General features: G+C 61.5%; 49 protein-coding genes (1 of these 49 running past the window's edge). 35 read left to right on the top strand and 14 right to left on the bottom strand.

Annotated features, from left to right (window positions below; all coding sequences use genetic code 11):
* The 3 genes from hemN to E8Q41_RS20335 form a co-directional block, all read left to right on the top strand.
* Window positions 1-833, top strand: the 3' portion of a protein-coding gene (hemN, locus tag E8Q41_RS20345; protein ID WP_137157400.1) for an oxygen-independent coproporphyrinogen III oxidase. Its footprint begins 517 nt before the window's first position; the window shows 833 of its 1350 coding nt (coding positions 518-1350); its start codon lies beyond the left edge, outside the window; it ends in the stop codon at window positions 831-833.
* A gap of 415 nt (window positions 834-1248) precedes the next feature.
* On the top strand, window positions 1249-1725 hold the full coding sequence (locus E8Q41_RS20340; protein ID WP_170976554.1) for a PAS domain-containing protein: 477 nt from the start codon (window positions 1249-1251) through the stop codon (window positions 1723-1725).
* A 133-nt stretch (window positions 1726-1858) separates the two neighbouring features.
* The gene (locus tag E8Q41_RS20335) at window positions 1859-2782 is read left to right on the top strand and encodes a glutaminase (RefSeq protein ID WP_137157398.1); all 924 of its coding nucleotides are present in this window, start codon (window positions 1859-1861) and stop codon (window positions 2780-2782) included.
* Window positions 2783-3129: 347 nt separating this feature from the next.
* On the opposite strand, the gene E8Q41_RS20330 is transcribed toward E8Q41_RS20335, so the two are convergent.
* On the bottom strand, window positions 3130-3633 hold the full coding sequence (locus E8Q41_RS20330; RefSeq protein WP_137157397.1) for a hemerythrin domain-containing protein: 504 nt from the start codon (window positions 3631-3633) through the stop codon (window positions 3130-3132).
* 199 nt (window positions 3634-3832) lie between these two features.
* On the opposite strand from E8Q41_RS20330, the gene ccoN reads away from it, so the two are divergent.
* The 7 genes from ccoN (at window position 3833) to E8Q41_RS20295 (ending at window position 11316) form a co-directional block, all read left to right on the top strand.
* The gene (ccoN, locus tag E8Q41_RS20325) at window positions 3833-5455 is read left to right on the top strand and encodes a cytochrome-c oxidase, cbb3-type subunit I (protein ID WP_137157396.1); all 1623 of its coding nucleotides are present in this window, start codon (window positions 3833-3835) and stop codon (window positions 5453-5455) included.
* Between the two features lie 12 nt (window positions 5456-5467).
* Complete coding sequence (ccoO, locus tag E8Q41_RS20320; protein WP_137157395.1) at window positions 5468-6205, top strand: cytochrome-c oxidase, cbb3-type subunit II; 738 nt, start codon at window positions 5468-5470, stop codon at window positions 6203-6205.
* Between the two features lie 10 nt (window positions 6206-6215).
* Window positions 6216-6368, top strand: a complete 153-nt coding sequence (locus tag E8Q41_RS20315; protein WP_137157394.1) for a cbb3-type cytochrome c oxidase subunit 3 — start codon at window positions 6216-6218, stop codon at window positions 6366-6368.
* Between the two features lie 3 nt (window positions 6369-6371).
* On the top strand, window positions 6372-7232 hold the full coding sequence (gene ccoP / locus E8Q41_RS20310) for a cytochrome-c oxidase, cbb3-type subunit III (RefSeq protein ID WP_137157393.1): 861 nt from the start codon (window positions 6372-6374) through the stop codon (window positions 7230-7232).
* A 42-nt stretch (window positions 7233-7274) separates the two neighbouring features.
* On the top strand, window positions 7275-8291 hold the full coding sequence (locus E8Q41_RS20305) for a hypothetical protein (protein WP_137157392.1): 1017 nt from the start codon (window positions 7275-7277) through the stop codon (window positions 8289-8291).
* Window positions 8292-8540: 249 nt separating this feature from the next.
* Window positions 8541-10283, top strand: coding sequence for a beta-1,6-N-acetylglucosaminyltransferase (locus E8Q41_RS20300; protein ID WP_137157391.1), 1743 nt, complete (start codon window positions 8541-8543; stop codon window positions 10281-10283).
* A 37-nt stretch (window positions 10284-10320) separates the two neighbouring features.
* The gene (locus E8Q41_RS20295) at window positions 10321-11316 is read left to right on the top strand and encodes a glycosyltransferase family 2 protein (protein ID WP_137157390.1); all 996 of its coding nucleotides are present in this window, start codon (window positions 10321-10323) and stop codon (window positions 11314-11316) included.
* Window positions 11317-11331: 15 nt separating this feature from the next.
* Here E8Q41_RS20295 and E8Q41_RS20290 read toward each other — a convergent pair whose 3' ends face one another.
* Window positions 11332-12162 (bottom strand): sulfotransferase, encoded by an 831-nt coding sequence (locus tag E8Q41_RS20290; RefSeq protein WP_137157389.1) that lies wholly within the window; start codon window positions 12160-12162, stop codon window positions 11332-11334.
* A gap of 466 nt (window positions 12163-12628) precedes the next feature.
* On the opposite strand from E8Q41_RS20290, the gene E8Q41_RS20285 reads away from it, so the two are divergent.
* The 8 genes from E8Q41_RS20285 (at window position 12629) to E8Q41_RS20250 (ending at window position 20910) form a co-directional block, all read left to right on the top strand.
* A complete protein-coding gene (locus E8Q41_RS20285; RefSeq protein WP_137157388.1) occupies window positions 12629-13270 on the top strand; it encodes a hypothetical protein in 642 nt (213 codons plus the stop codon).
* Window positions 13271-13394: 124 nt separating this feature from the next.
* Window positions 13395-14978 (top strand): cytochrome c oxidase accessory protein CcoG, encoded by a 1584-nt coding sequence (gene ccoG / locus E8Q41_RS20280; protein WP_137157387.1) that lies wholly within the window; start codon window positions 13395-13397, stop codon window positions 14976-14978.
* Window positions 14975-15460: a FixH family protein gene (locus E8Q41_RS20275; RefSeq protein ID WP_137157386.1), complete on the top strand. Its 486-nt coding sequence runs from the start codon at window positions 14975-14977 to the stop codon at window positions 15458-15460. Before ccoG ends, E8Q41_RS20275 begins: the two co-directional genes overlap by 4 nt.
* 1 nt (window position 15461) lies before the next feature.
* Window positions 15462-17741 carry a cation-translocating P-type ATPase gene (locus tag E8Q41_RS20270; RefSeq protein ID WP_137157385.1) on the top strand — a complete coding sequence of 760 codons (2280 nt, stop codon included), beginning with the start codon at window positions 15462-15464 and terminating at the stop codon, window positions 17739-17741.
* Entirely contained in the window at window positions 17738-17893 is a 156-nt protein-coding gene (gene ccoS / locus E8Q41_RS20265; RefSeq protein WP_137157384.1) for a cbb3-type cytochrome oxidase assembly protein CcoS, read from the top strand. Before E8Q41_RS20270 ends, ccoS begins: the two co-directional genes overlap by 4 nt.
* 79 nt (window positions 17894-17972) lie before the next feature.
* The gene (gene gndA / locus E8Q41_RS20260) at window positions 17973-19415 is read left to right on the top strand and encodes an NADP-dependent phosphogluconate dehydrogenase (protein ID WP_137157383.1); all 1443 of its coding nucleotides are present in this window, start codon (window positions 17973-17975) and stop codon (window positions 19413-19415) included.
* A gap of 110 nt (window positions 19416-19525) precedes the next feature.
* Window positions 19526-20044, top strand: coding sequence for a YbhB/YbcL family Raf kinase inhibitor-like protein (locus E8Q41_RS20255; RefSeq protein WP_137157382.1), 519 nt, complete (start codon window positions 19526-19528; stop codon window positions 20042-20044).
* A 53-nt stretch (window positions 20045-20097) separates the two neighbouring features.
* Complete coding sequence (locus E8Q41_RS20250; RefSeq protein WP_170976551.1) at window positions 20098-20910, top strand: helix-turn-helix transcriptional regulator; 813 nt, start codon at window positions 20098-20100, stop codon at window positions 20908-20910.
* Here the strand turns inward: E8Q41_RS20250 and E8Q41_RS20245 are convergent.
* Window positions 20898-21938, bottom strand: coding sequence for a LacI family transcriptional regulator (locus tag E8Q41_RS20245; RefSeq protein ID WP_137157380.1), 1041 nt, complete (start codon window positions 21936-21938; stop codon window positions 20898-20900). The genes E8Q41_RS20250 and E8Q41_RS20245 overlap by 13 nt on opposite strands.
* A 432-nt stretch (window positions 21939-22370) precedes the next feature.
* On the opposite strand from E8Q41_RS20245, the gene E8Q41_RS20240 reads away from it, so the two are divergent.
* From E8Q41_RS20240 to E8Q41_RS20195, 9 genes are all read left to right on the top strand, one after another.
* The gene (locus E8Q41_RS20240) at window positions 22371-23615 is read left to right on the top strand and encodes an ABC transporter substrate-binding protein (protein ID WP_137157379.1); all 1245 of its coding nucleotides are present in this window, start codon (window positions 22371-22373) and stop codon (window positions 23613-23615) included.
* A 142-nt stretch (window positions 23616-23757) separates the two neighbouring features.
* Window positions 23758-24651 carry a sugar ABC transporter permease gene (locus E8Q41_RS20235; protein WP_137157378.1) on the top strand — a complete coding sequence of 298 codons (894 nt, stop codon included), beginning with the start codon at window positions 23758-23760 and terminating at the stop codon, window positions 24649-24651.
* A gap of 4 nt (window positions 24652-24655) precedes the next feature.
* Window positions 24656-25546, top strand: a complete 891-nt coding sequence (locus E8Q41_RS20230) for a carbohydrate ABC transporter permease (protein WP_137157377.1) — start codon at window positions 24656-24658, stop codon at window positions 25544-25546.
* A 4-nt stretch (window positions 25547-25550) separates the two neighbouring features.
* Window positions 25551-26633 carry an ABC transporter ATP-binding protein gene (locus E8Q41_RS20225; RefSeq protein ID WP_137157376.1) on the top strand — a complete coding sequence of 361 codons (1083 nt, stop codon included), beginning with the start codon at window positions 25551-25553 and terminating at the stop codon, window positions 26631-26633.
* Window positions 26634-26814: 181 nt separating this feature from the next.
* Window positions 26815-29256: a glycoside hydrolase family 2 protein gene (locus tag E8Q41_RS20215; protein ID WP_137157374.1), complete on the top strand. Its 2442-nt coding sequence runs from the start codon at window positions 26815-26817 to the stop codon at window positions 29254-29256.
* A gap of 218 nt (window positions 29257-29474) precedes the next feature.
* Window positions 29475-30236, top strand: coding sequence for a sugar phosphate isomerase/epimerase (locus E8Q41_RS20210; protein ID WP_137157373.1), 762 nt, complete (start codon window positions 29475-29477; stop codon window positions 30234-30236).
* Window positions 30237-30249: 13 nt separating this feature from the next.
* Complete coding sequence (locus tag E8Q41_RS20205) at window positions 30250-31383, top strand: Gfo/Idh/MocA family oxidoreductase (RefSeq protein ID WP_137157372.1); 1134 nt, start codon at window positions 30250-30252, stop codon at window positions 31381-31383.
* A gap of 163 nt (window positions 31384-31546) precedes the next feature.
* Window positions 31547-32599 (top strand): L-glyceraldehyde 3-phosphate reductase, encoded by a 1053-nt coding sequence (gene mgrA / locus E8Q41_RS20200; protein ID WP_137157371.1) that lies wholly within the window; start codon window positions 31547-31549, stop codon window positions 32597-32599.
* Window positions 32600-32788: 189 nt separating this feature from the next.
* Window positions 32789-34402, top strand: coding sequence for a glycoside hydrolase family 43 protein (locus E8Q41_RS20195; RefSeq protein ID WP_137157370.1), 1614 nt, complete (start codon window positions 32789-32791; stop codon window positions 34400-34402).
* 60 nt (window positions 34403-34462) lie between these two features.
* Here E8Q41_RS20195 and E8Q41_RS20190 read toward each other — a convergent pair whose 3' ends face one another.
* The 5 genes from E8Q41_RS20190 to znuA all read right to left on the bottom strand — a co-directional run bounded on the left by E8Q41_RS20190 (window position 34463) and on the right by znuA (window position 39373).
* Window positions 34463-34702 carry a hypothetical protein gene (locus tag E8Q41_RS20190; protein WP_246660259.1) on the bottom strand — a complete coding sequence of 80 codons (240 nt, stop codon included), beginning with the start codon at window positions 34700-34702 and terminating at the stop codon, window positions 34463-34465.
* A gap of 200 nt (window positions 34703-34902) precedes the next feature.
* Window positions 34903-36792, bottom strand: a complete 1890-nt coding sequence (locus tag E8Q41_RS20185; protein ID WP_137157369.1) for a glycosyl transferase — start codon at window positions 36790-36792, stop codon at window positions 34903-34905.
* 60 nt (window positions 36793-36852) lie between these two features.
* Window positions 36853-37047: a hypothetical protein gene (locus tag E8Q41_RS20180; protein ID WP_137157368.1), complete on the bottom strand. Its 195-nt coding sequence runs from the start codon at window positions 37045-37047 to the stop codon at window positions 36853-36855.
* Window positions 37044-38264 carry a GTP-binding protein gene (locus E8Q41_RS20175; RefSeq protein WP_137157367.1) on the bottom strand — a complete coding sequence of 407 codons (1221 nt, stop codon included), beginning with the start codon at window positions 38262-38264 and terminating at the stop codon, window positions 37044-37046. Before E8Q41_RS20175 ends, E8Q41_RS20180 begins: the two co-directional genes overlap by 4 nt.
* A gap of 71 nt (window positions 38265-38335) precedes the next feature.
* The gene (gene znuA, locus E8Q41_RS20170; protein ID WP_137157366.1) at window positions 38336-39373 is read right to left on the bottom strand and encodes a zinc ABC transporter substrate-binding protein ZnuA; all 1038 of its coding nucleotides are present in this window, start codon (window positions 39371-39373) and stop codon (window positions 38336-38338) included.
* Between the two features lie 115 nt (window positions 39374-39488).
* Here znuA and E8Q41_RS20165 point away from each other — a divergent pair, with 115 nt between their 5' ends.
* The 5 genes from E8Q41_RS20165 to E8Q41_RS20145 all read left to right on the top strand — a co-directional run bounded on the left by E8Q41_RS20165 (window position 39489) and on the right by E8Q41_RS20145 (window position 47364).
* The gene (locus E8Q41_RS20165; protein ID WP_170976550.1) at window positions 39489-40409 is read left to right on the top strand and encodes a metal ABC transporter ATP-binding protein; all 921 of its coding nucleotides are present in this window, start codon (window positions 39489-39491) and stop codon (window positions 40407-40409) included.
* Entirely contained in the window at window positions 40402-41214 is an 813-nt protein-coding gene (locus E8Q41_RS20160; RefSeq protein WP_137157365.1) for an iron chelate uptake ABC transporter family permease subunit, read from the top strand. Before E8Q41_RS20165 ends, E8Q41_RS20160 begins: the two co-directional genes overlap by 8 nt.
* Window positions 41214-41615: a Fur family transcriptional regulator gene (locus E8Q41_RS20155; protein ID WP_137157364.1), complete on the top strand. Its 402-nt coding sequence runs from the start codon at window positions 41214-41216 to the stop codon at window positions 41613-41615. Before E8Q41_RS20160 ends, E8Q41_RS20155 begins: the two co-directional genes overlap by 1 nt.
* 76 nt (window positions 41616-41691) lie before the next feature.
* Window positions 41692-44061 carry a heavy metal translocating P-type ATPase gene (locus E8Q41_RS20150; protein WP_137157363.1) on the top strand — a complete coding sequence of 790 codons (2370 nt, stop codon included), beginning with the start codon at window positions 41692-41694 and terminating at the stop codon, window positions 44059-44061.
* Between the two features lie 270 nt (window positions 44062-44331).
* Window positions 44332-47364, top strand: coding sequence for an EAL domain-containing protein (locus tag E8Q41_RS20145; protein WP_137157362.1), 3033 nt, complete (start codon window positions 44332-44334; stop codon window positions 47362-47364).
* 3 nt (window positions 47365-47367) lie between these two features.
* Here the strand turns inward: E8Q41_RS20145 and E8Q41_RS20140 are convergent, their stop codons facing one another.
* Window positions 47368-47895: a gamma carbonic anhydrase family protein gene (locus E8Q41_RS20140; protein ID WP_137157361.1), complete on the bottom strand. Its 528-nt coding sequence runs from the start codon at window positions 47893-47895 to the stop codon at window positions 47368-47370.
* Between the two features lie 152 nt (window positions 47896-48047).
* Between E8Q41_RS20140 and E8Q41_RS20135 the strand changes: the two genes are divergently transcribed.
* The 3 genes from E8Q41_RS20135 (at window position 48048) to E8Q41_RS20125 (ending at window position 50488) form a co-directional block, all read left to right on the top strand.
* Complete coding sequence (locus E8Q41_RS20135) at window positions 48048-48734, top strand: YjbE family putative metal transport protein (protein ID WP_246660258.1); 687 nt, start codon at window positions 48048-48050, stop codon at window positions 48732-48734.
* A 9-nt stretch (window positions 48735-48743) separates the two neighbouring features.
* Complete coding sequence (gene dusA / locus E8Q41_RS20130) at window positions 48744-49754, top strand: tRNA dihydrouridine(20/20a) synthase DusA (RefSeq protein ID WP_137157359.1); 1011 nt, start codon at window positions 48744-48746, stop codon at window positions 49752-49754.
* Between the two features lie 140 nt (window positions 49755-49894).
* A complete protein-coding gene (locus E8Q41_RS20125; protein WP_137157358.1) occupies window positions 49895-50488 on the top strand; it encodes a J domain-containing protein in 594 nt (197 codons plus the stop codon).
* A 27-nt stretch (window positions 50489-50515) separates the two neighbouring features.
* Here E8Q41_RS20125 and E8Q41_RS20120 read toward each other — a convergent pair whose 3' ends face one another.
* From E8Q41_RS20120 to uvrB, 5 genes are all read right to left on the bottom strand, one after another.
* Window positions 50516-51514 (bottom strand): flagellin, encoded by a 999-nt coding sequence (locus tag E8Q41_RS20120; RefSeq protein ID WP_137157357.1) that lies wholly within the window; start codon window positions 51512-51514, stop codon window positions 50516-50518.
* A 367-nt stretch (window positions 51515-51881) separates the two neighbouring features.
* Window positions 51882-52373 carry a histidine kinase gene (locus E8Q41_RS20115; RefSeq protein ID WP_137157356.1) on the bottom strand — a complete coding sequence of 164 codons (492 nt, stop codon included), beginning with the start codon at window positions 52371-52373 and terminating at the stop codon, window positions 51882-51884.
* Between the two features lie 110 nt (window positions 52374-52483).
* A complete protein-coding gene (locus E8Q41_RS20110; protein WP_137157355.1) occupies window positions 52484-53824 on the bottom strand; it encodes a hypothetical protein in 1341 nt (446 codons plus the stop codon).
* A gap of 145 nt (window positions 53825-53969) precedes the next feature.
* Window positions 53970-54434, bottom strand: coding sequence for a DUF3828 domain-containing protein (locus E8Q41_RS20105; protein ID WP_137157354.1), 465 nt, complete (start codon window positions 54432-54434; stop codon window positions 53970-53972).
* A 67-nt stretch (window positions 54435-54501) separates the two neighbouring features.
* Window positions 54502-57477, bottom strand: coding sequence for an excinuclease ABC subunit UvrB (gene uvrB, locus E8Q41_RS20100; RefSeq protein WP_137157353.1), 2976 nt, complete (start codon window positions 57475-57477; stop codon window positions 54502-54504).
* Window positions 57478-57671 lie beyond the last annotated feature (194 nt).

The following is a 57671-nucleotide window of genomic DNA, read 5'->3' as shown; positions in this document are numbered from 1 at the left end:
TCCAGCAGGCGATCAATCGCATCCAGACCTTCTCCCAGACGCGCAGCGTGGTCGAGGAGGTACGCAAGCGGGGCGTCAGGTCGCTGAATTGCGATATCGTCTACGGCCTGCCGCATCAGACGATGGAAACGCTCGCCGAAACCATCGACGACATCATCTATCTCAACCCGGACCGCATCGCGCTGTTCGGCTATGCCCATGTGCCGTGGATGAAGAAGCACCAGACGATGATCGACGAGTCCTCGCTTCCGGGGCCGGAGATGCGCTACCGCCTGATGAACAGGGCGGGCGGCATGTTGCGGGAGGCCGGTTACATTCCGATCGGCATCGACCATTTCGCCCGTCCCGGCGATCCGCTCGCCGTGGCGATGCAGGAGGGCAGGCTCACGCGCAATTTCCAGGGCTATACGGATGAAGGCGCGACCGCGCTGATCGGCCTCGGCGCCTCGTCTATCGGAAAACTGCCGCAAGGCTATGTCCAGAACAATCCGGCCACGGGCGTCTATCAGAAGCAGGCGCTGTCAGGCGAGTTGACGACTGTGCGCGGCGTCGCCTTCAGCGAGGACGATCTCTTGCGCGCCTATGTCATCGAGCGGTTGATGTGCGATTATCAGTTGTCCTTCGCCGATCTTTCGGCGCGCTTCGGGGCCGTTGCGGGAACGATCCTGGCCGAGGCGCAGTCGATGGTTGCCGCCGATTCTGACGGACATATCGCTCTTGTTGGCGATCGTCTCGTTGTCGCGGACGAGGCGAAACCCTTTGTGCGTTCGATCGCTGCCGGTTTCGACGCCTATCTGAACCGCGGACTCGGAAGACATTCGGCCGCCGTTTGAACACGGCGCGGGCAAAGTCATCCAGTTCGGAGGCTCGCGCCCAGCCAGAGCCCAGGCGGACGGAATAGGGAGAATGCCCCCAGAAAAAGTGTATTGAAATTCATTCGCTATCGGGTCTCGTTTGCAAATATGCGCATATCAAACTTTACAGATGGCTGGTGTAAAATATACATAAGCCATCGAGCCTGCGATTTTATCGCGTTCGCTGGAAGGATTGAGTGGGGGAGCGGAATTGCGATCTCTGATAAATGAGTTGCGCGACAAATGCATTCAGTTATCTGACGCCGTCGCTCTCGGCGAGGATGATCTCGTTGAGCGGCTCGACAGCGAAATACAGCCGATGATCCGTCAGGTGCTTTGGGATGTGGGACAATGCCCGGAAGAGCATTACCAGCAGCTCAGGGCGATCTGCGAATTGCTGCAGGATGACGCCGGCGATCGGGCGAGCGTGGTGGACAAGGCGAGCGCCATGATGAAGGTGCTGGACCGCATGTTCCGCGACCGCGCGCGCAACGCCGCGGCGGAAAGCAAGAAAACAGGTGGTTTGCGGGCCAGCAACGAAATCAATCAGGCGCTGCTAGACCAGTTGCCGGACAGCGTGCTTCTTGTAGGGCGTGACGGGAACCTGATCTTCGCCAACAAGCGTTTCTGCTCGCGCTTCGGATGCGATCCGGAAGACGCGGTTGGCGCGCCGTTGAAGAGCTTTTTCTGCAATGACGGTCATTATTTCGAAATCGCTCCATTTATCGATCGGGCAATGTCCGACGGCGTCGCGACGAGCGGCTTGCGCTTTGATCGCTTCGTCTCGGACATTAAGCCTTTCGAACTCGGTGGCCAAAAGTCGGGGGCTGTCATGCTTCTCATCCGGACCGTAGCGCCGGTGGAACATTGAGCGGTTTTTTACTGCGCGAGCCCGAAAGGGCGCAATCACGCGCTTTCGCGTGATCAGTGCGCGAAACTCTTTCCCTCTTTGGCTGAAATTGCTTTAGAAGCGAAATCCGACGCTGTTATTCGGAGAAAAGACGTTGCAGATCGACGATGTATTGTCCGCCGTGTACCGGGACGTCGCCCCCCATATCGGCGAAGGCAAGGTGGCGGACTATATTCCCGCCCTCGCCAAGGTCGATCCCCGAAAATTCGGCATGGCGATCGTGACCATCGACGGGGCCGTGCACCAGATCGGCGATGCGGAGGAAGTCTTTTCCATCCAGAGCATTTCCAAAGTCTTCACGCTGACGCTCGCCTTGGGCCGCGTGGGCGAGGGGCTGTGGAAACGTGTCGGCCGAGAGCCGTCGGGCACGGCTTTCAATTCGATCGTGCAGCTCGAAAACGAGCACGGCATCCCGCGCAATCCGTTCATCAACGCCGGCGCCATCGTCGTGGCCGACACGCTCCTGTCCGGACACCAGCCGCGGGAAACGCTGGGCGAAATCCTCAGCTTCGTGCGCGGTCTCGCCAATGACGAGTCGATCTATATCGACGCAGAGGTGGCGCGGTCCGAGCAAATGACCGGCTTCCGCAACGCAGCGCTCGCCAACTACATGTATTCCTTCGGCAATATCCACAATCCCGTCGAGAAGACGCTGGGCGTCTATTATCATCAATGCGCGCTGGCAATGAATTGCGTTCAACTCGCCCGCGCCGGCGTGTACCTCGCCAACAATGGCCGCATCTCCGCCAAAGGGCCGAACGCGGTGTCGGCTGAACGGGCGCGGCGCATCAATGCGTTGATGATGACCTGCGGCCATTACGACGCCTCGGGCGACTTCGCCTTTCATGTCGGTCTTCCGGGAAAGAGCGGCGTCGGCGGCGGCATTCTCTGCATCGCCCCGGGCAAGGCGGCGATCGCGGTCTGGTCTCCCGGGCTCAACGAAAACGGAAATTCCGCCACGGGCACGCGCGCGCTGGATTATCTCGCGCGTCGTACGGGCTGGTCCGTTTTCGGGTGACTGCTCGCCGTTTAGGCGTCTTCCTCGCCAGTTTCGGCTCAATCCGATCGCCGCAACTCAATCAAAAAATAGCTAAGTAATTGAATTAAATAAGTTAACTCAGTTGCGACCAAATTTGCCCGGTTGCCTGAATTAATATCAGTATGCTAAGTAATTCTCGTGGCGCAGGCGAAAGGCAATCCTCGCTTTTTGAACCTGCGGCGCTCGGCGACTTCCCCTGCAAGTCAACACGCCAGCGTCTGAGATTTAGACCGCGCCATGTCCGCCTCTTCCCTGGGCGGTCCCCAAAAAGAAGTCCCCGGCGCGCCCTCCAGGAGCCGGGGACTTTTTGTTTCCGAGGCTCGATTTCATCCGGCCCGTTCGAACCTGGCGTCGTCGAGCTTGTCGATCAGGTGCTCGCGCTCGAAGGCGATGTGCCGGCGAACGGCTTCGAAGAAGCCGCGCAGCATGTAGCCTGTGGCCTCCATATTGATTTCGCCGCCGCCAGCGCCGAGCAGCAGAAGGCGTTCCGAAAGTTCTTCGGCGAAACATTCGTCTTCGAAATGTTCGAATTTCAGCCGGGCGAGGGTCTTGCTGAGATCGCCCGCGAGGCCGCGGGTCTCGAGCGCGGGAAACAGCACATTCTCTTCGTAGTGATGCAGGCCCTTGATCATCGGCCCCAGCGCCTTGGCGGCGTAAAGGCATTTCTGACGATTGACATTGGCGGGGAGGGAATCGGCGATCTGTTCCAGCTCGGCGCAGAGGCGCAATTGCTCCTGATGCGCATTCAGCCACCAGTCGAGAGGCAGGTGCGCGCCTGCCGTATTCGATGCGGCTCTGTTGCCGGCTTCTTCGAGGATCAGTTCGGACATATCGGTCACCCCTCGGGCATTGTCGCGTATATCCACAATCGCTGGAAAAAGCCGTTTGAGCCTTGATTCAGATCAAGGCTGCTTTTGCCCCTTCCTGAGATGTGTCGAGGGACCGCAGAGGAATCTTCGTCTTTGGGCTCCTTTGCGTCTTGGTCCGGCTTCGGACGAAGAAATCCAGGGACGTTGGGGGATGCCAACAATGAATTACACACTCGAAACGATACTCGTGGCGCTGGGCGCCTTCCTGGCGCTGCTTGCCGCCGGGTTCGCCCAGGACCACCTGTTCCAGCAGCATATGTTCATCGCGTTCATATCGCTCACGCTCGGAACGATCCTTCTGCTTCGCCATGCGAAATTCGCGCCGGCGGGTCAGGTTTCCGCCGCTCAGGCGAAGTCCGAATACAATGACGGCGTGGTGCGCTACGGCGTCATCGCAACCACCTTCTGGGGCATCGTCGGCTTTCTGGTCGGCGTCGTCGTGGCGCTGCAGCTCGCCTTTCCGGACCTCAATATCGAGCCCTGGCTGAATTTCGGCCGCACGCGCCCGCTGCATACGTCCGCCGTGATCTTCGCCTTCGGCGGCAATGCGCTATTGGCGACCTCCCTTTACGTTGTCCAGCGCACCAACCGCGTCCGTCTGTTCGGCGGCAACCTCGCCTGGTTCGTGTTCTGGGGCTACCAGCTGTTCATCGTGATGGCCGCCACCGGCTATCTGCTCGGCATCACCCAGGGCAAGGAATATGCCGAGCCTGAATGGTATGTCGACCTGTGGCTGACGATCGTCTGGGTCTGTTATCTCGTCGTCTTCCTGGGCACGCTGCTGATCCGCAAGGAGCCGCATATCTATGTGGCGAACTGGTTCTACCTGTCCTTCATCGTGACGATCGCGATGCTGCATGTGGTGAACAATCTCGCGATCCCGGTCTCCTTCCTCGGCGTGAAGTCCTATCCGGTCTTCGCCGGCGTGCAGGATGCGCTGACGCAGTGGTGGTACGGCCATAACGCGGTGGGCTTCTTCCTGACCGCAGGCTTTCTCGGCATGATGTATTATTTCGTGCCCAAGCAGGCCAACCGTCCGGTCTATTCCTATCGCCTGTCGATCATCCATTTCTGGGCGCTGATCTTCATGTATATCTGGGCCGGTCCGCACCACCTGCATTATACGGCTCTGCCCGACTGGGCGCAGACGCTCGGCATGGTGTTCTCGGTGATGCTGTGGATGCCCTCCTGGGGCGGCATGATCAACGGTCTGATGACGCTTTCGGGCGCCTGGGACAAGATCCGCACCGACCCGATCATCCGCATGATGGTCATGGCCATCGCCTTTTACGGCATGTCGACCTTCGAAGGCCCGATGATGTCGATCAAGGCGGTCAACTCGCTCAGCCACTACACCGAATGGACCATCGGTCACGTGCATTCCGGCGCGCTCGGCTGGGTCGGCATGATCACCTTCGGCGCCGTCTATTACCTGACGCCCAAGCTGTGGAACCGTCAGCGCCTGTACAGCCTGCGTCTGGTCAACTGGCACTTCTGGCTCGCCACGATCGGCATCGTGATCTACGCCGCCGCTCTTTGGGTCGCCGGCATCCAGCAGGGCCTGATGTGGCGCGAGTACAACGAGCAGGGCTTCCTGGTCTATTCCTTCGCGGAATCGGTCGCGGCCATGTTCCCTTACTACGTGCTGCGCGTGCTCGCCGGCGTCCTCTATCTGGCCGGTTCGCTGCTGATGGGCTTCAACATCTTCATGACAATCATGGGCTATGAACGCAAGGAAGCGCCGCTTCCGGGCGCCATGCCTGCGGCCGTACCGGCCGAGTAAGGGAGCACACTCATGGCTTTGCTTGATAAACACGCAATCCTCGAGAAAAACGCCACGCTTCTCCTGGTCGGCTCGCTGCTCGTCGTGACCATCGGCGGCATCGTGGAAATCGCGCCGCTGTTCTATCTCGAGAACACGATCGAAAAGGTGGAGGGGATGCGCCCCTACACCCCGCTCGAACTGGCCGGACGCAACATCTATATCCGCGAAGGCTGCTATGTCTGCCATAGCCAGATGATCCGTCCGTTCCGCGACGAGGTCGAACGCTACGGCCATTACAGCCTGGCGGCGGAATCGATGTACGACCATCCGTTCCAGTGGGGCTCCAAGCGCACAGGCCCGGATCTCGCCCGCGTCGGCGGCCGCTACTCCAACGAATGGCACGTGCAGCACCTGACCGAACCGCGCGACGTGGTGCCGGAATCGATCATGCCGAGCTACTCGTATCTCAAGACGACGCCGCTCGACATCAAGGACCTCAACGTCACCGCCAACCTCAAGGCCAACTCCCTGGTGGGCGTGCCTTATACGACGGAGATGCTGGACAAGGCCGTGGACGACCTGAAGGCGCAGGCCGATCCCAATGCGGACACCACCGCGCTGCTGGCCCGCTATCCCAAGGCGAAGGTCGGCGATTTCGACGGCGATCCCGCCAAGCTGACCGAGATGGACGCGCTTGTCGCCTATCTCCAGATGCTCGGCTCGCTGGTCGACTTCTCCACCTACAATGACGCCTCTGGCTATCGCTGAGGAGAGCGCCATGGAAACCTACGAAGCCATGCGCGCCTTCGCCGACAGCTGGGGAATGCTGGCCATGCTGGCCTTCTTCGCGGCGGCGATCGTCTTCATCTTCCGGCCCGGCGCGAAGAAACACGCCGACGAGGCCGCGCTTATCCCTCTCAAGGAGGATTGAACAATGGCAGAGAAACAAATCGACGAACTCTCGGGCGTCGAGACCACCGGCCATGAATGGGACGGCATCAAGGAACTCAACAACCCGATGCCGCGCTGGTGGGTCTACACCTTCTATGCGACGATCGTCTGGGCCATCGGCTACACCATCGCCTTTCCGGCATGGCCGCTCATCAGCGACGCCACGCGCGGCGTGCTGGGTTATTCCAGCCGCGGCGAACTCGCCCAGGAAGTTAGCGTCGCCTCAGAGGCGCAGAAGGTGTTCATCGACAAGATCTCGGCAACTCCGGTCGCCGACATCCCGAAGGACGCCGCACTCAATGAATTCGCCATGAACGGCGGCGCCGCCGCCTTCAAGGTGAACTGTGCGCCCTGCCATGGTTCGGGCGCGCAGGGCGGTCCCGGCTTCCCTAACCTCAACGACAATGACTGGCTGTGGGGCGGCAAGATCGACGACATCTACGCCACGATCCAGCACGGCATCCGCTCGGAGGATCCCGACACCCGGGCCTCGGAAATGCCGGCCTTCGCGGAAATGCTGCAGCCGCAGGAGATCAAGCAGGTCGCGGCCTATGTGGTCAGCCTCACCGGCACGCCGGCGGATGCGGCCATGGTCGAACCCGGCAAGCAGCTTTTTGCCGACAACTGCGCCTCCTGCCACGGCGAAAACGCCGAGGGCAACCGCGAATTCGGCGCGCCGAACCTCGCCGACGCCATCTGGCTGAAAGGCGAAGGCGAAGAAGCGGTCATCCGTCAGGTCAACGCGCCGAAGCATGGCATGATGCCCGCCTGGGGCGGTCGTCTGTCGGATGCGACGATCAAGCAGCTCGCGGTCTATGTCCACGCCTTGGGCGGCGGCGAATGAATTCCTCGCCCGGAGCAATCCGGGCGACACGATCTCTCCAGCATGATCAGCCGGATCCTTCCGGTCATGCTCGACTGCCGCGCCCCTGAAAAGGCGCGGCTTTTTTATGGGGAGCCCGAAAATTTCGGCCTTGCACGCCTGCGAGGCTGCTTGAACCGTGAAAGCGCGGCGGCTACAGGAAACATGGTCAATACAGGGAGTTGGCTGATGCCTAGAACGGTGCTGCATCTCGGAGCGCACAAAACCGCGACGACGTATATCCAGAGAAAATTCGCGCAGAACCGCGGGGTCCTGAAGCGCAATGATCTGCATTTCTTCAAGCTTGAACAGTTGCGCAAGTCGTTCACGCCTCTGGTGTATGGCGCTGGAAAAGAAAACCGAGCATTCATCGCGCAGATGGCGGAATTGGCCGCTGCCGGCGATGTCATTGTTTCCGAAGAAAATATTCTTGGAATGGCCGGCGAGTTGGTGAAGAAGGGGACCTTCTATCCCGATGCCGCCTCCCGGGTTAAGCTCGTCGTCAAAACACTGAACGTATCCGCGCCGGATATCTATCTTTCCCTGCGAGAATATTCTGCTTTCGTGGTGTCTATGTATTGTGAATATCTGCGACACCAAAAATTCATCAAGTTCGAAACCTATATGGACGCCTTCCGGGAATCGGGCTTCAATTGGGTGAAGGTGATCCGCGATGTTCGGAGCGCTGCGCCGAATGCGCGGATTTATCTCTGGGATTTCGCCAAATTCCGGACCTGCGAGAACCAGATCCTGTCACACATGATAGGGTTCGACGCCGCAGAATTGAACAGCCAGGACGAAAGCGTCCGGGAATCTTTCTCGCAGATCGCGATCAGCGCCTATGAAGCTCTTGGGACTGTGCTGGAAGGCAAGGAGCATCGCAAAATGCTCCAGATTCTGTCCGTGAATTTTCCGCGAGGCGAGCAATACCCGGCCTTCAAGCCGCTCTCGCAAAAGGAGATGGCCAGTTACCAGCAGAAATACGCCGAGGACCTCGAATTTATCGCCAGGGAATTCGAGGGCGTGTCATTTGTTGTTTGACGCGCTCGTCATGCAGTCCATCGGAGACGGACGCTTGCTCCGGCCTTCGATGGCGAGGCGATCTGGGTATTTTTGGCGTATGCCGGTTCTCAACCGTCGATGAGCGGCTTCAGTCGGCGCAATCCGAAATTTCGCCGACAACGTCGCAACAACAATAAAATTTAACATACATATTTGCGATCGGGCGCTCATTCGTTATATCCACGCTCAATCCCAAATGCTTATGAAAGCATAAGTGAGTGAGACATAATGGCAAAGCTGGCGTTTGTTGTATTGGCGCACGAGAATGCGGAGCAGGTCGGCGATCTCGTCGCGTTGTTGGCGTCCTGGAGAAGCGACACGCATGTCGTCGTCCACTATGATCTCAATTCCTCGAAATCCGAATTTGCGAAACTCTCATCCCGCTTCGCCGCGAATGATCAAGTTCATGTGCTGAAGAACCGCGTGAAATGCGGCTGGGGCGATTTCAGTCTCGTCGAAGCACCGATGCGGGCTTTGCGCCATATCAGGAAAGCCAAGCTCGACTGCGAGCGCGTCATGTTGATCAGCGGCGCTTGCATGCCGATCCGCCCCCTTGCCGAATTGTCGGATTTTCTTGATCGCCATCCGAACATGGAGTTCATCGAGAGTCGCGATGAAAACTGGATCAAGGGCGGATTGAGGCACGAACGCTACCAGTATCGACACATTTTCAACTTTCAGCGACGCTACAAGCTGTTCCACTGGAGTTACCTGGTCCAGAGAGCGATCATGCCCAAACGCAGTTTCCCCCGCGGTCTCGAACCGCGCTGGGGATCTCAATGGTGGTGCCTGAGCTGGAAGTTGTGCGAGAAAATTCTTGACTATGCCGACAAAAATGGGGCGGTCTATCGGTTTTTCAAGAATACTTGGATACCGGATGAATGCTTTTTTCAGACGATGGCTTATCGATTTACGGCGCATGACAAGATTTCCGATCGCACGCTGACGTTTTTTGAATTCAATGATTGGGGAAAACCTTTCGTATTTTTGAATGATCACCAGAATATTCTGAAGGATCTTCCATTCTTCTTTGCTCGGAAGATAGGAGGTAGAGCCTCGGCGCTTCGTGAACATTTTCGCGACGTGGCCCTACGGCCTGCCGCCAAGCCGGCGCCTCATATTCCCGCGCGCGGAGAGTTCCCATTGAGGACCGACCGGATCCTCGACGATTTGCCGAAATCGGAGGCCAATGGGCCGACTCTTTTCCACCAGTTGGGACGAAAGGGATTGGCCGCCACGCTTGCCTATTGCCAACAGCCCTACGCAGTTTTGTATGGGCCGCCCGTACTCACCGCCAAGATCGCCGCCCTGCTGCGAGAGACGACCGATCTGACGGTGCTGGGGCGCATCATGCATCCGGAGAAAGTTGATTTCGGTCCGGGTGTACGTAATTTTCAGGGGCTGACGCCCGACGATGTGGAAATCAGGAATTTCGACGGTGGAAACTATTTTTCCCGCATCCTGAGCCGCTGCTCAGCGCCTCTCGTTTTCGAACTGTGCCCCGGGGAGCATCCCATCGCCGAGCGCGCGCTTCTGCAAAGCGGCGCGGGCATGGTGCTGCCCATCGTTCCGGGGAACGTCTCCGATGAGGCGTGGTCGCTCTATTGGCTGCTCAATTCGAACGCCACGGTGAGTGAAAAACAAGGCGACGGCTCCGGTCTCCGCGCTTTGTGGAACACCATCGACACACATTTGAAGCCGGAGGCGCGAAGCGAAATACTCAAGCTGCTCCTGCGGTCCCGCGAAAAACAGGTCGCCAGCAATGAGCAGTTTCGGAAGATCAGCGCCGGAGTTTATGGGCGGGTTGGCGACGTCATCGGTGAGAACATCGCGAAAATCGATGAGGCTCTCCTGACCATCAGCCCCCAGGAAATCCTGTCGTCGATGACGCCATCGCAGCGCCCCCTGACGGATGCTTTTCTGGGCAGCGAAGGAAAGTGGGAAATTCTACGACGGGTCTTTCCCGCATGACCCTGTCCTTGCTCGCCTCTTGCAACGGAAATGACCGATGAGTCGCTTACGCACGATTATTCAGAACCAGTTTGGTCGCCACTGGGCCCTCTTCAAATTCGGACGGCAACTGCGGCTGGCGGTCGACAACACCGCCGCGCTCAAAAAGAATGACATCATTCTGGTGACCTGCCTGAGAAACGAATTGTTTCGCCTGCCGTTTTTCACCGACTATTACCGCAAGCTCGGCGTCAGGCATTTTCTGATCGTCGACAATGATTCGAGCGACGGGTTGCAGGACTGGGCGCGCAGTCAGAAGGATGTATCTGTCTGGCATACGAAGGACAGTTACCGCGCCTCGAATTTCGGCATGGAATGGTGCAACTATCTGCTCCGGAAATACGGATGCAGCCGCCTCTGCGTGACCGTCGACCCCGACGAGTTTCTCGTTTATCCGAACATGGAAACACGCGATCTGCGTGATCTCGGCGAATTCATGAAAAACGAGAAGCGCGACGCCTTTCACTGCGTGATGCTCGACGCTTATGGACCCGGTCGGCTCAGCGAGGCAGTTTATGCCTCCGGCGAGGACCCATTTGCGGTTTGCCCCTATTTTGATCGTGACGGCTATGTTCAGGAAGCCAGCATCGATACCGAAACCTATACGCGCGGCGGGCCGCGGATGCGGGTGTACAATCGAAATTCGCCGCACAGTTCGCCGGCGCTCAACAAGGTTCCAATCGTGTGGTGGCGCTGGACCTATCGTTATACCAGTTCAATGCACGATATCCGTCCACGCCGCTTGCATAAGGTGGGCAATGACGGGCGCCCGGCGATCACCGGCGCGCTCTTTCATTTCAAGTTCCTGGCGTCCCTACAGGAAAAGGCCAAGGAGGAAATGCACCGCAAGGAGCATTACAACGCCAGCGCCGAATATCGGAAGTATGTCGATACCCAGGATCCGGTGTTCTACTGCGACGGATTGAGCGTGGCCTATGAAAATCCGGAGCAGCTGATCCGGCTCGGCCTGATCAATAGAGGCAGTTGGTTCTGAGAAAAGTGTCGCAGCTCAAAGCTGCGACACGAAGTCCTTGCCGAATTCCATTTCCAGGAATGAATACTGGCCCTTGAACCTGTCCTTCAACATATCCTGAACGAAAGCCGGGATTGGCGCGGATTTGGTTTTGTGGACTTTTTCTTCCGTGCCGTCATAGCTCTTGGCAGGGTCGACACCGAGGAAGGTTTCCACCTGGCGCATCACGCCGTGCGGATCCTGATTGACCTTCGCAAAAGGCAGGAACAGGAAGTCCTGATCGGCGAAGCGGCTGCGCCAGCGCGGAATGAACGTTGCATAGTCGCCGCGATTGTTGACGTCCCAATCCTCGACCATGGCGCGCCAGTCCGATTCCTGCATGTTGTCGCGAGGCTGGCGTTCGAGCGCCATACGAAGCTGCGACATGGCGCGGGCAACCGGATCGCGAATGATATAAATCAGCCGCGGGGCTCCCAGCAGGCTCCTGACATAGTCGATGCCCTGCTCGGGAATGGTCGAATATTCGGGCGTGATGTCTCCGAGCACCTTGCCCTTCGCATTGGGGCGATCATAGGCGTTTCTGTACCAGGTCTCCGTGAACGGGTCGGTCATCAAGCCGCAGAGATAGCGCAGATAGCCGAAATCCACATAGTCGCCGTTCTTGATATGATGGCGAACTGCGGAAGACGTGTTTGTCCTGATATGATAGTTGGTCCAGGAGCGGTTTTCCGGAACGAACAAGTGGTTGAAGTAATGCAGCTCCTTGACCGGAGGCATCCAGATCTGATGATGCCGCTGAAGATTGACGTATAGCCATGAAGTTGCGGCCTTTTGAGCGCCGATGCATAAGAATTGCGGCAGAGCCATAGTCACCTCGTCACCTGAATTTCATAGATCCTGATATGTCCGGCAGCCAGACATTGATTTCGCTTAGGCATGGTTTGGCGTCAGCCCGGTCGCAAGGAGCGCGGCCGCAATCCTTTGTCGCCGTCGCGCCTCTGCTGCGAATTCTCATAAACACATCGCTGCCTATCTTGTACAGTCGAATTCAGGCCCGGAAAATCCTCTCCGCGCTGAAAATGCCATTCGGGTCCTGGTTGGTCCCTGGAGCTTTCGTCATGAGCGACCTCAATCTCAAGTGGCGAATTTTGAGCTCTGGAATTCCATTCTTGTTCTGCAAAAGCCCGTGAGAATCAGCGTTTGAATGTTATTGACGTATAAAACGTCTTGAGATAGCGCTTGCCGCTGACTTTAGCGTCCCATGACATCGCGCCCTTGATGCGATGTCGCCATCGGAGTCCATTTCATGCTCTACTTTCACAAGAAGCGGCTGGTGCTTCTTTGCCAGCCCAAAACCGGCACGACGGCTTTGCATGAAGCGCTGTCCTCTGAGGCTTCGACAGCTATCAGAACGCCGCCGACCGCCAAGCATGTTCCCTACGGAACCTTTATAAACAAGGTCGCTCCGTTCATTTCCGGAGGGAAAGTCGATCGTTCGAAACTGACCGTGGTGTCGGTTATGCGCGAGCCCATCGATTGGTTCGGCAGCTGGTATCGCTATAATTCACGGGGTGATCTCGCGCGGCCCGGTTCGAAATTTCATGGAAAGTTTACCGGCAACATAAGCTTCGACGATTATCTCAAGGCGCTTTTGCTTCCTAGGAAAGACGCGCCCGAATATGCGCGTCTGGGAGGTCCTTGCTCCGTAGCGCTCGACAATGACGGCTATGTCGGCGTCAACAAGTTGTTCCGTTACACGGATCTTGATGCGCTCGTGGATTATGTCTCCAAGTTGCTCGACAAACCGCTCAATCTGCCGAAGTCGAATGTTTCCGAAGACAGGCGCCTCGACGCAAGCGGTGAAACGCTGGCGAGGGTCAGGAAGCACTTCGCCCCCGATTTTGAGATCTACGACAAACTCAGGCCAGATGGTTCCGTGGCGAACGTAACCGGGATTTGCGTAAAGCGCGGTTGAACCATACGACTTGCGCATCGGCCTGCCGTCGCCGATGCGGCACATTGCCCGGGCTTGACTTATATCAAGGAGCGTTTGCGGGCGGGGATTAAAACGGGAAGCCTCAAGAGAAGGGGTTTCCGTCATGAATGTCCGCCCGGAAGATCTGCCCGCCGAGGAGGCGACGATCGAGCGTCTGGAGGCGCAGCCGGTCAATGCCGCCAAGGTGCGCCAGCCGCTTTACGCCGCGCGCAAGAAGATCCATCCGAAACGCGCCGAGGGCGCTTTCCGCCGTTTCAAGTGGATCGTGATGGCGATCACGCTGGGCATTTATTATCTTGCCCCCTGGATCCGCTGGGATCGCGGCCCCTATGCGCCGGATCAGGCCATCCTCATCGATCTCGCCAACCGGCGCTTCTATTTCTTCTTCATCGAGATCTGGCCGCAGGAATTCTATTTCGTCGCGGGCCTGTTGATGATGGCGGGGCTGGGGCTGTTTCTCGTCACCACGGCGGTCGGGCGCGCCTGGTGCGGATATACCTGTCCGCAGACGGTGTGGGTCGATCTCTTTCTTGTGGTCGAACGCGCCGTCGAAGGTGATCGCAACGCCCGCATCAAGCTCGATTCGGCCCCCTGGAGTTTCGACAAGATCTGGAAGCGCACGGTCAAGCACGCGGTCTGGATCCTTATCGGCGTCCTGACTGGCGGCGCCTGGGTGTTCTATTTCGCCGATGCGCCCATTCTCCTGCATGACCTGATCTTTTTCCATGCGCCGTCGGTCGCCTATTTCACCATCGCCACGCTGACGGCGACGACCTATGTATTCGGCGGTCTGATGCGCGAGCAGGTCTGCACTTATATGTGCCCATGGCCGCGAATCCAGGCGGCGATGCTGGACGAGAATTCGCTGGTCGTGACTTATAACGACTGGCGCGGTGAGCCCCGCTCGCGCCACGCCAAGAAGGCGGTCGCCTCGGGCCAGACAGTCGGTGATTGCGTCGATTGCAACGCCTGCGTGGCGGTCTGTCCCATGGGGATCGACATCAGGGACGGTCTTCAGCTCGAATGCATCACCTGCGCGCTCTGCATCGACGCCTGCGACGGCGTGATGGACAAGCTCGGCCGCGACAGGGGCCTGATCGGCTATTCGACGCTGTTCGACTATTCCACCAATATGGCGATCGCCACCAACGACAATACGGCGCCCATCGATCCCGCCCGCGTGCGCGACGCCGACGGCCGCTATCACGACAAGATCCGCCATTTCGACTGGCGGATCATCTTCCGCCCGCGCATCATCCTCTACACCGTGCTCTGGTCGCTGATCGGCGTCGGGCTGGTGACGGCGCTCATGATGCGCGAACGGTTGCAGATGGACGTGCTGCATGACCGCAATCCGCAATATGTGATGGAATCGGACGGTTCCATTCGCAACGGCTACACCGTCAAGATCCTCAACATGGTGCCGGAGCCGCGTCTTGTGATGCTGTCGCTGCGCGATATGCCCGGGGCGACCATGAGCATCGCGGGCGAGTCCTGGTCGCAGGGTCGCTTTTTTGGCGTCGAACTCGAGCCGGATGCAGTGAAATCCTTGAAAATCTACGTGACCATGCCGAAGGACGCGCTACCGTCCGAAACCCGCGACTTCACCTTCCATGTGGAGTACCGGACATCGGGCGAGGCGGACGACTATTCGGCGAGCTTCATCGTTCCGGAGAAACGTAAATGAGCAATCTGGCTGAACCCAAACCCTTCACCGGCCGCCACATGCTGGCGATCATGATCGCCTTCTTCGGCGTCATCATCTCGGTCAATGTGTTCATGGCCTATATGGCGAGCGCCAGTTGGAGCGGCATCCTCGCCAAGAACACCTATGTCGCCAGCCAGGACTTCAACATGAAGGCCGCGGAAGCGCGCCACTGGGCCGAAGAAGGCTATAGCGGCGCCTTCAAGATCGACGGCGGCCGGCTCGAATACCGGCTGCAGGGTCCGACCGCGGAGATCGGCCATCTGCCCGAGATCACCGCGATCCTCCACCGTCCGGTCGGCGACAAGCAGGACTTCGCCCTGAAGCTCCCGCGCGTCGCGCCCGGCGTCTATGCGCTTGATCACAGGCTCGCCGCCGGCCAATGGATCGTTGACCTCGCCGCCATCGACGCCGGCAAGACCGTCTATCATCAGGCCGTCCGCATCTATCAGCCGGAGAAGTGACATGAGCTGCTGCGCACCGGGAACAGAGGGCGCGCTTGAGGCCGAAGCCGGCCTGCCGCCCGCCGAGGAGATCTGGCTGTCGTCGCGCGCGCTCGGCGAGGGCCGGCGCCAGACCGATCTCAGCGTGCCCGAAGTTCATTGCGGCGCCTGCATCACCGCCATCGAAGGCGCGCTGCGCAAGCTTCCGGAAGTCGAGCGGGCGCGGGTGAACCTCTCCACCAAGCGGGTGTCGGTGGTTTGGAAAGAGGCGACGGATGGCGTCAAGGCCGATCCCTCGCGTCTTGTCGGCGCGATCCTCGGCGTCGGGTATCGACCGCATCTGTTCCAGGATCTGGAGGCCGGCGCTGACGCCGAGCGCCGCGAACATCTGCGCGCACTGGCGGTGGCCGGTTTTGCCGCCACCAATATCATGCTCCTGTCGGTGTCGGTCTGGTCCGGGGCGGAAGCCTCGACGCGGGATCTGTTTCACTGGATTTCGGCGATGATCTGCGCGCCGGCGCTCGTCTATTCCGGCCGCTTCTATTATCGGTCGGCCTGGAATGCGCTAAAGCGCGGCCGCACCAATATGGATGTGCCGATCGCGCTCGCCATCACGCTCTCCTATTTCATGTCGCTCTGGGAAACCATTCATCATGGCGACCACGCCTGGTTCGACGCCACCGCCTCGCTTCTGTTCTTCCTGCTGATCGGCCGCACGCTGGATCATCTCATGCGCGACCGGGCGCGATCGGCGGTGATCGGGCTCGCGCGGCTGTCGCCCAAGGGCGCGATGGTGATCGCCGCCGACGGCAAGCCGGAATATCGCCCCGTCGCCGACATCAGGCGCGGCGACCGCCTGTCGGTGGCCGCCGGCGAAAGGCTCGCGGTCGACGCCGTCGTGCTCACCGGCGAAAGCGACATAGACTGGTCGATCGTCAATGGCGAAAGCGCGCCGCAGCCGGCGCGGGCAGGGGACCGGCTGCTCGCCGGCACCATCAACCTGACCGGGGCTCTGACGGTGGAGGCCGCCGCCGAAGCCAAGGATTCCTTCCTCGCGGAGATCATCAGCCTGATGGAAGCGGCCGAAGGCGGCAAGGCCCGCTATCGGCGTCTCGCCGATCGGGCGGCGCAACTCTATTCGCCCGTCGTGCATTGCACCGCGTTTCTCTCTTTGCTCGGCTGGGGGCTGATCGGCGGCGACTGGCATCAGGCGCTGCTGGTGGCGATCTCGGTGCTGATCATCACCTGCCCCTGCGCGCTCGGTCTCGCCGTGCCGGTGGTGCAGGTCATCGCCGCCGGCCGCCTATTTCGCGAAGGCGTGATGGTCAAGGACGGCTCGGCCATGGAGCGGCTGGCGGAGGCGACGCATGCGCTGTTCGACAAGACCGGCACGCTGACGCTCGGCAAGCCGCGGCTCGTCAACGCCTCCGACATCTCGCCCAAAGCCTTCGCCATGGCCGCCGGTCTGGCCGCCCATTCGCGGCATCCCGTCTCCCGCGCCATCCTCGCCGCCGCGCCGATGGCGATGACGACCGAGACCATCACCGAGATCCCCGGCGGCGGGCTGGAAGCGCAGACGGCGGAAGGCCTCTGGCGGCTGGGCGCGCGCGCCTTTGCGCTGGGCGAGGGCGCTGTCGCCGATCCCGATCTGCCCTATACAGAAAGTGTGCTGTCGCTCGATGGCCGCGAGCTCGCCGCCTTTCATTTCGAGGACACGCAGCGGCCGGGGGCGGCCGACGCCATCCGACTCATGGCCCGGAATCATATGCCGACCGCGATCGTCTCGGGCGACCGGGAGCCGGTCGTGGCCGCGCTCGCAAAGCGGCTGGATATCCCCGCATGGCGCGCGGGCCTGACGCCCGAGGGCAAGGTCCGCGCCGTCGAGGACGCCTCCGCCCATGGCGGCAAGGTGCTGATGGTCGGCGACGGCATCAATGACGCGCCGGCGCTCAGCGCCGCCCATGTCTCGATCGCGCCCTCCACCGCCGCCGATATCGGCCGGCAGGCCGCCGACTTCGTCTTCATGCGCGACAGTCTCGACGCGGTCTGGCTGGCGATCGACGTGTCGCGTCGGGCAGGGCGGCTGATCCGCCAGAATTTCGCGCTGGCGGTCGGTTACAATCTCATCGCGGTGCCGGTGGCGATCGCGGGGCTCGCCACTCCGCTGGTGGCCTCGATCGCCATGTCGACGTCGTCGATCATCGTGGTCGCCAATTCGCTCAGGCTCAACAGCCGCAGGCAGGCGGCCGAGCCGTCGCCGAATGCGCGGCCGGCGCTCGGAAAGGCGGTGCTTTCGCCATGAATATGCTGATCTATCTGATTCCGGTGGCCCTCGGGCTCGGCGCCTTGGGGCTGTTCGCCTTCCTCTGGTCGCTGAAGTCGGGCCAATATGACGATCTCGACGGCGCGGCCTGGCGGGTGCTCGACGACGGGGACGGCAAACCCGGCGAATAAACCACTGTGCCGCCTTGCCAGCGGCGGCGAGCCGCGTATAGTCCGGCCAAAACTAAATCGTTTTGGAAGGAACATCGTCATGGAAAAGGCGGAAATCGGACTGATCGGTCTGGCGGTGATGGGCTCCAATCTGGCGCTCAACATCGCTGAAGAAGGCAACCGCATCGCGGTTTTCAACCGGTCTCCCGACAAGACCGAAACCTTCTACGCCGAAGCCGGCGATCTCCAGGGCAAGCTCGTTCCCTGCAAGTCGCTCGAGGAATTCGTGGAAGCGATTCGCCCGCCGCGTCCGGTCATCATCATGGTGAAGGCCGGCGAGCCTGTGGACGAGCTGATCGCCACGCTGCGCAACTACCTCTCGCCGGGCGACATCATCATCGACGCCGGCAACGCCAATTTCCGCGACACGATCCGCCGCTTCGAGGGCCTTGAGGATTCGGGCCTGACCTTTATCGGCATGGGCGTGTCGGGGGGGGAAGAAGGCGCGCGCCACGGACCGTCGATCATGGTCGGCGGCACGGAAGAATCCTGGAAGCGCGTCGAGCCGGTGCTGACCTCGATCGCCGCCAAGTTCAAGGAAGACCCCTGCGTCGCCTGGCTGGGCGAGAACGGCGCCGGTCACTTCGTCAAGACCATCCATAACGGCATCGAATATGCCGACATGCAGATGATCGCCGAAATCTACGGCATCCTGCGCGACGGTCTCGGCCTGTCCGCGGCCGAATGCTCCGATATTTTCGGTCAGTGGAACAAGGGCCGCCTGAATTCCTATCTGATCGAAATCTCCGAAGCCGTGCTCAAGGCCAGCGATCCGATCACCGGCAAGCCGATCGTCGATCTGATCGTCGACGCCGCCGGCCAGAAGGGCACCGGCAAATGGTCGGCCATAGAAGCCCAGAATATGGGCGTCCCGGCCACCGCCATCGAAGCCGCCGTCGCCGCCCGCAGCCTGTCGTCCTTCAAGGCGCAGCGCGAAGCGGCCGAAAAGATCCTCGGATTGCCGGGCGAAGGCGCGATCAACCCCGCCGACAAGGCCGCCTTCATCGCTGATCTCGAACTGGCGCTGCTGGCCGGCAAGATCGGCGCCTATGCGCAGGGCTTCGCCGTGATGGCCGAAGCCTCCAAGGAATTCGGCTGGTCCCTGCCGATGCCGGTGATCGCCAAGATCTGGCGCGCCGGCTGCATTATCCGCTCGCAGTTCCTCGACGAGATCACCTCGGCCTTCACCGCCATGCCGGACGCCGCCAACCTGATCGTCACGCCCGCCTTTGCGACCATGGTCAAGGACACCGACGGCGCGCTGCGCCGCGTGGTCTCCGCCGCCGTCATCGCCGGCCTGCCGGTTCCGGCGCTCGCTTCCGCGCTCGGCTATTTCGACAGCTATCGTCGCGGCCGCGGCACGGCGAACCTCATCCAGGCCCAGCGCGACTTCTTCGGCGCGCACGGCTTCGACCGCCTCGATGGTCTCGACAAGCATCACGGCCCCTGGGGTTCGGGTCTGGCTGACTTCCAGAACGGTTGAGCGTTTCGGCGCCAAATGTGACGAGGGCGGGCCTATCGGTCCGCCCTTCGTCTTTTTACGCTCCTCTCGTCCAAACCATGAGAGGAAAGCCTTTGAAAGCCCTGTATTTAATGTCCTTTTTGAGCGTCGCCACCGCCGCTTCCGCCGGGTCTCTTGCCGTCGAGAGCCGGGATATGGCGAGCGGCCGGTTGGCGCCGGAGCAATTCGCCAACGTGTTCGGCTGCGCCGGCGGCAACGTGTCGCCGGAGATCCGCTGGTCGGGCGCGCCCGAGGGAACGCAGAGCTATGTCGTGACGCTCTATGATCCCGACGCCACGACCGGTTCGGGTTTCTGGCATTGGGTGGCGGTCGATATCCCCGCCGGGGTGACGTCGCTGTCATCGGGGGCGGGCGACGACGCCTCCAGGCTGCCAAAGGGCGCCTATATGGTTCGCAACGATGCGGGCGACGCGCATTTTCTCGGAGCCTGCCCGCCCGAGGGGACGACGCACCGCTATGTGCTGACCGTGAAAGCGATCAAGATAGCGAAACTGCCCGTGCCCGAAAACGCCACGCCGGCGCTGGTCGGCTTCGTCTCCAATATGTTGAAGCTCGACGAGGCGCGCATTGTCGCCACCGGCGCGCGTTGATAGACATCGTATCAAACCCCATGCCCATCGGCGTGGGGCAAAAGGAGCAGGCTTTGCGTCATCTTCTGGCCGCCCGTCCGGGCGTCGGCGCCACTGGTCACATCACCCAGTCGGGACGGCTCGGCTATACGTCGATCACCAACGATCTGCCGCTGATCATCATGGTCAGGCGCGGCCATAAGCTCATTCAATCGTCCGGAGCGACGTTGCGGATCGACGAGGGCGAGGCGGTGGCGATCGCCGCCGGCCAGGCGATCGATTTCGAGAATGTCGCCGCCGAAGACGGCGACTACGAAGCGCGCTGGTTGGTGATCGATCCCGCCGTTCTCGCCGATTTCACGCCGCCCGCCGAGGCGCAACCGATCGGCGGCTGCCAGAGCCTCGGGCGGATGCCGACGGGGCTCTTTCGCGCCTATGAGCAGGCGGTGGAGGCTCTGACCGACGAAGACGATATTCCCGACCTCGTCGCCCGCCACAAACTGGGCGAGCTTCTGGCCTGGTTGGCTTCAGCCGGTTGGCGGTTTCCGCCGGTCTCGCAGGAGAGCTTCACCACGCGCATTCGCCGTTTCGTCGGGGCGAACCCGCAGAGCGCCTGGTCGAGCGCGGAGATCTGCGCCCAACTCGCCGTCAGCGAGGCGACATTGCGCCGGAGACTATCGGAAGAGGGCACGAGCCTGCGGGCGGTGCTGACCGATGTGCGCATGACCCATGCGATGCAATTGCTGCAATGTTCGCGGCTGCCGGTGTCGGAGATCGCGGCGCGGATCGGCTTCGAATCGCAGAGCCGGTTCGCCATCCGCTTCCGCCATCGCTTCGGCTTTCCGCCAAGCGCGATCCGCGGTCACCGGCAGGCTCAGCCGGGATAGACGAGGCTGCCGTCCGGAAGGCTTATGGTCTGCAGCCTCTGGGGCGGCACGCCCTCGATGCGACCGAGCACGGCCTTGGCGAGCTCGCGGCCCGCCAGCCGGATATCCTCGTTCACGGTCATGATGTCCGGATGCATGTAGCGCAACAGGTCGGCCGGCTGCTTGGAGACCATGTCGAGATCCTCGCCGATTTTCAAGCCGATGGCCTCGGCCGCCGAGGCGATCGCCACGGCCCCTGCGCTCGAGCCGGTAATGAAGCCGTCGACGCGATTCTTGCCGGAAAACAATTCCAATGCGGCCTTGTGGATATGGTTCATGGAATTGTCGAGATAGACGTCCGGAAAGGGCGCCGCCTCGGCGCCGAAATCACGCAAGCCGCGGGCGAAACCGGAGCGCATATGCCGGTGATAGGTGTAGCGAGGTATGGGTTCGAGGATGGCGATGCGCTTGCGACCCTTGGCGGTCAGCCGCCGCACCGCCTCATAGGCATAGGCGTCGTTGTCGAAGTCATGGAAGGGATGCGCGATGCCCATATCCGTCCGGCCATGGGTGACGAAGGGCAGGTTGCGCTCCGTCAGCAGCCGGATACGCGGGTCGTCGGGCTCTGTGGATGACAGGATCACGCCGTCGGCGGAGCCAGTGTCGAGAATATAGCGAACCGGGGTCATCGGATCACGATCGGCGGAATAGGGCGTCACGATCAGATGATAGCTGGTGTTGGCGAGGATTTCCGAAATCCCATAGACGATGTGCGACGTCAGACCCATCAGCTCTTCCGACAGGTTGAGGATCAGGCTGATGACATTGGTCTTGCCGGTGCGCAGGCGCACGCCGGCGCGGTTGGGATAATAGCCGATCTGGCTGGCGACCAGCCGCACCCGCTCCTTGGTTTCCTGACTGATGTCTGGCGCATCCTTGAGCGCCCTCGACACCGTGGTGACGCCGAGACCCGTCATGAATGCGATCGTCTTCAAGGTCGGCCGCTCCCCCGGCGCCAGACCATTGCCCGCTTGCGCAGCAGCTTTCATGGTTCATTCCTTGTCATGCCCCGGAGCGTCCTACGCCAGTTCTGCAAAAAGCGCCACGCCGTCCTCCTCTAAGTCTTAAAATCTGTAACGTTGCAGTTCATTTGTCGAGTGCTATTCGTTGCGGCGGCGCACAACCATGTCTTGCTGCGATAGCGAAGGCGGTATTTTAGCCACTCGCAAGCGCAACATGAACGTCCACGAGCGTTCACAATCCGAAAAGTATGATTAACTAGAAAAATCAGTATCATAGTAGCACTCTTGACGTTGGGGAAATATTGTCGTTAAATACCTTTCGGGTGGTAGGTTTTAAGAATTTCAAACGTTTTAGAGGGGTTTACGACGAGGCTCGAAAAAAATAGCGTCTTGGTGGTTGCAGCCTCGATCGCTTTCGAATAAGTTTTTCCGGCAACGTTTCAGTGAGGGAGGAGACTCATGAACATCAGGCTTTTTGCAGGAGCCCTGGCGGCTTCCGTTTCGCTGTCCTTCGGTATGGCCCAAGCGGCTGAACTCGAAGTGACCCATTGGTGGACCTCGGGCGGCGAAGCCGCGGCCGTGGCCGAATTCGCCAAGGCCGCCGAGGCCAATGGCATCAAGTGGAAGGACGGCGCGATCGCCGGCGGCGACAATGCCCGCCAGATCATCCTGTCGCGCATTTCCGGCGGCGATCCCATGGGCGCCACCCAGCTCAACACCGGCCGCGACGCCGAAGATCTCGTCAAGGCCGGCCTGATGACCGACCTGACGCCGATCGCCGAAAAGGAAGGCTGGAAGGACTTCATTCGTCCGTCCAAGCTGCTCGACAGCTGCACCTATGACGGCAAGATCTTCTGCGTGCCGGTCAACATCCACTCCTTCCAGTGGATGTGGGTCAATCGTCACGTCTTCGAAGACAATGGCCTGAAAGTGCCGACCACCTGGGCTGAATTCGTCACCGAAGCGCCGAAGCTCAAGGAAAAGGGCGTGACCCCGCTCGCAGTCGGCGGCGAGCCCTGGCAGATCAATGGCATGGCCGGCGTCTTCCAGATCGCCATCGGCGGCGTCGATCTCTACAAGAAGATCCAGATCAACAAGGATGCGGAAGCGGCCGCTTCTCCGGAAATGACCAAGGTGTTCCAGGCGATCGCCGACGCCCGCGGTCTTGTGGATGACGGCTTCGTCGGCCGCGCCTGGAACGACGCCACCAATATGGTGATCACCGGCAAGGCTGGCGCGCAGATCATGGGCGACTGGGCGCAGGGCGAATTCTCCGTGGCCGGTCAGGTCGCGGGTAAGGACTATGACTGCTTGCCGGGTCTCGGCATGCAGGCCGTGCTCGACACCGGCGGCGACGCTTTCTACTTCCCCAAGCCGAAGGGCGACAATGCCGAGCAGGTCGAAGCCCAGCTGAAGCTTGCTTCGCTGCTGGTCAGCAAGGAAACGCAGGTCGCCTTCAACCTCAAGAAGGGCTCCCTGCCGATCCGCGGCGACATCGACATGAATGCCGCCAACGCCTGCATGCAGAAGGGCATCAAAATCCTCGAAAACCCCGACAACATCCTGCCGTCGGGCGAACAGTCCTTCTCGTCCGACACGCAGAAGCAGATGGAAGACATGTGGGTCGAGTATTTCAACACGCCCGAAATGACTCCCGAAGAAGCCCAGGCTCGCTTCGTCGAGATCATCAAGGAAGCCAACTGATCGTCTGACGATCGTCCCCGGCGCGGCGTCGTCGCGCCGGGGTCTTCGGCTTCACGCAATGGCCATGATCGGTCGGCGCATCGGACTGGATGTCGCGCTTCTGCGCGGCCGCCCAAAGTGTTGATAAATTTGGGGAGGCGACATGGCAGAGCTGCAAAAGCCGTCATGGATATCTCGGAACTGGATGGCGCTCGTGTCATCCTCGCCGATGATCTTCACCGCGCTGGTGGTGTTCACCGGATGCTCCATCTGGACCATCCTTTATTCCTTCACCGCCTCGCGCACGCTGCCGGAACTGACCTTTGTCGGCTTCGACCAGTATATCCGCCTGTTCAAGGCCTCGCGCTGGGGCTACGCCTATCGCAACATCCTGTTCTACGGCGTGGCGTCGCTGACGATATCCTTCGTGCTCGGCTTTGTGATGGCCGTGCTGCTGGACCAGAAGATCCGCTTCGAGAATTCGTTCAGGACCATCTATCTCTATCCCTTCGCTCTGTCCTTCATCGTGACCGGCATCGCCTGGCAGTGGATGCTCGATCCGATGTTCGGCTTCCAGAAGGTCGTGCAGGGCTGGGGCTTCACCGATTTCAAGTTCAACCTGCTCGGCAACCGCAACACGGTCATGTATGCGGTGCTGCTCGCCGGTCTCTGGCAGGGCACGGGCCTGACCATGGTGCTGATGCTCGCCGGCCTGCGCACGGTCGACGAAGAGATCTGGAAAGCCGCGCGCGTCGACGGCATTCCGAAATGGAAGACCTATCTGTTCATCGTGCTGCCGATCATGCGGCCGGTGCTGATCACCAATCTGGTGATTTCGGCGGCGGGCGTGGTGCGCACCTATGACCTGATCGTCGCCTTGACCAAGGGCGGTCCGGGCAACTTCTCTGACGTGCCCGCCAAATATGTTTTCGACTACATGTTCGGCGGCAACAATCTCGGCCAGGGCCTCGCCGGCTCCACGGTGATGCTGGTGGCGGTGCTGATCATCCTGATCCCCTGGATGTATTACGAATATGGCGGCGCGAGGCGGAGATAGACCCATGGCCATGATCGAAGGCCCGCGCGGGCCGAAACCTCAGAAAGTTCTCAATCCGTCCCGCATCATGCTCTACGGCGTGCTGATCGTGGTGGCGATCTATTACCTGATGCCGCTTTACGTGATGGTCGTGACCTCGCTGAAGGGCATGCCGGAAATCCGTCTCGGCAATATCTTTTCGCCGCCGGTTGAGATCACCTTCGAGGCCTGGGACAAGGCCTGGAATTCGGCCTGCACCGGCCTGCAATGCGAAGGCCTGAAGGTCGGGTTCTGGAATTCGGTGATCATTCTCGTGCCCTCGACGATCGTGTCGATCGCGATTGCGTCCGTGAACGGCTATGTGCTGTCCTTCTGGCGCTTCAAGGGTTCCGAAGTCTTCTTCACCATGCTGATCTTCGGCTCGTTCATCCCCTATCAGGTGATGCTCTATCCGCTGACGATCATCCTGCGGACGCTCGGCTCCTATGGCACGCTGCACGGGGTCATCATCGTGCATACGATCTTCGGCATGCCGATCCTGACCTTGCTGATCCGCAACTATTTCGCCTCGCTGCCGCGCGAACTGTTCTCTGCGGCGCGCGTCGACGGCGCGGGCTTCTGGCAGATCTTCTTCCAGATCATGCTGCCGATGGCGGTGCCGATCATCACCGTGGCGGTCATCCTGCAGATCACCGGCATCTGGAACGACTTCCTGTTCGGCGTGGTCTTCGCAGGCATGCGCAACTGGCCGATGACCGTGCAGCTCAACAATATCGTCAACGCCACGCAAGGGGTGAAGGAGTACAACGTCAACATGGCGGCGACCATTCTGACCGGCCTCGTGCCGCTCGGCATCTACTTCATCTCCGGCAAGTATTTCGTGCGCGGCATCGCCGCCGGCGCAGTGAAGGGGTAACCGCATGACCTCCGTTTCCGTCAAAGACCTCACGCTCTCCTTCGGCGCCGTCACGGTTCTCGACAAGCTCAATATCGACATCGGCGATGGCGAGTTCCTGGTGCTGCTCGGATCGTCCGGTTGCGGCAAGTCCACGCTGCTCAACTGCATCGCCGGCCTTCTGGAGCCGACCGACGGGCAGATCTTCATCAAGGACAAGAACGTCACCTGGCTCGAGCCCAAGGACCGCGGCATCGGCATGGTGTTCCAGTCCTACGCGCTCTATCCGCAGATGTCGGTCACCAAGAACCTGTCCTTCGGCCTGAAGATCGCCGGCCTGCCGCAGGCGGAGATCGACAAGCGCGTGGCCCGCGCCGCCGAGATCCTGCAGATCCAGCCGCTGCTCCATCGCAAGCCGGCGGAACTGTCGGGCGGCCAGCGCCAGCGCGTCGCCATCGGCCGCGCCCTGGTGCGGGACGTCGACGTCTTCCTGTTCGACGAACCCCTGTCGAACCTCGACGCCAAGCTGCGTTCGGAGCTGCGCGTGGAAATCAAGCGCCTGCACCAGTCCCTCAAGAACACGATGATCTACGTCACCCATGACCAGATCGAAGCGCTGACGTTGGCCGACCGCATCGCCATCATGAAAAGCGGCGTGATCCAGCAGCTCGACGATCCCATGACCATCTACAACAGGCCGATCAACCTGTTCGTGGCCGGCTTCATCGGCTCGCCGGCGATGAACTTCCTGAAGGGCGTGATCGAAACGGGCGAGGGCGGTCCGGTCGTCAATGTCGACGGCGTGCGGATTCCGCTTTCCGGCTACGAGACCAGTGCGACGCTTCCCGCGGGTCGCAAGGTGGTTCTCGGCCTGCGCCCGGAACATATCGGCGTCGACGACGCGTCTGCCCGACAGTCGTTCGACGCCGTGGTGGATATCGAGGAGCCGATGGGCGCCGACAATCTGCTGTGGCTGAAATTCGCCGGCCACACCATGTCCGTTCGCATCGCCGGCGCACGCCGCTATGCGGCCGGCTCGCATCTGAAATTGTCCTTCAACATGGCGCTCGCCTCGTTGTTCGATGCGGAAAGCGAGTTGAGGCTCTGAGCGGCTTTGAGCCCCTCATCCCCCTGCCGGGACCTTCTCCCCGCAGGCGGGGAGAAGGGGCTTGGGGCGAGGCGCTTGTCCTGATCGTCCTTCTCCCCGCCCGCGGGGAGAAGGTGGCGGCAGCCGGATGAGGGGCACCCCCTGCCGCGCCCCCGTACGGCCACTTCAAAGGAATGAGTGCATGACCCATCTGATCGATCTTTCCGGCTCCTGGTCGCTCGCCGCCGAGGGGCAGCCCGAGGGGCTGACGATCGCGCTTCCCGGCGATGTTCATTCGGCGCTGCAGGCGCAGGACGTGATCCCGGATCCCTATTTCGGCAAGAATGAGGAACTGGTTCAATGGGTCGCGCATAAGGACTGGACGCTGACGCGCAGCTTCGACCTGCCGCTGGGCGTGGTCGACGGCGACTGGTATCTCGATCTCGATTATGTCGACACGGTCGCCACGATCCGCGTCAACGGCATCGTCGTCGCGCGCACCGACAATTGCTTCCGCCGCTATCGTCCTGACGTGACGGGCGCGCTGAAGCCGGGCGCGAACGAAATCTCGGTCACACTGCATTCGCCCGTCGCCGAGGGCAAGAAGGTCTATGACGCGCAGCCGTTCGAAGTGCCGTGGCTCAAGATGAACTGCCCCATCCCCTACGGCAACATGCTGCGCAAGCCGCAATGCCATTTCGGCTGGGACTGGAACATCGCGCTCGCGCCTTCGGGGCTCTATGGGACGATCGCGCTCAAGAAGATCGAGACGGCCCGCATCGAGCACGTCACCGTCACGCAGAAGCATAAGAAGGATGGAAGTGTCGAGCTCGACGTGGCCGTGACGCTTTACGCGCGCGATCCGGGAACCGCGCCTGTCCAATTCGAACTCGACGGCTGGTCTCTGCGCCGCGAATGCGGCGTCAGCGCGGGCGAAACCGTGCTGCATCATGTCTTTGTCGTGGAGAAACCGAGGCTGTGGCAACCGGCCGGCTCTGGCGCGCAGGAACTCTACACGCTGAAAGTAACGGTCGGCGACGAGACCGTGGTCAAGACGATCGGGCTACGCTCCATCAAACTCGTGACCGACAAGGATGAGGCGGGCAATCGTTTCGCATTCCGGGTCAACGGCCAGGAGGTGTTCTGCAAGGGCGCCAACTGGATTCCCGCCGACGCGCTGTTTTCCCGCACGAGCCCTGAAAAGACCGAAGCCCTGCTGCAATCGGCCGTCGATGCGAACATGAACATGATCCGCATCTGGGGCGGCGGCTTCTACGAGCATGACTGGTTCTACGACATCTGCGACCGGCTGGGGCTGTTGGTGTGGCAGGACTTCATGTTCGCCTGCAATCTCTATCCGTCGACGCCCGAGTTTCTCGACAACGTCGCGCATGAGGTCGAATACCAGGTCAAGCGGCTCGGCCATCACGCCTCGATCGCGCTCTGGTGCGGCGACAATGAACTGGTCGGCGCTCTCAACTGGTTCGACTGCTCGAAGAAGGATCGCGACCGCTACCTCGTCTCCTATGACAGGCTGAACCGCACCATCGAAACGGCGCTGCGCAAGGCTGACGCCGATGCGCTCTGGTGGCCGTCGAGCCCGTCCTGCGGCTATCTCAATTTCGGCGACGCCTGGCATGCGGACGGCTCCGGCGACATGCATTTCTGGTCGGTCTGGCACGAGAACAAGTCGTTCGATCACTATCGCACTGTCAAGCCGCGCTTCTGTTCGGAATTCGGCTTTCAGTCCTATACGTCGAACCTGCTGATCAGTCAGTTCGCGGAGAAGAAGGACATCAACATCGCCTCGCCGGTGATGGAGGTCCATCAGAAGAATCCGGGCGGCAATGAGCGGATCGCGGGCACGATGTTCCGCTATTTCCGCTTTCCCAAGGATTTCGCCAATTTCGTCTATCTCAGCCAGATCCAGCAAGGTCTGGCGATCAAGACGGCGATCGATTACTGGCGCTCGCTCAAGCCGCATTGCATGGGCACGATCATCTGGCAGCTCAACGACACCTGGCCGGTGGCCTCCTGGGCCAGCCTCGATTACGGCGGCAACTGGAAGGCCATGCATTATCAGGCGCGTCGTTTCTTCGAGCCGGTGACGCTGGTCGCGATCCCCTCGCCGGATGGCTCCGAGATCGAGATGCGGATGATCAACGACCTCTCGGACAATATCGAGGTGTCCGCGGACTTCTACACCGTCGATCTCGCCGGCGCGCGGCATCCGCTGCGGTCCGCCAAGGCGACCTGCAGACCCGACAGGGCGATGACGCTGGAGACGATTTCCGCCAGCGAAATCCCCGGAGATCACCTGCTGTTTTGGGATTTTCGGACTTCGGCCGGCAATGAAGATCGCGGTCACCATGTGGCGACAAGCTACAAGACGCTCGATCTCGCGCCCGCCGGCCTTGTCTATAAGGCGCAGGCCGTGGGCGAGGGGCGTTGGCGGATTTCGCTGAACTCCGCCGGTCTCGCCCTGTTCGTGATGCTGGAAGCGGATGTGGCCGGACGTTTCTCCGACAACGCCTTCGACTTGCTTTCCGGGGAAAACCGCATCATCACCTTCACCGCTGAAGATCCGTCGGCGACTCCGCGCTTCGTGCTGCGGGATCTGCAGTCGTGTCAGGCGGTGGAGTGAGGATTTGAGTTAGGCGGCGTGCTTCGCCCCTCATCCGGCTGCCGCCACCTTCTCCCCGCATTGCGGGGAGAAGGACGATGGAGCGGAGGTCGCGCCACAATCCCCTTCTCCCCGCAGGCGCGGGGAGAAGGTCCCGGCAGGGGGATGAGAGGCATTGCACGACTGCATCCAATCATCTCCACCCAATTTCCGCCTTCGGGCGCTCAATGGAGGACACCATGACCAAAGTCTCGTTTCAGCTCTACAGTGCGCGCAATTTTCCGCCGCTTTCGGAAATCTTCAAGCTGCTCGGCAAGCTCGGCTATAAGGAAGTCGAGGGTTTCGGCGGCATTTACGGGCCGATGGACACTGACGCCGTCAAGGCGCTCAAGGCCGATCTCGACGCCAACGGACTGACCATGGCGACCGGCCATTTCGGTCTCGACCAGCTCGAGAACGAAACGGGCCGCATGCTCGATATCGCCCGCACGCTCGGCATGGACGCCGTCTATTGCCCCTATGTGATGCCCGACGACCGTCCGAAGGACGCAGACGGCTGGACGGCGTTCGGCGCTCGGCTCGAAAAGGCCGGCAAACCCTTCCGCGACGCCGGCTTCGATTTCGGCTGGCACAATCACGATTTCGAATTCGTCGCGCTCGCCGACGGCTCGCTGCCGCATGACCGCATCTTCGAAGGCGGTCCGTCGCTGTCCTGGGAGATGGACGTCGCCTGGGTGGTGCGCGGCGGCGCCGATCCCCTGAAATTCATCGAAGCCTATAAGGACCGCATCACCTCGGCCCATATCAAGGACATCGCGCCGGCCGGCGAAAACATCGAGGAGGGCGGCTGGGCCGATGTCGGCCATGGAACCGTCGCCTGGCCGACCATCTGGGCGGCGCTCAAATCCACCAAGGCGCGCCATTTCGTCGTCGAGCATGACAATCCGTCCGACATCACCCGTTGCGCGACGCGCTCCATCCAGACCATCCAATCCTTCTGAGGACGAGAAAATCATGACCAAGGAATATGGCGTTGGCGTCATCGGCTGCGGAAATATTTCCGAAGCCTATTTCCGCCTGATCCCGATGTTCAAGAATCTCAAGGTCGTCGCCTGCGCCGACCTGCATATGGCCGCTGCTGAGGCGAAAGCCGAGCAATTCGGCATCCTGGCCCAGGATGTCGACGCGCTGCTCGCCAATCCCGATGTGGACGTGGTCGTCAACCTGACCATTCCGGAAGCGCATTATCCCGTTTCCAAGAAGGCGCTCGAAGCCGGCAAGCATGTCTATTCGGAAAAGCCCTTCGTGCTGACGATCGAGCAGGGCGAGGACCTCCGCCGCATCGCCAATGAAAAGGGCCTGCGCGTCGGCTCGGCGCCCGACACCTATCTCGGCGGCTCCCACCAGTACGCCCGCAATCTGATCGACAGTGGCAAGCTGGGCAAGATCATGTCCGGCACCTGCCATGTGCTCGGGCCGGGCATGGAAATGTGGCATCCGAACCCGGACTTCTTCTTCCAGCCGGGCGGCGGGCCCATCCTCGACATGGGCCCCTATTACGTCAACAATCTCGTCAATCTCATCGGCCCGGTGAAGCGCGTCGTGGCGCTCGCCAACAAGGCCAAGGAGGAGCGCACCATCACCAATGGCCCGCGCAACGGCGAGAAGGTGCCAGTGATCGTCGCCACCAACATTCATGCCGTGCTGGAATTCACTTCGGGCGCGCAGGTGGCGCTGATGGCCAGCTGGGACGTCTGGGCGCATCGCCACCAGAACATGGAGCTCTACGGCACCGACGGCGCGATCTTCGTTCCGGATCCCAACTTCTTCGGCGGCAAGGTCGAAGTGGCGGGAACCGATCGCGAGCCCCAGGAGGTCGAGGTCTGGGATCACCCGATGACCGCGAAGAACTATGATTTTTCCTGGGGAACGCAGGCCAATTATCGCGGCGTCGGCCTGTCGGACATGATGGCGAGCCTCGAGACCGGCGGTGATTATCGCTGCTCGCTCGACCGTTCGCTGCATACGATCGACGTGCTGACCTCGATCCTCAAGAGCGCCGAAGAGGGCAAGGCGGTGGATATCCGCACCACCTGCACCCAGCCGGCCGCCTTCGGCATCGACGAAGCCCGGGCCCTGCTGCGCTGAGCCTCGGTCATGGTCTCCCCGGTTTGCCGGGGAGACTTTTGTTTTTCCTGCTCTGACCACACTTTTTCTGAGGTACGTAAGGCAAAGTTTCCATCCACGGCTTGCCTCTGCAAAGCCATGAAGGGCATAGTCCCGCCGCATAAGAAAAACTGGAGGATTCCCCATGGCCTGGCGCCCCGCTGACAATCGCTATGAAAAGATGAAATACAATCGCGTCGGCAAGAGCGGCCTGAAGCTGCCGGCGATCTCGCTCGGCCTGTGGCACAATTTCGGCCATGACGCCAAGCACCAGACCAAGCTGGAGATCTGCCGCACCGCTTTCGATCTCGGCATCACCCATTTCGACCTCGCCAACAATTACGGCCCGCCGCCCGGCAGCGCCGAGGAAGCCTTCGGCGAGATCCTGCGCACCGATTTTGAAGGCTATCGCGACGAGCTGATCATTTCATCCAAGGCCGGCTATCTGATGTGGCCCGGGCCCTATGGCGAATGGGGCAGTCGCAAATATGTCATCGCCTCCTGCGACCAGAGCCTGAAGCGCATGGGTCTCGACTATGTCGACATCTTCTATTCGCACCGCTTTGATCCCGACACGCCGCTCGAGGAAACCTGCGGCGCGCTCGATCATATCGTCCGCTCGGGCCGGGCGCTCTATGTCGGCATTTCCTCCTACAACACCAAGCGCACCCGTGAGGCGCACAAGATCCTACAGGATCTCGGCACGCCCTGCATCATCCACCAACCCAGCTATTCGATGATCAATCGCTGGATCGAGGAAGATGGCCTGGTCGACGCCTGGGAAGAGTTGGGCATGGGCTCGATCGTGTTCTCGCCGCTCGCCCAGGGCATGCTGACGTCGAAATATCTGAACGGCATTCCGGAAGGCGCCCGCGCCAGCCTCGACAAGTCGCTCAACCCCGACTTCCTTAGCGAGAAGAATGTCGAGAATATCCGCGCGCTCAATCGCATCGCCGAAAAGCGCGGCCAGACGCTGGCGCAGATGGCCATCGCCTGGGTGCTGCGCGGCGGCAGGGTGACCTCGGCGCTGATCGGCGCGTCCCGGGCAAGCCAGGTCGAGGATTGCGTGAAAGCGATCGACAATCTCGATTTTACGGCGGAAGAACTGGCCGAGATCGATGTCTACGCCAAGGAGGCCGATATCAATCTCTGGGCGGCCTCCGCCGAGCGCAACGGCCCGGCGCGGAAGAAGAAGTAAAAGAGGTTAGAGACCTGCCCCTCATCCCCCTGCCGGGACCTTCTCCCCGCATCGCGGGGAGAAGGCGGATCGAGGGCGGGTCTCGCCACAATCGCCCTTCTCCCCGCTTATGCGGGGAGAAGGTGGCGGCAGCCGGATGAGGGGCTGCGCACGCCAAAGCCGCATCAGACTTTCGAGGAGTAGACCACCATGATCCGCAACCCCATCCTGCCCGGCTTCAATCCGGATCCCTCCATCGTCCGGGTGGGCGAGGATTATTATATCGCCACCTCCACCTTCGAATGGTATCCCGGCGTACAAATCCATCATTCGCGCGATCTCGCCAATTGGGAGTTGGTCTGCCGGCCGCTGAGCCGCAAGAGCCAGCTCGACATGCGCGGCAACCCGGACAGCTGCGGCGTCTGGGCGCCGTGTCTTTCCTATGCCGACGGGCTGTTCTGGCTGGTTTACACCGATGTGAAGCGCTTCGACGGTTCGTTCAAGGATGCGCATAACTACATCGTCACCGCGCCGTCGATCGACGGGCCGTGGTCCGATCCCGTCTATGTCAATTCCTCCGGTTTCGATCCCTCGCTCTTTCATGATGATGACGGGCGCAAATGGTTTCTGCAGATGTTGTGGAACCACCGCCCCGAGGCGCACAACACCATCGGCGGCAACAGCCATTTCGACGGCATTCTCTGCCAGGAATATGACGCTTCTGCCGGCAAGCTTATCGGACCTGTTTACAACATCTTCGGCGGCACCGAGCTCGGCCTGGTCGAAGGCGCGCATCTCTTCAAGAAGAACGGCTACTACTATCTCACCGCCGCCGAGGGCGGCACCGGCTATGAACACGCCATCGCCTTCGCCCGCTCCGAACAACTGCTTGGCCCTTACGCGCTGCATCCGGACCAATATCTGCTGACCTCTAAGGATGCGCCTGATGCGCCCCTGCAGCGCGCCGGCCATGGTCAATATGTCGAGACGCCCGACGGCGACGCCTATGTCGTGCATCTGACCGGCCGTCCGCTGCCGCCGCTGAGGCGCTGCACGCTGGGCCGCGAAACGGCGATCCAGAAATGCGTCTGGGGCGAAGACGGCTGGCTGAGGCTCGCCCATGGCGGCCTGGTTCCGGCCCTTGAGGTCGAGGCGCCCGGGGGCGCTGTCCAACGGCCGGAGCCCGAGCGCATTGAGGCGGAGTTCGACAGCGTAGACCTTCCCAGGGAATTCCAGTGGCTGCGGACGCCTGAGCCCGACCGGCTGTTCTCGCTGTCCGCGCGAGCCGGCCATCTCAGGCTCCATGGTCGTGAGAGCCTCGGCTCCTGGTTCGAGTTTTCGCTGGTCGCGCGGCGGCAGGAGCATCACCGCTTCCGTGCGGAGACCGTGGTGGAATTCGATCCGCAAACCTATCAGCAGGCTGCCGGCCTGACCCACTACTACAATCGCTACAAATTTCACGCCTTGGCGGTGACCTGGCATGAGACGCTCGGACGCTGCGTCACCATCCAGTCCTGCCCGGGCGATTATCCCGGCGGGCGGCTGACGTTCCCGGTCGGCTCCGGCGAGGCCTTGCCCGACGGCCGCATTCATCTGGCCGCCGAGGTGCGCGACAATGCTCTGCAATTCCTCTGGAAAGCGGATGCCGAGGACGCATGGCGCGCGATCGGCCCCGTGCTCGACGCCGGCGTGGTGTCCGACGAAGGGGGCGCTGGCGAGCATGGCTCCTTTACCGGAGCCTTTGTCGGCATGTTCGCTTATGACATCACCGGTGGCGCCCTGGCGGCGGATTTCGACCGCTTCAGCTATCAACAACGCTCATGACGGCAAAATAAAAGCCCGGCTGCGCGTGCTGCCGGGCTTGGCCTCGTTGGAACGAGGAAATCAGTTGGCGTAGCGAATGCCTGCGCGAACTTCCTGGATTGCCACGCTGATCAGGCTGCGAGCCTTGGACTTGTGGCCGCCCTTGTTGTCCGTCGCCTTGGCGAGGAACGCGTCGGCAATGATCAGATGGTCAAGCGCGCTCTTCATATTGGGCTGCGCGGCGATTGCGGTGACGCTTGCGCCGGTTGCGATGCCGATGGCCATGGAGATGGCGACGATCGTCGGAGTCTTGAATTTCATGGACGTTCCTTTCCCTCTTAAGTGCTCTAAAAACCACTGCATATTTCGCGCAAACAGGCGCGAGCCGGCGCGTGACGTCTAGAAGTCTGGTGATACTCGAGAACTGAGTCCGAGAGCGAATCCAGTCTCGGAGACCAGTCGACGTTACGGGGCGGGCGGGCATTTCGTCAACCGGAATAGCCTATGAGTTTTCTTGCCCGCTAAAATAGGTCCAGATGATCGGGGGCGAGGCGTTGTCTGGCGCGAGCAGCAGCGTGACTATAGGCCCGTTCCAGGCTTCGACAAAAACGCTCGGCGTCGAAAAGCGGCGCTGTCTTCCGTGCTTCGGCCAATCGGTGGCGAATGCTCTTGAGGCGAGCGGGGTTGAGGGCGAACTCGACTGCCATTTCAACGAAGGCGTCGCGGTCCTCCATCACGAGATCCGGCAGGCCGACTGCGTTCAGGAGGCTTTCGGAGACGCGGGAGGCGAAGTTTGAGCCCTTCTTGGTCAGCGTCGGCACGCCCGCCCAGAGCATGTCGGAGGTCGTGGTGTGGCCGTTATAGGGGAACGTGTCGAGATGCAGGTCGGCGGCGCCGGCGCGGGCGAGATGGGCGGCGTATTCGGCATTGTCGGCGAAGATCAGCCGGTCGCGGGCAACGCCTTCCTTCTCCATCCGCGCGGCGAAATTGTCGCGGATCAGCGGCGTTTCCAGAAGGATCCACAGGAGGCTTCCAGGGGTTGCTTTCAGGATTTCAGCCCAGAGCTTCAGCGTCTCAAGCGTGATCTTGCGATTGGCGTTGAAGCTCGCGAACAGAAAGCGATCTTCTGGAAGACCGAGCGCCGCGCGGGGAAGGGGCGTCGGTTGCGGACGCGACTTCGCGTCGTTGGGTTGATAGCTGTGCGGCAGGCGGATGAATTTCTCGTGGTAATGCGGCTTTGCCGCGTCGGGCAGCACGAAACGGTCGCCGATCACGTAGTCCAGGTCGATCATCTGCGTCGAACCGGGATAGCCGAGCCAGCCGATCTGGACGGGCGCGATCGGGAAATTGAGCACATGGCTGCGCGAGCCGCCGGTATGGCCCTTGAGATCGACAAGGATGTCGACGCCGTCGGCGCGCATCCGTTCGGCGATGTCGGCGTCGGCGAGAGACCCCACGCTGACGATGCGGCCCCATTGGCTTCGCCCGCCATCGTCGCGGCGGATCAGGTCATCGGGCGTGTAACAATAGAGGGTGATGTCGAAGCGACTGCGGTCATGTCGCTCCAGAACCTCGCGCATCAGCCGCATCGTGGCATGGGTGCTGCTGAAATCGTTGGAGAAATAGCCGATCCGCAGCCGTTCGTTCCAGACATGTGGCAGGGCGCGACGAGCGGCGGCCCGCTCAGCGGAATAGCCGGGGCCGAGCGTCTGACGGTTGGCGGCGAGGCGGTTTCGGCTTTCGTCGCCGCAATGCAGGAGATTGGCGTAGGGCGTCTCGCCGTCATGGGCGGCGGCGTCGCCGAGCCGGGCGCGCCGCTCCTCCATCCAGCGCTCCTGCGCCTCGATCGTGTCGTAGTCGCAGAACTCCCGCGCCACCGCCATCAGCTTGGCCTGGGTGACGTCGTCGTCGGGCCTGAGCGCCGCGAGCTTCTTGAACAGCGGCAGATTGAAGGGATTGCGCGTTTCGCCGGAAATCAGTTCGGCGGCGAAATTGAGATGGCGCGGATCGTCGCTCGCCGTCAACCGGTTCCTGACGAGGCCGAGCAGATCGCGCTCGCCGCGGGCATGGAATTGGCGCGCCAGCAGGAAGATGATGTCGGGATCGCCATCCTGCGCCGTCTGCGCCTTGATCGCCGCAGCCAGCGCCTGATCGCCGTCTCCGAGCGCGTCATAAGCGAGGGCGGCCTTCTTCCAATAGGGGAAGGCGCTCGCGCCGGCAGCCTTGGCCGCCATTTCAAAAGCGCCGGCGGCGTCCCGGGTCATTCCGGCCTTGTGCAGGGCGTCGCCGAACAGACCGATCATATCGGCGCGTGCGTCGCCCTCCGAGAGAGCCTCGTTGATGACGCGGAACGCCGCGTCGAGATCGCCCGCCTCCAGAGCGGCGCGGGCGGTGATGAGCCGGTCTTGCATGGTCGGGCGCTCCCTTCGAATCGCCCGATTATGCAGCATCCTGGCTGGCGTGGAGGTCTCTCAGTTCCTCCCGTCCGCTCGCAAAGGCGGCGGCGCGCCGCGATCCCTGAAGATCAGCGCCTCCGCTTCGCCCGGCCAGATGGTCGGGCCCTGCGGCCAGCCGGGCGGATCGGGCCGCAAGGTCGGCTTGATGATCTTGCCGTCGCCATCGACCTCGAAGCAGTGATAGCGGCGGCGGGGTCTTTCCTCGCTCATGCCGCTTTCGCGCTCCAGTCCGGGAAGGGATCGTTGAGATTGCGCCAGCGTTCCGGGCGGAAATCGGTGTCCGGCACCAGGCAGGCGTCGAGTTCGTCGCGGATGGCGGCTTCATTCATCGGATCTGCGCCGATGAACACCATTTCCTGCCGTCGGTCGCCCCAGACCGGGTCGAAACGGTCATAGATCGCCGACCGGCTGCCCTGATCGGTCGGCCAGCGCTCCTGCGGCACCGCCGCCCACCACAAACCGATCTTCTGGGTGCGGACGATCGCGCCGGCATGGCTGAGTTCGCCGACATAATGCGGTCGCGTCGCCAGCCAGAAAAAGCCCTTGGCGCGCACGACGCCCGGCCAGGAGCGGTTCACAAAGGCCTTGAACTTGGCGGGATCGAAGGGCCTGAGCGCCCGATAGACGAAGGAGCGGACGCCATATTCTTCCGTTTCCGGCGTGTGCTCCGCATAGCCGTAAAGCTCCTTGTACCAGAGCGGATGGGTATGGGCCTTTTCGAAGTCGAAGCGGCCGGAGCCGAGAATTTCGGCGGGATCGACCCGGGCGAAATCGGTTTCGATGATGCGGGCGTCGGGATTGAGCGCGGTGACGATCTTGCGCGCCGCGTCGAGATCGGCGGGGCTGGCGTCCGAGACCTTGTTGATGATCACCACATCGGCGAATTCGATCTGCTCGACCAGGAGATCCACCAGCAGGCGCGCATCGCCTTCGCCCGCGGTTTCGCCGCGATCGGCGAGGAAATCGTCGGAGGCGTAGTCCTTCAGAAGAGAGGCGGCGTCGACCACCGTCGCCATCGTGTCGAGACGGGCGAGATCCGACAGGCTGAAGCCGGCCTCGTCGCGGAATTCGAAGGTGGCGGCCACCGGCAGCGGTTCTGAGATGCCGGAGCTTTCGATCAGCAGGTAATCGAAACGCTTTTCACGGGCGAGACGGCTGACTTCGTTGAGAAGGTCGTCGCGCAGCGTGCAACAGATGCAGCCATTGGTCATTTCGACCAGTTGCTCGTCGGTGCGAGAGAGATCGGCGCCGCCTTCGCGAATGAGTTCGGCGTCGATATTCACCTCGCTCATGTCGTTGACGATGACCGCGACCTTCAGGCCCCGGCGGTTGTTGAGGACATGGTTCATCAGGGTCGTCTTGCCCGCGCCGAGGAAGCCTGAGAGCACGGTGACAGGAAGACGCGCATCGGGGATCGAAGTTTCCATAATGTTATACCATTACATGTTGTTGTCTGAAAAAGGCGGGCGTAAGGGCCCGCCTCGGCTGTCCGGCCTCGTCACTTCGCGGCGAGGCAATCCTTGAGCGACCGGGCGATGCCCAGCATCATGTCGCCATAGAGGGCTTCGCCCTTCTCATAGGAGCCGCCCTCCGGATCGAGCACGCCGCTCTTGGCGTTGGTGCCCTCGAGCACGACCTGCACCAGCTTTGGTTCGAATTGCGGTTCGGCGAAGACGCAGGTGGAGTTCAGCTCCGCCACTTTCGCGTGGATCTCTTTGAGGCGCGCCGCGCCCGGCATGGTCTCGGGGGAGACGGTGATGGAGCCCGCGACTTTCACGCCGAATTCCTTCTCGTAATACTGATAGGCGTCGTGGAACACGATGAACGGCTTGTCCTTGACGGGCTGAAGCTCCGTCTTGATCTCGGTCGCAAGCGCGTCGAGGCCGGCGTTGAGGTTGGCGAGGTTCTTCTCATAGGTCTGGGCATGTTCGGGGTCGGCCTGGACCAGGGTCTTGGCCATGGCCGCCGCCATCAGCTTGGCGTTGCCGGTGTTGAGCCAGAGATGCAGGTCGATTTCTTCCTCATGATCATGACCTTCGTGACCCTCATGGGCTTCTGCGGCATGATCGTGACCGGCTTCAGCCTTTTCCTCGGCGTCATGATGATGCTCGCCGTCTTCGTGGCCGGCCTCGGCGTGATCGTGACCTTCTTCGCCATGGTCATGCGCCTCGAACGCGCCGCCTTCGCGGGTATGCAGCTTCAACAGGCCCTGAACTTCGTCGAGCTGGAGAATGCGCGCCTTGCCGCCCAGCGTCTCCAGCGGCTTCTCCAGGAATTTCTCCATGTCATGGCCGACCCAGAAGATCACATCGGCATTCTGCAGACGGGACGCATCGGAGGGTTTCATCTGATAGGTGTGCGGCGAGGCGACGCCGTCGACCAAGAGTTCCGGCTCGCCGACGCCTTTCATCAGGGAGGCGGCCAGTGAATGAATGGGCTTGATCGACACGACGACGGCCGGCGCGGCCTGCGCGGCAAGACCTGATAGGCAGAGGATGGATGCGGAGGCGAGGGCCATGGCAAGCGTTGAACGCATGAACATTCCTTTTTATGCGCTACGGCTGGATAATCGCCGTAATGTTATTACATAAATTGCGTTACGCTATAACGTATGACATAACCGCTGCCAAGTCCCGACTCTGGAAAATTCGATGCTCGACAGAATTTCGCAACATGATCAGCTGGTTGGCCTCGATGGCGCCGGCATCTCGCGCAATGGCCGCTGGCTGGTGCGCGGCGTCAGCTTCGCCGTGCGGAAGAGTGAGATCGTGACGTTGATCGGCCCCAATGGTTCGGGAAAATCGACGTCGGCGCGCATGGCGCTGGGCCTGGTCAAGCCGGACGAGGGCAAAGTGTCGAAGCGCGACGGCCTCAGAGTCGGATATGTGCCGCAGAAAATGAGCATCGATCGCACCATGCCGCTGACCGTCGAGCGGCTGATGACGCTGACAGGTCCGTTGCCGCGACGCGACATCGCCGATGCGCTGGCCGAGACCGGCATCTCGCATCTCGCCAAGGCCGAGGTGCAGCATCTCTCGGGCGGCGAATTCCAGCGCGCTCTCCTGGCGCGCGCCATCGCCCGTCGGCCCGATCTCCTGGTGTTGGACGAGCCGGTGCAGGGTGTGGATTTTTCGGGCGAGATCGCCCTTTACGAATTGATCGGCGAGATCCGCGACCGCATCGGCTGCGGTGTGTTGCTGATCTCGCACGACCTGCATGTGGTGATGGCGGCGACCGACACGGTCATCTGCCTCAACGGCCATGTCTGCTGCACCGGCACGCCGCAAGCCGTGTCGCAAAGCCCCGAATATCAACGGCTGTTCGGCCAGCGGGGGGCGGGAGCGCTCGCCATCTACGCCCATCATCACGATCACACCCATCTGCCGGATGGGCGCGTGCTGCATGCGGACGGCTCGGTGACCGACCATTGCCATCCCGACGACGGCCATCACCACGACCATGACGAGGATTTCGACGACGATCACGTTCATGGACCCGATTGCGGCTGCGGCCATGAGCGGAACCGGCTGGTTCTGCCCAAGACCATGAGTTCGGGAGGCCGCGATGCTTGACGATTTCTTCATCCGCGCGCTGATTGGCGGCACCGGGCTTGCGCTGACCACCGGGCCGCTCGGCTGCTTCATCGTCTGGCGGCGCATGGCCTATTTCGGCGACACGATGGCGCATTCGGCGCTGCTCGGCGTGGCGTTGTCGCTGCTGTTCAATCTCAACATCATGATCGCGGTTTTCGTGGTGGCCGCCGCGGTGTCGCTCTTGCTGCTGTTGTTGCAGCGCGTGCAGTCGCTGTCGGCGGATTCGCTGCTCGGCATCCTCTCGCACGCCTCGCTGTCGGTCGGATTGGTGATCCTCGCTTTCATGTCCTGGGTGCGCGTCGATCTCGTCAGTTTCCTGTTCGGCGACATTCTCGCGATCGGGGAGGGCGATATCGACCTGATCTGGGGCGGCGGCATTCTGGTGTTATTGACGCTCGTTTATCTTTGGCGGCCGCTGGTCGCCTCCACCGTCTCGGAGGATCTTGCCGAGGCCGAGGGGCTGCAGCCGAAGCGGGCGCGGCTGATCTTTATGCTGCTGCTCGCCGTGGTCATCGCCATCGCCATGAAAATCGTCGGCATTCTGCTGATCACCTCGCTGTTGATCATCCCCGCCGCCGCAGCGCGACGGTTCTCGACTTCGCCCGAGATCATGGCGGTTCTGTCAGCGCTCATCGGCGTTGTCGCCGTCTGGGGCGGACTGTACGGATCGCTGCAATTCGACACGCCGTCGGGACCGTCCATCGTGGTGGCGGCGCTCGTGCTGTTTGTGGTCAGCCTGCTTCCTATGGGACGCAATCGGCTGACTGAAGAAGGGAGGACGTGATGAAAGCGGAACAGAACCTCACCAAGAATCAGGCGCTGGTGCTCGGCGCGCTGAATGGCGCGGCCGCTCCGCTGAGCGCCTATGACATTCTCGATCGCTTGCGCGGCGACGGCTTCCGCGCGCCGCTGCAGGTGTATCGCGCGCTCGAGAAACTCGTCGAGCAGCGGCTGGTGCACCGGCTGGAAAGCCTCAACGCCTTCGTCGCCTGCGCGCATCCGCATGATCACCACGATCATCATCACGGCGTGATCGCCTTCGCCATCTGCGATACCTGCGGGCAGGTGACCGAATTTCACGACCACACGATCGAGGGCCAGCTCAAGCAATGGCAGGCGGCGACGCAGTTCAAGGCGGAAAAGACGACGATCGAAATCCGCGGCGCCTGCAAGAACTGCGCTTGATATGCGTCAAGACTCTGGCTGCCCCGACCGGCTAGGGAAGGGTGACGCGATAGGGGCATGAGCAGGAGAGCGGGCGATGCAGAAATTCGAGGACGGGGTGTTCGACCGGCTGTTCGACGCCGCCGCTCCCTCCGGCCCGACCGGCAATCCTCCGACCGCCATCGATCCGGTCTGCGGCATGACGGTGAAGCTGGGCATCGGCAAGCCAAGTCTCACGCATGACGGCGTGGACTATCATTTCTGCAATCCCAAATGCCGCACCCGCTTTGCCGCCGATCCCTGGTTCTATCTGTCCGGTCATTCCAGGAACAAGCCGAAGCAGCCCAAGGCCGCGGTGCAATACAGCTGCCCAATGGATCCCGAGATCATCCGCAACGAGCCGGGCGCCTGCCCGATCTGCGGCATGGCGCTGGAGCCGATGACGCCGTCGGCTGACGAGGGACCCAATCCGGAACTCGTCGATTTCACTCGCCGCTTTCTCGTGTCGGCGGCTTTGACAGCGCCCTTGCTGGTCCTCGCGATGGGGCCGATGCTCGGCCTGCCGATCCGCGACTTGTTTGGCGAACGGCTCTCCGGCTTCCTCGAACTGGCGCTCGCGGCCCCCGTCGTTCTCTGGGCGGCGAGACCGTTTTTCGTCCGCGGCTGGGCTTCGCTCCGGACCGGGCATTACAATATGTGGACGCTGATCATGCTCGGCGTCACCGCAGCCTTCGGCTACAGCCTCGTCGCCGTGCTGGCGCCGCAGATCTTCCCGCATGACGTGGCCGGCCATGGCGGTCTGCCGCCTGTCTATTTCGAAGCGGCGGCGGTGATCGTGACGCTGGTGTTTCTCGGCCAGATCCTGGAATTGAAGGCGCGGGCGAGGACAGGCGACGCCATCCGGGCGCTGATCGGCCTAGCGCCGAAGACGGCGCGGCGCATCCAGCCTGACGGCTCCGAATTCGACGCGCCGCTCGAAAACATCCTGCCGGGCGACCGGCTGCGGGTGCGTCCGGGCGAGGCCGTGCCGGTCGACGGCGTCGTGCTCGACGGCGGCTCTTCGGTCGATGAAAGCATGATCACCGGCGAGCCCATTCCGGTCGAGAAGGCCGAAGGGGCTGCCGTCACCGGCGGCACGATCAACCGGTCCGGCGCCTTCGTGATGCAGGCCTCGCATGTCGGCGCCGACATGCTGCTGTCGCGGATCGTGGCGCTGGTCGCCGAAGCGCAGCGATCGCGCGCGCCGATCCAGAAGCTCGCCGACCGCGTTTCCGCCTGGTTCGCGCCGGCGGTGGTCGCGGTTGCCGGGCTCTCCTTCTGCGCCTGGCTGATCTATGGGCCGTCGCCGAGCCTCGTCTATGCGCTGATCGCCGCGGTCTCCGTGCTGATCATCGCTTGCCCCTGCGCGCTCGGGCTGGCTGCGCCGATGTCGGTGATGATCGCCGCCGGCCGCGGCGCCGAAGCCGGGGTGCTGGTGCGCGACGCCGCAAGCCTCGAGGCGCTCGCCGCCGCCGACTGCCTCGTGATCGACAAGACGGGAACGCTGACGCAAGGGAAGCCGGCGCTCGGCGAAGTAATCCCAAATGCAGGCTTTAGCGAGGAGCAGGCGCTGCAGTTCGCCGCCGCCCTCGAGCGTGGCTCCGAACATCCGATCGCCTCGGCGATCGTCCAGGCGGCCGAAGCGCGCAGCCTGCCGCGGCTTGCGGTGACCGATTTTTCGGCGATCACGGGCAAGGGGGTGACGGGGCGGATCGATGCTCATGCGCTGGCGCTCGGCAATCATGCGCTGGCCGGTGAATTTCTGTCTGACGCCGATCCACTCGCCAAAGTCGCCGCGGATCTCGCAGGCAAGGGCGATACGGTGGTGTTTCTGGTCGTCGATCACCGGCTCGCCGGCCTCTTGTCGGTCCGCGATCCGATCAAGCCCGAAGCGGCGGAGATGGTGCGCCGGCTCGAGGCCGAGGGCATGCGGGTGGTGATGGCGACCGGCGACAGCCTGCCCACGGCGCGCCATGTCGCCGCCGCGCTCGGCATCCGCGATGTCAGGGCCGGGCACTCGCCTGAGGACAAGAAGGCGCTGATCGATGCGTTGCGCGCCGAAGGTCTGATCGTGGCCATGGCCGGAGATGGCGTCAACGACGCCCCGGCGCTCGCCGCCGCCCATGTCGGGGTCGCCATGGGCGCGGGTTCCGATGCGGCGCTCAAAAGTGCGGGCGTCACGCTGGTCAAAGGCGATCTCGCCGCGCTTGGCCGCGCGCGGCGGCTGGCGCTCGCGACGGTCGCCAATATCCGCCAGAACCTGTTCTTCGCCTTCGCTTACAACGCCGTCGGCGTGCCGTTCGCGGCGGGACTGCTCTATCCCTTCACAGGGTCGCTTTTGTCACCGATGGCGGCGGCGGCGGCGATGAGCCTGTCATCGGTGTCGGTCATCGGGAATGCGCTTAGGTTGAAAAGGACGTCGCTCTGATTGTTCCAAATCAGCACATTTCCAAATCTTAACCCCTTATGTTTGCGCTGACATATTCAAGTGCCCAAGATTCATTTTCGATTTTCTTCAGGTGTTACAGTCTCATGATCGGAATCGCGTCGTTGATTCCGCTATAATTTTGGAAGATTAGTATTTTCTGTGATTGATTTTGCTTACCCAAGATCGCGTGAAAGTTTGCCAACTGCTTAATTCATTTTCAAGTAGTGGCGCATAGGATGCCGCTACGTGAGAGATGAGGATGCGCGGTCGATGAAACGCTCTTTTGGTAAGAGGTTTCTCAGTTTTTCCCTGGAGTCGAATATACGCTTTCGCAAGAAGGTGATGTTCGGCGTCGGCCTGAGCGTGATCGCGTCGCTGGCCGGCGGCGTAAACGCCGTTTACAACATCAACAAGGTCGAAGATGCGGTAAAGTTTTCCTCCGCTGCGGCCTCACCCTTGCTGATCGGCGTCATCTCACTTTCGGAAAGCTATCAGAAGCTTCAAAGCGTCTTCGACCCGGTGATGAAAAACTGCGCCGGTCTTGAAGGGGCGGAGCGCTATCTCAAGCAATCCGCGGAAAACCAGACCCGGAAGCTGAAATTTCTGACCGCCATGGCCGAGCAGGCGGACGCCGCTCAGGAGTTGCGCCGCTACGAATTCTCCGGATCCAAGATCTTCAAGACGCGCAGCGCGCTTCTCGATGTCTGCCATCGGGTTACCGCGTCGAAGGCCGATGTGGCGATCGGCGAGAACGCTCTGCGCAGCATCATCAATCTGATCGAGGTCGAAGTGTCGACCGAGATCATGGAGATCGAAAAGAGCGCGGCAAATTTTTGGGGTCCCAATCTGAGCTATGAAGGGGCGGTTCGAAATCCCGCCGCCGGAGCAGACCTGCCTTCAGGGCCCGTTTCTCGAACGATTTCCAGTGATCTGCGCAATTTTTACAAGCTCAAGATCCTGGCGATCGAACTCGGCGGGCTCAATACGAAATTCGCCAATGCGCCGCGCCTGTACGACCTGCAGCGGCTCCGCAAGGCCTATTGGGGCAGTCTCGAAGCCATCGAACGCATTCTCGACGACACCAGCAACCATTTCGAGCGCGAGCAACGGCTTGACGAATTCGGGCGGTTGCATGTCCTGCTCGAGGAAGCCAAGAAAATTTCGCATACCGCGCCGGCGTCGATTTTTAATGCGCAGACGAGCGTCGTGCAGAATGAGATCGCCAAACAGGCGTTGGTGTCGCGTCTTCAGCGCGAACAAGGACAGTATTCCGTCGCGCTGCTCAACATCATGGACGTCGCCCAGCGCATCAACCGCAATGCACAGTTCCGGACAGAGCAACAGTCCATTTCCGCTTCTTGGGAAATAGCCCTCAGCGTCTTCCTGAGCGCGACGTTGCTCTTGATTACCGGCATGTATTTCCGCCGCGCCGTCACCGAGCCGCTCGAAGCGCTGACGACGGATGTCAGCGCGCTTGCGAAACGGGAAAATCTCGACGATGATCCGATCGATCCGGCGCTCCTGGCCCGCGCCGACGAGATCGGCGATCTCGCCAAGCAGTTCGCCTCCACCTTCCAGGCGCTCGCCAAGGCCCGCAGCGAATTGCAGGAGGCGAGCCGGCAGGAATTGTCGATCCAGCGCGACCGTCTCTATGGCGCCGTCGAGAACATGCCGCAGGCCCTGTTCATGTTGGATCGCGACGGCAAGATCATCGTCGCCAACAGACGGCTGCACGAATTCTATATGAAGGGCGAAGAGATCGATCTGTCCGGCATGCCGGTCGGCGATTTCATCGCCATCTGCCGCCGCAACGGCGTCGGCATCAAGCGCACCCTCTCGGATGACGTGCTGGGTGACGCAGAAGATCGCAGCAAGGTCTATCAGCATTCCCAGCGTATGGTGGAACTCGAGGACGGGCGCATCATGACCATGACGGTGACGCGCCTGCCGGATGGCGGTCATGTCGTCACCCATGAAGACATTACGGAAAAACAGGCGGCGCAGCAGAAGATCACCCATATGGCGCTGCATGACGCGCTGACCAATCTCGCGAACCGAACCCTGTTCCGCAGCCATGTCATGGCCCAGCGGCTCGATGCGTCCGACGCCCGGGATGCCGCGCTGCTCTATCTCGATCTCGATCGGTTCAAGATCGTCAATGACACGCTCGGCCACCCGGTCGGAGACGCTCTCCTCGTCAAGGTCGCCGAGCGCCTGCGCGGTGTGCTCGATCCCAAATGTTTCGCCGCCCGTCTTGGCGGCGACGAATTCGCCGTCCTACAGACCGGCGTGTCGCAGCCCGAGGGCGCGAGCGCGCTCGCCGAGCGTATCATCTCGGCCATCAACGCCCCGTTCGACATCGAAGGTCATCATATCGTCATCGGCACCTCGATCGGCATTGCGCTGGCTCCGCAGGACGGCGTCGACGCCGACGAACTGTCGAAGAACGCCGACCTGGCGCTCTACTGCGCCAAGCAGGAAGGCCGCGGCAAGCATCGCTTCTTCGAAGTCGACATGGACCGGCGCATGCGTGACTGGCGCGAGATGGAGCACGACTTGCGCGAAGCGATCAACGCCCGCCAGTTCGAACTTCATTACCAGCCGCTGGTGATGCTGCAGGGGGAACGCATCGTCGGTTTCGAGGCGCTGGTGCGCTGGAAACATCCGCGCCGCGGCTTTGTCTCGCCGGCCGAGTTCATTCCGGTGGCCGAGGAAACCGGCCTGATCTGCGAACTCGGCGCCTGGATTCTCGATGCGGCCTGCCAGATGGCGACGGCATGGCCCAACGATGTCGTGGTGGCCGTCAACATTTCGCCGCTGCAATTCGAAGGAGGCGATCTGCCCGAAGTGGTGGCCGGTGCGCTCGCCAAGGCCGGCCTTGCCCCGAACCGCCTGATGCTCGAAATCACCGAAGGCGTCTTCCTCAACGACACCGACAGCACCATGGGCGTGCTCAACGAACTCAAGGCGCTGGGCGTTGCCTTCGCCATGGATGATTTCGGCACCGGCTATTCGTCGCTGAGTTATATCCGCAAGTTCCCGTTCCAGAAGATCAAGATCGACCAGAGCTTCGTGCGCGGCATGGACGCCGATCCGGAATCGATCGCCATCATCCGGGCCGTCACCAATCTCTGCCGCGACCTCGGCATGATGACCACGGCAGAAGGCGTGGAAACCGCCGAACAGGCGGCGATGCTGCGTTCGATCGGCTGCGAGATGGCGCAGGGCTATTTCTTCGGACGCCCCACGCCGGGAGACGCCACCTTCAGTCTCGTCGAGCCGGAGAAGCGCAAGATCGCCTGAACGTCAGAGCGGCGTCAGGCCCTTGGAGAAGCGCTTCCAGTTTTCGACATAGCTGTCTGCAGACCGGCGCAGGCCCTCTTCGGCCTTGGCGTCGAGCGTCCTGACCACGCGGGCGGGCGAGCCGACAATCAGCGAATTGTCGGGGAACACCTTGCCTTCCGTCACCAGCGCATTAGCGCCGACCAGGCAATTCCGCCCGATCTTCGCGCCGTTGAGGATCGTCGCGCCCATGCCGATCAGTGAATTGTCGCCGATTTCGGCGCCATGGACGATGGCGTGATGGCCTATCGTGCAGCCTTCGCCAATGGTTGCGGGATAGCCCCAATCGGTGTGCAGCATGGCGCCTTCCTGAATATTGGTGCGTGCGCCGATGGTGATGCGTTCGTTGTCGCCACGCAACACCGCGCCGAACCAGACGCCCACATCCTCGCCCAGCGTCACCTTGCCGATCACATGCGCGTCGGGCGCGATCCAGTAGCGTCCATCTTCCGGGGTGACGGGCGTGTCGTCGTCCAGCGCATATAGGGGCATTTCATCCTCCGATTCCATTTGAACCCTTGCAGGCAGTTTTTCGTTACGAGGCGTGTAATGCAAGCCTTTGAACGCGCTCGCGGTTGACAGTCCAATCGTTTGCGTCCAATCAGCGGAGCATTCCTTTTATGTTTTCCGGAACCGGAGTTCAGATGTTTGGCATCGACTATGCGGCGCTCGCCGCCTTCGCTCAGGTCGTGATGATCGACCTCGTCCTCGCCGCCGACAACGCCATCGTCATCGGCATGGCCGCAGCCGGGCTCGCGCCCGACCTGCGCAAGAAGGCGATCCTGATCGGCATTCTCGCCGCAACGGTGCTCCGCATCGTCTTCGCGCTCGCCACCACCTGGTTGCTGCAACTCATCGGCCTGATCCTCATCGGCGGCATTCTGCTGCTCTGGGTCAGCTGGAAGATGTATCGCGAACTCACGGTCAAGGAAGAGGAGATCGTCGACGCCGAGGAAGCCTTGTCCAACACCGACCAGAACGCCGACGGCGTCGTGGCCGGCAAACCGCGCAAGACGCTGCGCGACGCGGTGTTCCAGATCATCGTCGCCGACGTTTCCATGTCGCTCGACAATGTGCTCGCCGTCGCCGGCGCTGCGCGCGATCATATGACGGCGCTGATCTTCGGCCTCGGCCTCTCCGTCGTGCTGATGGGCGCAGCCTCCGCCGGCATCGCCAAGCTCCTACACCGCTTCCGCTGGATCGCCTGGGTCGGCCTGCTGGTTATCCTGTTCGTCGCCGTCCGCATGATCTACGAAGGCGCCGACCAGGTGCTGGGTCATACGCTGCCGAACATTCCGCTGCTGAAGAGCGGCGCGCCGGCTGCGCATTAAGGGCTGGTCATGTACGCTGCGGCGCTCGTCAATAAGGAGAAGATCTTTTCAGTCGCGCCGATGCTCGACTGGACGGACCGGCATTGTCGCTATCTGCTGCGGCTCCTGTCCTCGCGCGCGTTGCTCTATACGGAAATGGTGGTGGCGGACGCGGCCATTCATGGCAGGCGCGATCGGCTGCTGGGTTTTGACGCCTCGGAACATCCGGTGGCGTTGCAACTCGGCGGCTCCGATCCGTCAAAGCTCGCGGAAGCCGCGCGTATCGGCGCCGACTGGGGATATGACGAGATCAATCTCAATGTCGGCTGTCCCTCTGACCGCGTGCAGTCAGGCACATTCGGCGCCTGCCTGATGCGGACGCCTGATGTCGTGGCGGCAGGGGTTGCGGCGATGAAGGCGGCCGTCTCCATTCCCGTGACGGTGAAATGCCGGATTGGCGTGGACGAACAGGATCCCGAGGAAGCGCTGGATACGCTCGCCAGAGCGGCTTTGGGCGCCGGCGCCGACGCGCTCTGGGTGCATGCCCGCAAAGCCTGGCTGCAGGGGCTGAGCCCGCGCGAGAATCGCGACATCCCGCCGCTCGACTACGACCGCGTCTACAGGCTGAAGCAGCTTTATCCCGAGGTCTTCATCGGCATCAACGGCGGCATCCAGACGCTGGATCAGGCGGAGCAGCATCTTGCGCATCTTGACGGCGTCATGCTCGGCCGCGCCGCCTATCACGACATGGCGTTGATGGGCGAGGTCGACGCGCGCATCTATGGCGGACCGGTCAAGACGATCGACTGGATCGCCATTCGCGATGCGATGATGGCCTATGCCGAGGCGCATATCGCTCAGGGCGGCAAGCTCGGCAACATCACCCGCCACATGATCGGCCTGTTTTCAGGAGTGGATGGCGCTCGCCGGTTTCGGCAGATCCTGTCGTCGGACGCTGTGAAGCCCGGCGCGGGACCCGAGGTGATCGCGCGCGCTTTCGCCGCCGTGGGCGTCGGCGAGCCGCTGGCCGCGGCCGGCTGAGTTTTCCTCGCCTCATGATATGGTCGTCCACAATTTCGTCGCCTGCCGGTGGAAAAAGGGAAGGCTGCTGCTTCGCGCTTGAAGCGGCGCGGGCGAGGGGATAGGCCTTGGGTCGGCGAGACGGAAGAGGAAGACGAAGCGTGATCGATCCCTATAGCGTGTTGGGCGTGGACCGCGACGCGGGCGAGCAGGTCATTCGCGACGCCTGGCGCAAGGCTGTCAAGACGGCCCATCCCGACGCGGGCGGCGATGCCGACAATTTCGCCCGGCTGCAGACAGCTTACGATGTGCTGAAGGATCCCGTGCGCCGTCGCGTCTTCGACGACACCGGCTATGATCCCGAACTCGCCGATCCCCGCGATCTCCAGGGCGTGATGATGCTGGAAAAGCTGGTCAACGACGTCATTCTCGACGAGCGCGAGCCCGGCAGCTTCGACCCGGTCGCCGCCATGCGGCGCAAACTGTCGGACGACATCGTCAAGAATCGCATGCATATTCTGGAGCTGGAGCGGCATCGCAACCGGGTGCGCCAGCATATCGACCGTCTTGGCCGTAGGCCGGAAACCGATGTGCTCGGCTCCATGCTGCGCGCGCGCAGCCAGTCGATTACCGAGGCGATCCGCAAGTCGGAGGACCAGATCGGCACGATCGAGCGGGCCTACGCCATGCTGGAAGGCTATAGCTACGAGCTCGAAGCGCTGGTAGAGGCCGTCCGCGAAGAGGCGGCGGAGTAGTCTCCACCGCCTTATGGCGCTAAACGGCTACTGCAGCAGCCTCAGCATCGACTGCGGTTCGGCATTGGCGATCGACAGCGCTTCATAACCGAGCGAGGCTTGGCCCTGAAGGGCTTTCAGCCGCGTCGATTCGTGATTGAGATCGGCGTCGACCAGTTTGCCGACGCCCTTCTTCAGCGTGTCGGAAAGCGTATTGGCGAATTCGTTCTGCATCGACACGCGGGTGTCGAGCGCGCCGAGCGTGCCGGCGACATCGGTCACGTCGAGCAGCATGGAATCGATCACCTGCAGCATTTCGTCGACTTCGGTGTCGGTGGTGGCGCTGGTCAGGGTCATTTCCTGCGGCGTCAGCGTCGGCGAAGAATAGGAGTTGGACCTCGAAACGTCGAACAGCACATAGCCGGTCGAATAGCCGAGATCGACCGCATATTGCTCCGATGTCAGAACACCGAATTCGCCGCTCGTCGCATCGGACAGGTCGAGGATCGCGAAGGGACCATCCGTGGCGGAATTGGAGCCGAAATACAGGCTCTGCACCTTCACCGAATTATCGGTGCTGCGCACGAAACCGCCGATGATTTCTTTTTCTCCGGTCAGCCACGGGCTATCATTGGTCGAAAACTGCACCCAGTTCTCGGCGTTGAAGGTGGCGGATTCGCCGATGCTGAGAATCTGTTGCTTCAACTGCTCGACCTCGACGCCGAGCTTGTCCTTATCGACGCCGGGCTCGCGGGCGGCGACGAAGCGGGCCTTGATCTCCGCCATGATGTCGGCCACTTGGGCCACGCCGGTATAGGCGGTGTCGGCGGTGGCGGCGCCGAGCGCCAGCGCATCCATCACCGACGACATCGCGTCAGTGTCGGAGCGCATGGTGGTGGCGATCGACCAATAGGCGGCGTTGTCGGCCGCGACTTGCACGCGGTAACCGCTCGACACTCTGTTCTGCGTGTCGGCCAGGTCGCCATGAACATTGCGGATAACCTGAAGAGCTTTGGTGGCGCTGTTGTTGGTGATGATGCTCGGCATGACCTGACGCTTTTGGAAAAGGGACGGATTCAAATTGCCTTTCCCTCAATTGGAAAGGCGGTTCCAAGACGCTGAACTATGACCAAGTTTCTGAACGAATATGGTTAACGGCAGGTAAATTTATACATCCAGAATCTGTTAATATTAACATGTAAGGCGGTTGAATGGCCCCAAAGATGTGCTGAAAGCGCCGTAAATAAATGGAAAACTAAATTAGTGCATCTGGTTGGCTGATCAAGATGTTAACGGCGGACCTCCGTACAAAGACCCAGGATGTCAGAGCGTGCGCAGGGCCAGGACCGTCAAAGCCCAGATATAAAAATGGCCGGGACGAGCCCGGCCATCGACGAATCCCGTCAGTGATCGATCAATCCGCCTTGCGGATCGACTGGATGATCGAGGCGACGTCGCCGTCATATTTGTCTTCGTCGCCCTGTGTGCCCCAATAGGTGAGCACGAGGATATGCTTCTCATCGAGCACGACGGCAGCGAGACCGATGGATGCTGCGCCATCCTTGTCCTTGCCGGTCCAGTCGACGAGCGAAATCGGCATGCCGTTGACTTCGGTGTCCTGGCGCTTGGCGCTGTCGCCATTGATGACGACGCCGTTGTCGGTGAGGAACTTGATGGCGTCTTCGATCGCGCCGTCGATGCTCTTGCCGTCAGCGACGTCGGCGGAGAGGTAGATCGCGTCTTCCGGCGAGGTCGCCTGCACGCCGGTCTCGGTTTCCTCGGCGCTCCAGGGCTCGGGGAAGGTGATGACGGCGATCGGCGCGTCGGACGGGAAGGCGATGTCGCCAGCCTGTGCGATACCGGCGATGGAAAGGGCGGCGAGCGCCGCAATAAGAAGACGTTTCATAAGGATCCCCTGTAAAAAGAAGACCCTCCCCATAGCGGAATTCCACGAATTCCGCGTGAAAAATTCCTTCATCCTCCCAAAAATGATAGGCACGATCGGCCCGTCGCCGTTCAGAGATCGAAATCGCTGGCGATAAGGCTATGCTTGCCGATCAGACGGATCATCAGTTCCGCGGCGCCATCGCCATCCATATCGCCCTGGATGAAAGTGTCGCCGCCGGAAATCGCAACGCGCAGTTCGCCCGCCTTGCCGTGAAACGCCGCGGATCCGATGAAGGTGAAGTCCTGGTCGCCCGCTTGACTTGAGTTGGCGTCGACGCTTTCGAGCACGATGCGGTCGGCGCCGCTGAAATCTGTGATGACATCCGCCTTGGCGCTGTTTGACGCGGTATCGCCCTTGGCGAAGATGAACTGGTCAGCGCCGCCGCCGCCGGTCAACCGATCCTGCCCGCCGTCGCCGATCAGCTTGTCGGCTCCGCCCTTGCCGTTCAATGTGTTGGCGGCGTCGTTGCCGAACAGCGACTGGCTGCCCGCAGCGCCGGCGAGATCGATGGCGGCGATGCCGAGGGCGTGGATCTGGCGGACGTTGCTCGACACGCCTGTGATATCGCCATTGGTCCAGACTTCATTGCCGTTGACGACGTCGAGCTTCACATTCTCGGTGAAGGCGCCGAGTTGCACCGAGACCTTGCCCGATGTCAGCGAAAAGGCGATCGTGCGGGCGGCGCCATTATCGAATTCCAACTCATAGCCACCGCCCGCGCCTGTTTGGTCGCTCTCGCCGCCGCCGGAAACGGTGCGCCCGGCGATCTGTTCGCCGACGCTGAAGAAGTCGTCTTTCACCACGGTGTCCTTGTAGACGACGCCGGTGACGAACAGGGTCGAGCCGCTCTTCGCATAGTCCTGGGTGACCATGGAGCTGTTGAATTCTCCATTGCTGAATTCGAACTTGCCGGCTTTCTGGCCGATGCCGACCTCGCTGAACAGGTCGGACAGGATGTTGAGCCGGTGGCCGCGTCCTTCAATGCCTTCATCGATGAAGAGGTCGGCATGCTGCTGGATGATGAAGCTCGTGAGCATTGCATTGGTCAGGCTCGAACTCGAACCGCGCACGGCGATGTTCTCGCCAAAAGCGAAACTGCCGCCGAAAATATAGCCGGCAGTCTTCATCCGTTCGTCGGGGTCGACGCCGGTAAATCCCGATGTTTTCTCGGTTTCGAAATGGCTGAAGATGTCATGCGCCAGCATCCAGGCGCTGTGATTGTCGGCAGCCTTGCCGAGATCGTCATTGCCGGCGAGGATCTGCTTTGGCGCGCCGGAGATCGTATCGGCCGATGAAACGCCCTCATTCAATGACGACAGGCCCATCCGTTTCGCCTCGCCGACCGGGTCCATCCGCGCCCGGTTGGTCAGTTCCAGCATCAATTGTTCCTGCGCGGTCATGTCGGCCATCGACGTCTCCTGGGCTTCGGGCGTTTCATTCGCCGGGCAGGAGTGTAGCGCGGATTATGGCGAGGGGAAGGTGGGTCGAGTGTCAAATTTGGGCGGATCGACGACGAGGTTCGGCTGTGGTGGGGAAAAGCGGCCCCTGCCGCCCTTACTCATAGGTCAGAAGCTTGCGGACGCTCCAGGGATATTCGCCCTGCAATTTGGCGATGTCGTCGACTTTCCAGCCGCCGTTCTCACGGACGAGCTTGTAATGAAGACGCACCGGTTCGCCATTGGTGAAGGTCACTTCAAGCTCGGCCTTGTCCTTGAGGATGACGGGCTTGCCGATCTTGAGATTTGTGGCGGCGCCATCCTGGCCATTGATCACGGGATCGAAATCCAGCGCGCCGACTTGGTCGTCGCCGAGAAATTCCCTCTCCTTTTTGAACATGACATTCAGTCCTTTCGACAGAAAGGGACTATAGACTGACGGCAAACTGAAATCGGCTTTCTCGACGTCATAGGCATAGAGCGCCTTGATCAGCGCTTGCGGTGATTTGTAGGTCTCGGCATGAACTGTGAACGCGAGAGACATGACGGCGAATACTGTCACCAACAGAGCGGGAAGGCGCATGCTTATCCTCCAAAAAAAGCTCTGCTACGCCTAAGTGACGACTTCGAAAGGCGCCAGACTGTATTTTCTATGCATTTCGAGGCGGTCGCCTCAAACCAACAACACCTGCCGCTTTACCGCCCGGCTTCCCCGTCTTGCCCTTTGTCTTCTTCGCCTTGGCGATATCGCCCGCGTCCTCATAGCTGCCGACGCCCGCTTTTGCGCGGATGATCGGCCGGAAGCCGTCGTCCTTGATCCCCGGCTTGTCGGGCAGTGGGCCGGAGGCCAGCGGTTTCTCGGTGCGGCCGACGGTCATTTCGTCCAGCGTGTTCTTGCGGAACAGCGGCTGGGCCGTATCCGTGCCGGGACCCATGTCGTCGAGCGAGGGCTTGGCGAAGTAGGAAGCCTGGGCGGCCTCGGCGTCGCGGGCGCGCAGCGAGGCGGCGGTGCCGCCGGTCGCGGCCTCCTTGGCGAGCGGATCGTCCATGGTGGCGAGTTCGACCGCCTTGAGGCGCTTGATTTCGTCGCGCAGCCGGGCGGCGGCTTCGAAGTCGAGGTCGGCGGCGGCGTCGCGCATCTGCTTTTCCAGCGCGTTGAGATGGGCCTGCAGATTGTTGCCGACGAGATCGTTGGCGGTGCCGCCCTTGACGCCCTTGACCTGGATATCGGCGCGGACATGGTCGCGCTCGTAGACGCTGTCGAGAATGTCGGAGATCTTGGCCTTGACCGATTCCGGCGTAATGCCGTTGGCGGTGTTCCAGGCCATCTGCTTTTCGCGACGGCGTGCGGTCTCCTCCATGGCGCGGCTCATCGAGCCAGTCACCTGATCGGCATAGAGAATGACCTTGCCGTCGACATTGCGTGCGGCGCGGCCGATGGTCTGGATGAGCGAGGTTTCCGAACGCAGGAAACCTTCCTTGTCGGCGTCGAGAATGGCGACGAAGCCGCATTCGGGAATGTCGAGGCCTTCGCGTAGGAGGTTGATGCCGACCAGCACGTCGAAAGCGCCGAGGCGGAGATCGCGCAGGATCTCGATGCGCTCCAGCGTATCGATGTCGCTGTGCATGTAGCGCACGCGCACGCCCTGCTCATGCAGATATTCGGTCAGGTCCTCGGCCATGCGCTTGGTGAGCACGGTGACCAGGGTGCGGTAGCCCTTGAGCGTGGTGTCGCGGATTTCGCCCAGCACGTCGTCGACCTGGCTGCGGGCCGAGCGCACTTCGACCGGCGGATCGATGAGGCCGGTCGGGCGGATGACTTGTTCGGCGAAGACGCCGCCGGACTGTTCCAATTCCCATTCGCCGGGCGTTGCGGAGACGGCCACCGTATCCGGCCGCATGGCGTCCCATTCCTCGAAACGAAGCGGGCGGTTGTCCATGCAGGAGGGCAGGCGGAAGCCGAATTCCGCCAGCGTCGCCTTGCGGCGGAAGTCGCCCCGATACATGCCGCCGATCTGCGGAATGGTGACATGGCTTTCGTCGATGAACAGGATGGCGTTGTCGGGAATATATTCGAACAGGGTCGGCGGCGGCTCGCCCGGCTTGCGGCCGGTGAGGTAACGCGAATAGTTTTCGATGCCCTGGCAGGAGCCTGTGGCTTCGAGCATTTCGATGTCGTAGCGGGTGCGCTGCTCCAGCCGCTGCGCCTCGAGCAGGCGTCCGGCCTTTTCGAGTTCGGCCAGCCGATGCTTCAGCTCTTCCTTGATCTGGCGGATGGCCGAGTTCAGCGCCGGGCGCGGCGTGACATAGTGGCTGTTGGCGTAGATCTTGACGCTTTTGAGATCGCCGGTCTTATGGCCGGTCAAGGGATCGAATTCGGTGATCGACTCCACCTCGTCGCCGAACATGGTGATGCGCCAGGCGGCGTCCTCCAAGTGGGCGGGAAAGAGTTCGATCGTATCGCCGCGGACGCGGAAGGAGCCGCGCTGGAAATCCATCTCGCGGCGCTTGTATTGCTGCTCGACCAGGTCGGCCAGCAATTGCCGCTGGTCGATGCGGTCGCCCACCTCGATCTGGAAGGTCATGGCGGTGTAGGTTTCCACCGAGCCGATACCGTAGATGCAGGAGACCGAGGCGACGATGATGCAGTCGTCGCGCTCCAGGATGGCGCGCGTGGCGGCGTGGCGCATCCGGTCGATCTGCTCGTTGATGGTCGATTCCTTCTCGATATAGGTGTCCGTCCGGGGCACATAGGCTTCCGGCTGGTAATAGTCGTAGTAGGAGACGAAATATTCGACCGCGTTGTTGGGGAAGAAATTCTTGAATTCGGAATAGAGCTGGGCGGCCAGCGTCTTGTTGGGCGCGAGGATCACGGCGGGCCGTTGGGTTTCGGCGATCACCTGCGCCATGGTGAAGGTCTTGCCCGAGCCGGTGACGCCGAGCAGGACCTGGCTGCGCTCGCCAGAATTCAGGCCCCCCGCGAGTTCGCGGATGGCGGTGGGCTGGTCGCCCGAGGGCTTGTATTCCGTCACCATTTCGAAGGGGATGCCGCCTTCGGATTTTTCCGGCCGGGCAGGGCGGTGCGGCACCCAGATCTCGCCATTCTTGAACAGCGGATTGCCGCTTTCGATCAGTTTCGACAAGGCCTCGACGGTGGCCGTCACTGCGCCGGTGGCCAGCGCGCCTTCGGTGTCGATAGGCCCCGCCGCCTTCTTGCCCTTGGCCGCCTTCTTCTCGGCGTCCTTGGCGCGCGCGGTCAGCGCTTCCGCTTCTTCCAGCGACAGATCGAGACCTGCGACAGGATTGAGACCGGCTGCGGCGCGGGTGCGGGGATCGTTCGAGCCGCCGATCGAGCCGCCGCGCGCCGAACGCTTGTCGCCGATTTCCGCCGTCTTGGCCTTGACCGCCTGCGTCTCGGTATGCTGCCGGGCGGCGTTCTCCACCGTCTTGCGATGCTTGCCCGCCTTGGAGCGGATTTCGCGCATGCTCTCGGCGCGGGAGGCCTGTTCGGCCTCCTGCTCGAGCTGCTTCACCCAATCGGCCACGGAGCCGGACAGGGGCGCGCCTTCGAAAGAGGCCTGCGGGGCTTCCTCGAAGCCGGACGGATTTTTCGGAGCTTTTGCCATGGCAGATATATGGACCGGGAATCGCGGGAAATAAAGTGGCGACGTGTACAAAAGGGAAACAGAAAGACCCTTCCTGACGGCGCATCCAAGCGCTTACGCCTGGATGAGGCCGCTAGGCAGTAGACTCATAACGCCTTTATCCAGATGCGAGTAGCAATGAGTTTGACGGCGGCGAGGAAATTGGCCGGATTCTT

Origin of the sequence: Rhizobium sp. FKL33 (assembly GCF_005222915.1) — a bacterium.
Taxonomy (GTDB): Bacteria; Pseudomonadota; Alphaproteobacteria; order Rhizobiales; family Rhizobiaceae; genus Rhizobium_E.
The sequence above is the reverse complement of the archived record's forward strand: the minus strand, read 5'-3'. Positions and strand labels throughout refer to the sequence as shown.

Coding starts and splice junctions, on each gene's coding strand:
- E8Q41_RS20190 (WP_246660259.1), bottom strand. CDS start 34,702: ATGAAATTCAAGACTCCGACGATCGTCGCCATCTCCATGGCCATCGGC.
- E8Q41_RS20295 (WP_137157390.1), top strand. CDS start 10,321: ATGAGTCGCTTACGCACGATTATTCAGAACCAGTTTGGTCGCCACTGG.
- E8Q41_RS20210 (WP_137157373.1), top strand. CDS start 29,475: ATGACCAAAGTCTCGTTTCAGCTCTACAGTGCGCGCAATTTTCCGCCG.
- E8Q41_RS20245 (WP_137157380.1), bottom strand. CDS start 21,938: ATGAAAGCTGCTGCGCAAGCGGGCAATGGTCTGGCGCCGGGGGAGCGG.
- E8Q41_RS20160 (WP_137157365.1), top strand. CDS start 40,402: ATGCTTGACGATTTCTTCATCCGCGCGCTGATTGGCGGCACCGGGCTT.
- ccoG (WP_137157387.1), top strand. CDS start 13,395: ATGAATGTCCGCCCGGAAGATCTGCCCGCCGAGGAGGCGACGATCGAG.
- E8Q41_RS20230 (WP_137157377.1), top strand. CDS start 24,656: ATGGCCATGATCGAAGGCCCGCGCGGGCCGAAACCTCAGAAAGTTCTC.
- E8Q41_RS20225 (WP_137157376.1), top strand. CDS start 25,551: ATGACCTCCGTTTCCGTCAAAGACCTCACGCTCTCCTTCGGCGCCGTC.
- E8Q41_RS20155 (WP_137157364.1), top strand. CDS start 41,214: ATGAAAGCGGAACAGAACCTCACCAAGAATCAGGCGCTGGTGCTCGGC.
- E8Q41_RS20275 (WP_137157386.1), top strand. CDS start 14,975: ATGAGCAATCTGGCTGAACCCAAACCCTTCACCGGCCGCCACATGCTG.
- E8Q41_RS20300 (WP_137157391.1), top strand. CDS start 8,541: ATGGCAAAGCTGGCGTTTGTTGTATTGGCGCACGAGAATGCGGAGCAG.
- ccoO (WP_137157395.1), top strand. CDS start 5,468: ATGGCTTTGCTTGATAAACACGCAATCCTCGAGAAAAACGCCACGCTT.
- ccoS (WP_137157384.1), top strand. CDS start 17,738: ATGAATATGCTGATCTATCTGATTCCGGTGGCCCTCGGGCTCGGCGCC.
- E8Q41_RS20255 (WP_137157382.1), top strand. CDS start 19,526: ATGTCCTTTTTGAGCGTCGCCACCGCCGCTTCCGCCGGGTCTCTTGCC.
- E8Q41_RS20205 (WP_137157372.1), top strand. CDS start 30,250: ATGACCAAGGAATATGGCGTTGGCGTCATCGGCTGCGGAAATATTTCC.
- E8Q41_RS20175 (WP_137157367.1), bottom strand. CDS start 38,264: ATGGAAACTTCGATCCCCGATGCGCGTCTTCCTGTCACCGTGCTCTCA.
- E8Q41_RS20235 (WP_137157378.1), top strand. CDS start 23,758: ATGGCAGAGCTGCAAAAGCCGTCATGGATATCTCGGAACTGGATGGCG.
- E8Q41_RS20215 (WP_137157374.1), top strand. CDS start 26,815: ATGACCCATCTGATCGATCTTTCCGGCTCCTGGTCGCTCGCCGCCGAG.
- E8Q41_RS20140 (WP_137157361.1), bottom strand. CDS start 47,895: ATGCCCCTATATGCGCTGGACGACGACACGCCCGTCACCCCGGAAGAT.
- E8Q41_RS20180 (WP_137157368.1), bottom strand. CDS start 37,047: ATGAGCGAGGAAAGACCCCGCCGCCGCTATCACTGCTTCGAGGTCGAT.
- ccoN (WP_137157396.1), top strand. CDS start 3,833: ATGAATTACACACTCGAAACGATACTCGTGGCGCTGGGCGCCTTCCTG.
- gndA (WP_137157383.1), top strand. CDS start 17,973: ATGGAAAAGGCGGAAATCGGACTGATCGGTCTGGCGGTGATGGGCTCC.
- E8Q41_RS20185 (WP_137157369.1), bottom strand. CDS start 36,792: ATGCAAGACCGGCTCATCACCGCCCGCGCCGCTCTGGAGGCGGGCGAT.
- E8Q41_RS20145 (WP_137157362.1), top strand. CDS start 44,332: ATGAAACGCTCTTTTGGTAAGAGGTTTCTCAGTTTTTCCCTGGAGTCG.
- E8Q41_RS20290 (WP_137157389.1), bottom strand. CDS start 12,162: ATGGCTCTGCCGCAATTCTTATGCATCGGCGCTCAAAAGGCCGCAACT.
- E8Q41_RS20330 (WP_137157397.1), bottom strand. CDS start 3,633: ATGTCCGAACTGATCCTCGAAGAAGCCGGCAACAGAGCCGCATCGAAT.
- dusA (WP_137157359.1), top strand. CDS start 48,744: ATGTACGCTGCGGCGCTCGTCAATAAGGAGAAGATCTTTTCAGTCGCG.
- E8Q41_RS20240 (WP_137157379.1), top strand. CDS start 22,371: ATGAACATCAGGCTTTTTGCAGGAGCCCTGGCGGCTTCCGTTTCGCTG.
- E8Q41_RS20150 (WP_137157363.1), top strand. CDS start 41,692: ATGCAGAAATTCGAGGACGGGGTGTTCGACCGGCTGTTCGACGCCGCC.
- E8Q41_RS20165 (WP_170976550.1), top strand. CDS start 39,489: ATGCTCGACAGAATTTCGCAACATGATCAGCTGGTTGGCCTCGATGGC.
- znuA (WP_137157366.1), bottom strand. CDS start 39,373: ATGCGTTCAACGCTTGCCATGGCCCTCGCCTCCGCATCCATCCTCTGC.
- E8Q41_RS20305 (WP_137157392.1), top strand. CDS start 7,275: ATGATCAGCCGGATCCTTCCGGTCATGCTCGACTGCCGCGCCCCTGAA.
- E8Q41_RS20120 (WP_137157357.1), bottom strand. CDS start 51,514: ATGCCGAGCATCATCACCAACAACAGCGCCACCAAAGCTCTTCAGGTT.
- E8Q41_RS20315 (WP_137157394.1), top strand. CDS start 6,216: ATGGAAACCTACGAAGCCATGCGCGCCTTCGCCGACAGCTGGGGAATG.
- ccoP (WP_137157393.1), top strand. CDS start 6,372: ATGGCAGAGAAACAAATCGACGAACTCTCGGGCGTCGAGACCACCGGC.
- E8Q41_RS20195 (WP_137157370.1), top strand. CDS start 32,789: ATGATCCGCAACCCCATCCTGCCCGGCTTCAATCCGGATCCCTCCATC.
- uvrB (WP_137157353.1), bottom strand. CDS start 57,477: ATGGCAAAAGCTCCGAAAAATCCGTCCGGCTTCGAGGAAGCCCCGCAG.
- E8Q41_RS20270 (WP_137157385.1), top strand. CDS start 15,462: ATGAGCTGCTGCGCACCGGGAACAGAGGGCGCGCTTGAGGCCGAAGCC.
- E8Q41_RS20110 (WP_137157355.1), bottom strand. CDS start 53,824: ATGGCCGACATGACCGCGCAGGAACAATTGATGCTGGAACTGACCAAC.
- E8Q41_RS20105 (WP_137157354.1), bottom strand. CDS start 54,434: ATGCGCCTTCCCGCTCTGTTGGTGACAGTATTCGCCGTCATGTCTCTC.
- E8Q41_RS20115 (WP_137157356.1), bottom strand. CDS start 52,373: ATGAAACGTCTTCTTATTGCGGCGCTCGCCGCCCTTTCCATCGCCGGT.
- mgrA (WP_137157371.1), top strand. CDS start 31,547: ATGGCCTGGCGCCCCGCTGACAATCGCTATGAAAAGATGAAATACAAT.
- E8Q41_RS20135 (WP_246660258.1), top strand. CDS start 48,048: ATGTTTGGCATCGACTATGCGGCGCTCGCCGCCTTCGCTCAGGTCGTG.